Source organism: Oscillibacter sp. 1-3 (assembly GCF_000403435.2).
Classification (GTDB): Bacteria; Bacillota; Clostridia; order Oscillospirales; family Oscillospiraceae; genus Oscillibacter.
This window is the reverse complement of sequence record NZ_KE159707.1, coordinates 768,291-813,494: the sequence shown is the minus strand read 5'-3', so window position 1 is coordinate 813,494 and position 45,204 is coordinate 768,291. Positions and strand designations below refer to the sequence as shown.

Sequence of the window (45,204 nt, the reverse complement as noted above, 5' to 3'; positions counted from 1 at the left end):
GCTCTTTTTCGTCATGGCCTACAAAGACCACGAACTCTGGTGCTTTCTTTTCGTTACGTTGTTTAATTTACAAGGTGCATGCCTTCTTCGGCGGAACATTGCTATTATAACAGCGCTTCTCGCGTTTGTCAACCGCTTTTTTCGAATTTCTTTCAATTCTTTTCCTGCGGCTCAACTGCGCTCCCGCACCGCCTCACAGCTTTGCTAGAATACCAAATCGCGCTCCATTTGTCAACCCATTTTCTTCACTTTTTTCTTGTTTTTTCAACCTGCCCAGCTCTTTCCCCGATTTTTGGTACTACTTCTGTGCAAAACAGAAAATGGGCTGTGCAAGCAAACCATGATATGGTATAATGGTCATGAGTAGACCACTATGCCCAGTTTTTCACAAACAGTTCTCCGGGATTTTTGCCCGTTCTATTTTGTCTCACATTATAAAATATATTCTCCGAGGAGTGATTTTTTTGCTGATCCGCAAGATGTCCGCCACCTTTGGCAGGCTCCAAAACCAGTCCCTGGAGCTTCGAGACGGCCTGAATATCATCGAGGCCCCCAATGAGGCGGGGAAGTCCACCTGGTGCGCGTTTCTCTCGGCCATGCTCTTTGGCATCAACAGCCGGGAGCGGGACAGGGCCGGCTTCATCGCCGACAAGAACCGCTTCGCCCCCTGGGCCGGCGTTGCCATGTCCGGGCGGCTGGACTGCCGCGCCGGAGACCGGGAGCTGACCCTGACCCGCGCCACCCGCCGCCAGACCGCCCCCATGGGGGAGTTCCAGGCGGTCTATGCCGGCACCAACGAGCCGGTCTCCGGTCTGACGGGCCCGACCTGCGGCGAGACCCTTCTGGGCGTCAGCCGGGAGGTGTTTGAGCGCAGCGCCTTCATCCGCCAGTCGGGGCTGGCCATCACCCAGGACCCGGGCCTGGAGCGGCGGATTGCCGCCCTCATCACCTCCGGCGAGGAGGGCACCTCCTACTCCGAGGCCGCAGATACATTAAAAAAACAATTGAACCGCCGCCGCCACAACAAGACGGGCCAGCTCCCCGCCCTGGAGACGGAGCTCCTGGAGACAGAGCGCCAACTGGAGGAGCTGGAGGAGCTGGAAGTGCAGCTGGCCGCCGCCCGGAGGCGGGCGGAGACATTGGAGGGCGAAAAGACCTCCCTGGAGGAGGAGCTGACCGCCTGCGGCCGCTGGGAAGCCAGCCGGCAGCGCCATGCCCTTTCCCAGGCAGAGACCGCCCTCCAGGAGGCTGGCCGCCGGGCCGCGGACCTCCGCCGACAGATCGAGACGGAGCGGGTGCCGGAGAACGACGCCATCGGCCGCCTGCGGGGCGCCATCGTCAACCTGGAGACCGTGCGCCGGTCCCTGAAAAAGGCCCGGGAGGAGCAGGACGAAGCCCGGAAAGCGGTACTGTGGGCGGAGGCCGCCGTCAACGACAGCCCCTTTCCGGGCCAGACGCCGGAGCAGGCGGCCCAGCTTCCCCTGAATCTGGAGCCCAGGCCCCGGTTTCCCCTCTGGGGAGTGCTGCTGACCCTTGCCCTGGGCCCTGGGCTATGGGCCGCCATGGTCTTTTTCGCCCAGCAAAACCTGCGGCTGTCCATCGGCTGCGGCTGCGGGGCGGGGGGGCTGTGCCTTTTGGCCTTGAGTCTGCTCACGATTCAAAAGCAAAAGAAGTGGGAGGTCCGGGCCGGGTCGCTCCGGGAGCAGCGGCAGAAGTCGCTGGAGGACTTCACCGCCCTCTATCGGGCCGCGGAGGCCGCCCAGGCGGATCTGACCGCTAAAACCGCCGCCGCGGACAGCCTGTACAGCTCCCTCACCACCAACGAGCAGGGTATTTTGCTGGAGGTCCGCCGCTTCGCTCCCGCCGCCTTTGACGTGCCTGCCGCCGACGCCGCCCTCCGCGCCTGCGCCGTCCGCCGCCGGGAGCTGACGGAGGCGGAGGCCGCCGCCCGGGAGGCCCGGCTCCGCTATGACCTGCTGGCCCAGCAGACTCCCGCCGCCGGGGAGGAGGCAGATCTCCCCGTCCCCGCCCGGAGCCGGGAAACGGTCTCCGCCCGGCTGGAGGAGACCCGGGACGCCCTGGCCGCCGCCCGCTCCGAGGCGGACCGTCTCGCCGGACAGCTCCACGCCCTGGGGGACCCGGTGGTGCTCCGCTCCTCCGCCGGCCACCTGCGGGAGCAGATGCAGACCCTGGAGGGGGAGTACGACGCCATCCAGCTGGCAATGGACGCCCTCAGCGCCGCCAACACCGCCCTCCAGACCCGTTTCTCCCCGGAGCTGGGCCGCCGGGCGGCGGAGATCTTCCGGGAGCTGACGGACGGCCGCTACACCGGCGTGACGCTGGACCGGAGCTTCCGTCTCTCCGCCGAGCCTTCCGGAGACAGCGTCTGTCGGGATGCGGCCCTGCTGTCCGCCGGAGCCGTGGACCAGCTCTACCTGGCGGTGCGCCTCGCCATCTGCGACCTGGTGCTGCCGGAGGAGGCCTGCGTGCCTATCGTCCTGGATGACGCCCTAACCAATTTCGACAACGTCCGCTGCGCCGCCGCCCTGCGGTATCTGCGCGCCGCGGCTCAAAAGCGGCAGATCCTCCTCTTCACCTGCCACAGCCGGGAGGCGGAATTCTTCGCCGGGGACAGCGGCGTTTTTATCCAGCGGTTGACGGGCGGTGCCCCTCTGGTATAAAATATCACTCTGCATAAGTTCCATATATACCATTATAAAATACACGCAATTGAAAAGGAGATTAAATCATGAGCGAATGTACCCATGACTGCGCCTCCTGCGGCGAGAGCTGCGGAGAGCGGCAGGAGCCCCAGTCCCTGCTGAAAGAACACCATCCTGCCGCCCATGTGGGCAAGGTATACGGCGTCGTGTCCGGCAAGGGCGGCGTGGGCAAGTCCATGACCTGCTGCCAGCTGGCGGTGACCATGCGCCGCCGGGGCCATACTGTCGGTGTTCTGGACGCCGACGTCACCGGCCCCTCCATCCCCAAGGCCTTCGGCCTCCACGGCCAGGCCGTGGGCAGCGAGGAGAGCCTCTGCCCCATGGAGACCCGCACCGGCATCCAGGTGATGTCCACCAACCTGCTGCTCCAGAACGAGACAGACCCGGTCGTCTGGCGGGGCCCGGTAATCTCCGGCGTGGTGCAGCAGTTCTGGACGGACGTGCTGTGGAACTGCGACTACCTCTTTGTGGATATGCCCCCTGGTACCGGGGACGTGTCCCTCTCCGTGTTCCAGTCCATCCCTCTGGACGGCATTCTGGTGGTGGCCTCCCCCCAGGATCTGGTGAGCATGGTGGTGGAGAAGGCCGTGAAGATGGCGGAGATGATGGAGGTGCCCATCGTAGGACTGGTGGAAAACATGAGCTACGTCTCCTGCCCGGACTGCGGCAAAAAGCTCCGCCTCTTCGGCGAGGGCAGGACTGCCGCCGCGGCCGCCCGCCACGGCCTCCAGCTGCTGGCGGAGATGCCCATTGACCCCGCCCTGGCGGCCCTGGTGGACGCCGGAGACATCGAGTCCTTTCAGGGCGCGTGGCTGGACAAGGTCGCCCAGGCTCTGGAATAAGCAGACAGCCGCGCCGTGGAAAACACGGCACGGCCGGACGTTCCAAAACCTGAAAACCGATCCTGCGGGAAGGAAGGGTGTGTGCGGGAAACCTCAAAAGGGTTTCCCGCGCTCTTTCAGAGTCTGTTTTCAAACCGTCAAAACGCCCAAACGGTGGATCTTTATCCGCCACTCTGCGTTAAATGTTCTTGCCGGGCGTCAGCCCGCCTGCGAAAATTTGCCTTGATTGGCGAAAATATCTCTCGCCGTTGGGCATTCCGCCATTTTTCAAACATGGCCTAAGCCGGAACGCCCTGGAAATTCCATCCAGTTTTCTGAACGCATTTTCCGCAGGCTGGCCGCGCTGTGTCTCCCCACGGCGCGGCTTTTGCCCATTTTTGTGCTTTCTGTCGAAAAGAGACAGGGCTTTTCTGCTTGGGGAGAGGGTTTTTGTCTGGAAAATCACTTGCAAAATCCACAGGAATCCGGGATAATGGTAGTACATTTTTTTCACAGAAATTTTTACAAAAAAGTAAGGGGGAGACAGCTATGCAGGAACTGAAGGACCGCATCGTCAAGGAGGGCAAGGTTCTGCCCGGCAACATCATCAAGGTGGACGGCTTTTTGAACCACCGCATCGACACGGAACTCATGGAACACATCGCCGAGGAGTTCGGCCGCCACTTCAACATGGACGAGGTGACCATGATCCTCACCGCCGAGGCCAGCGGCATCGCCCTGTCCGCCATTGTGGCCCGCCACTTCAACAAGCCCATGATCTTCGCCAAGAAGGCCAAGAGCGATAACATCGAGGGCGGCCTGTACCAGAGCGACATCTTCTCCTACACCTATAAGAAAAAGGTCACGCTGCTGGTGAGCAAGGAGTGGTTCTCCTCCGAGGACAAGGTGCTGATTATCGACGACTTCATGGCCAACGGCGAGGCCATGCGGGGATTGTGCGACATCGTGGACAAGGCCGGGGCCACATTGGTCGGCATCGGCTGCGCCGTGGAGAAGGGCTTCCAGGGCGGCGGCGACCGCCTCCGCGCCGCCGGAGTGAACCTCAAGTCCCTGGCCATCATCGAGAGCGCCGAGCCCGGCAACATCGTCTTCCGGGAGAACTGATTTTTCCGAAGTCCGAAACCAAATCGCCCCTTTTTCGTCTTAGTCTGTATAAGCGCTATAAAAAGGAGGCATTTTTATGTTGCATAAAATCACTGTCCTGCTGTGTCTGACGGCGCTTCTGTGCGCGTCGCTTACCGGCTGCCGGGAGGACCGCCGGGAGGATTTCTCTGACAACGACGCAAAGCCCGTCATCTATCTCTACCCGGAGAAGGAAGCCGAGGTCAATGTCCGCCTGGACTATGACGGAGAGCTGACCTGTACCTATCCCGCCTACGGCGAGGACGGCTGGACTGTCACCGCCGCCCCGGACGGCACACTGACGGACAAAAGCGGTCAGACTTATAATTATCTCTATTGGGAAGGCGTCTCCAATGGAGACTGCGATTTCTCCCGGGGCTTCTGCGTCCCCGGGGAGAACACTGCCGCCTTTTTGGAGGAGTCCCTTGAAAAGCTGGGCCTCACCCGCCGGGAGGCCAACGAGTTCATCGTCTACTGGCTGCCCCGGATGGAGGCGAACGCCTTTAATCTCATCGCCTTCCAGTTCGATGATTACGCAAGCCGCGCCAGGCTGACCATCACCCCCCAGCCGGACAGCCTCCTGCGGGTGTTCATGGCCTGGCGGCCCCTAGCGGAGCCGGTGGAGATCCCGGAGCAGGACCTGCCCGCTTTCCAGCGCACCGGCTTTGCCGCGGTGGAGTGGGGCGGAACGGAGCTTCCGTTCCTCACCGCTCAGGAGGCGAAGCAGCTCATCGCCCCCCCCCCCGCGCGGGACAATGACCGTGGCGGAGGCGGAGACCCTGCTGGAGCCGTCCTTCGCCTTGCAGCGAACCGTAACACTGTCCTGTTACGATGGAAAAAACATCTCCTCGGCCTCCGTTTATGTGGGAGTGTGGCCGGAAAAAACGGCTCTGGAAACTGCCTTCAACCCCATCAGGGGCCGCGCGGTGACCAACTGGACCATCCCGGAAACCCCCTGGCCCGTCTATGCGCTCTCCATCAGCGGCAACGGCCTGTCGGAGAACTATGAGGCAGTGTACTGCCGCGGCGTCTGGCTGGACAACCAGGGAAATGCCCTGCTGGCGGACGTGGACTTCCCGGCGATCTGGAAACAGTTTGCAAAAGAGGCGAAAACCACTCAGGACGCGTCCCGGGCTCTGCCTCTGCTGGCCCTCCGGGACGGCCAGTGGAACCATCGGTTCATGACTCCCTCCCGGGCGGAAAATCTGGACCGGGAGGTGCGCATGACATTGGACCTCAGCGGTGAAAACCTTTCATGGACCATCCGGAACGGCGCCAGCACCCCGCTGATCCACTCCAATGGCGGCGGTGTCGGACTGGAGGTGTCCCTGGCGGGCTGGTGGTACACCGTGCCCCTGGCCCGAGCGATAACCACGGAGCTTCATACGCTGCCTCCGAAAGAAAGCTGCACCTACACTTTTGCCAAGGAGTATTACTCCAGCCTTCCCGACGGAACCTACCGGCTGGTGTTTCCGCTGTATACGTCCTCCCAGGATTTGCAGGAGATGGATTTCCACAGCTATACCGCCTCCTCCTTCCAGCTGAAAAACGGCGCTCCTGTTATTCAGAAGGGCTGACCCGCACCTGCGGGAAAATGGCCTGGTCAGGGGACCAGGCCCCACAGGTATTCTACCGGAAAACAGAAGGTTGTTGGGGGGCGGGCCGGGTCAGAGCCCGGCCCCTACAGGGTGTTCCGTCGGAAGTACAGGGGGTATTGGAGGGGATGGCCTGCACAGGGTGCAGGCCCCGCAGTTCTGCCGAAAGAAAGCCGGCAGAATAGGCCCCCACCCCACACGGAACATGCCAGGCGCGAAGCGCGGGAAGAGACGCTAGGGACCTTGCGTCAAACCTGCAAAACACCCTCGTTGGCAGTCACAAATGCGGCAGAGCGCCCCCGCAAGGTACGCTGTCAAGCGCACCCGGCAGAAGATTGGCAAGTTTTATGGGCACCGGTTCAGACCAGCCCCCGTAACTTGGGCGAATTTGGCCCCTGCGGCCAAATTCCGCCCCAGCGTCTTTTTCTCTTTTGGACCGTGCACGGCCCGTTTTCTCTTTTTCTGCGCGCAGAAAAAGAGAAAATGGGGGGTGCATCTGCCCAGCCATCATCATGGCTGAAATCCCCCCGCCCGAAGGGCGGGCAAAGACCAAAACCACACCCCCTCTTGTGAAAGAAGGTAATCTACTATGTCCCATCAGACCGTCATCATCCTGGACTTCGGCGGCCAGTACAACCAGCTCATCGCCCGCCGGGTCCGGGAGCACGGCGTGTACTGCGAGGTCAAGCCCTATACCACCCCCCTGGCGGACCTCCGCGCCATAGACCCCATCGGCATCATCTTCACCGGCGGCCCCAACTCCGTGTATCTGGAGACCTCCCCCCACGTGGACCCGGAGATCTTCACCTGGGGCGTGCCCATCCTGGGCATCTGCTACGGCTGTCAGCTGATCGCCCACACCTTGGGCGGCAAAGTTACGGCCGCCACGGAGGACTCCGCTCGGGAGTACGGCAAGACGGAGACGTATTTCGACACGAAATGCCGCCTCTTCAAGGGCCTTCCCGCCCAAGGGATCACCTGGATGAGCCACGGCGACTATATGGAAAAGGTCCCCGACGGCTTCGCCCTCACCGCCCGCTCCGACGCCTGCCCCAACGTGGCCATTGCCGACGAGGCCCGGGGCTTCTACGGCGTCCAGTACCACCCGGAGGTCAATCACACGGAGCACGGCACGGACATGATCCGCAACTTCCTCTACGAGGTCTGCGGCGCCGCAGGCGACTGGTCCATGCGCGGCTACAAGGAGACCGCCGTCCAGGCTCTGCGGGAGAAGATCGGAGACGGGAAGGTCCTGCTGGCCCTCAGCGGCGGCGTGGACTCCTCCGTGGCGGCGGCCCTTTTGGCGGAGGCCGTGGGGAAGCAGCTGACCTGCGTGTTCGTGGACCACGGCCTCATGCGGCTGAACGAGGGAGACGAGGTGGAGACCGCCTTCTCCCAGTGGGACATCAACTTCGTCCGCGCCGACGCGGAGGAGCTGTTCCTCAGCAGGCTGGCCGGCGTCACGGAGCCGGAGGCCAAGCGGAAGATCATCGGCGAGGAGTTCATCCGGGTCTTCGAGGCGGAGGCCAAAAAGATCGGCCGGGTGGACTACCTGGCCCAGGGCACAATTTACCCGGACGTGATCGAGTCCGGCGCCGGGGACGCGGCGGTCATCAAGAGCCACCACAACGTGGGCGGCCTGCCGGACTACGTGGACTTCAAGGAGATCGTGGAGCCTTTGCGGCTCCTCTTCAAGGACGAGGTGCGAGGCTTAGGCCGGGAGTTGGGTCTGCCGGAGTACCTGGTGAGCCGTCAGCCCTTCCCGGGCCCGGGCCTGGCGGTCCGCTGCATAGGTGACATCACCAAGGAAAAGCTGGGCACCCTGCGCCTGGCGGACTTCATCTTCCGGGACGAGATCGCCAAGGCAGGCCTGGAGGGAACCATGGACCAGTATTTCGCGGTGCTGACCAATATGCGCTCCGTCGGCGTCCAGGGGGACGGGCGGACGTACGACTACACCCTGGCCCTGCGCAGCGTGACCACTACGGACTTTATGACCGCGGACTGGACCCGGATTCCCTATGAGGTGCTGGACCGCGTCAGCGTGCGGATCGTCAACGAGGTGCCCCATATCAATCGGATTGTGTATGACATCACCTCCAAGCCCCCGGCGACGATTGAGTGGGAGTAGATTTTAGAACAAAAAACGCATATTTTCGTTGATTTTCTATAAATTTTAGAACTTTTCACCCGCTATGAGGGCAACCTGTTTTGGGCACCTCGTAGCGGGTGATTTGCGTTTTTAGCGTGTAACATTCCTGGAGGCTATGAGGTAACTTGAGAACACTTCATAAGGAGGGCAATTTCATGACGGATAGGACAGCGAGAGGCGCATGGGTTGTGAGAGTGAGAGAGGGGGTGAGAGACGGTGAGAAAGGGCAGCAAGCAGGGGAAGCGGATCGACGGGCAGGCCGTCAGGATGACCGACCGCCGGTTCCTGGATGTGGCGGACGAATTCCTAAAGGTGAAGGAGAGCATGGGGCTGAGTGAACAGACCATCAAGACCTACCAGTGGAATATCAAGTACTTCATCCGGTTCGCTGGTGCAGATGTGAAATGTTCGCAGCTTACCCTGGAGTTCCTGCTGGAATATCTGGACGATATGCGGGCAAGGGGGATCACCAACAATGTCACCCTCAATACCGCCATCCAGAACCTCAGCCCCATCATTCACTATGCCCGTGATAGAGGCTACTGTCCCCACCGCTACCTGATGCCCTTCATCCGGGGGCAGGTGACCGACAAGAAGCCCTACACAAAGGAGGAACTGGAAACCATTCTGGAGCCTCCCGACAAGCGGGACTTCACACATATGCGGACGTGGGCCATACTCTGGACGCTGGCCTCCACGGGAATGCGGGCCAGGGAACTGCGGGAGCTGCGGATTGAGAATGTTGACTTCTCCAACATGCTCAGTGTCTTGTGCTATGTCGAAAAATATGCTATACTGTCCGCATTATAGTATTAAAGGCATATTTTGTATTGCCTGATCAATTTAAAAGGAGGCAGATTGGAATGGCGCAAACAGAAACTATCTTGACCCCTAAAGTTGATAGTGCTCAAGAATTTATAGAAATTGCGTTGGATTTTTCTAATCCATTAGATTTAGTTCGCGAGGCGATTAGTAATGCATTTGATGCACATGCAGAAAATATCACCTTAGAGTTTAGTGTAATTCAAGAATATGGAGAAAAAGTCCTGAAAATTGTAATTAAAGATGACGGGGATGGAATGGATACGGAAGGGTTGCAATCGTTTTTCGATTTGGGAAATTCTCTTCGTAGAGGTAATGACGACAGCATAGGAGAAAAAGGGCATGGCACTAAAGTTTATTTTAACAGTAAAAAAATTGAAGTTCTAACCCAAAAAAACAATTACAAATTTTACGCTATAATGGATGAGCCGAGCCGTAAGTTATTAGATAGGGAGATTCCAGAAGTTAACCTTAAGATTGAGGATGATCCCAGTGGTGAATCCGGGACAACTATTACCATTTTAGGTTACAACAATAATCGTCGTGATAGGTTTACACATGACCAGATAAAAGACTATATTTTGTGGTTTACTAAATTCGGGTCTATTGAAAGCGCATTTAGAATTGAAAAATACAAGAATGTTAAATTGCACTTAAAAGGTGTTGATAAAAGGGAATTTGAAAGTATCCAATTTGGACATGTGTTTCCTGAAGAAAGCCAACGCGCAACAGACTTGTTTGATAAGTACTTTACAGAAGCACCAAAGTGGTATTGCAAAAAATTTGTAAGAACAGGGACGTTAGAAAGCATGCCGGAAATTGAATATCAGGCTATATTTGTGGTAGAGGGAACAAGGGTTAAATACCAGTATAATAACATGATTAAGAGAAGTGGCTATAAAGCGCCGCAAGGGGCATATACTGTGCAGGAAAGATATGGTCTATGGCTATGTAAAGATTTTATCCCTGTGCAAAGAAAAAATGAATGGATTACTGTTAAGGGTTCAGAATATACAAAATTTCATGCATTTGTTAACTGCCAGGACTTAAGATTAACAGCAAATCGGGGGTCCATAGAAAATACACACTCTGAGATTTTACTTGAGCTTAAAAAGGCGGTTGATGAAGTCTATAATGAGATACAGAATTCAGATTGGGAAGAAATCCAATGGCTGGAAAGCGCAGCCACTGCATATAAAACCATTGATAGCGAGAACAAGGACTTTGAGCGGAGAATCGAGAAAACAAAACGTGCTCGAGTAGCTGATTATAATGGCATCCATTTGATTGAACCGCAAATGGAAAGTGGTGTTTTTGCGATTTTTATGCAATTAAGTAGTCATGATCCAGGAATGTTCCCATTTACAATTATAAACTATGACACACATTCTGGAATTGACGTGATTGCCAAGGCAAAAGATGATATACCAATCAAAACTTCAAAATTGTATTATGTTGAGTTCAAGAACTATTTGACCAAAGATTTTAATCACTCATTCAAAAACTTACATAGCATTGTTTGCTGGGACATCAATTTGGAAGTCTTAGGAAATGGAGAAGAAGTTACAGATATTGCGAACCAACGCCGAACACTAAAAATCATTCCTCCGGCTGATGATAGAGATTATACTAGATACTATCTTGATTCCATGAGAAGCGAAAGAAAAATTGAGATTTTTGTGTTGAAATATTACTTGGAACAAAAATTCAATATTGAGTTCTTGCCAAGGACAGAAACAGCATCTATCTAATCCTAAAATATGTTCACAAAACGGTATAAACATTGTAATTCTATATTTTTCGTGGTAGAACATATTTGGAAGAACAATGTTATCACAGTTGATAACAATTTGATAACAGCCCATCGTATAGGCTGGATAATATGGATATATCAAATAATCAAAAGAATAGGGCATCATATTTCTAAAGCAAAATCCGTTAGAATATGATACCCAGCAACGAGTGGGAGTGACCCCTCTTCTGACTCCGGCGTATCACATTTTGCCGAATCAAGCAGCTGTCCAATGCGGGCGGCTGCTTGATTTGACACATATGGCAAAAAGCAGCGCCGCCATGCGCCCCCGGCCAAATTCAGTTGCTTTTCCCAGCAAAACCGTGTAAACTGGAGGAAAATCAAACTCACGTCAAAGGAGCGTTCCGTTATGATCTATACACTCTGCGCCCTGCTGGGAGCGGCCCTGCTGGGACTGGACCAGTGGGTGAAGTGGTGGACCTCGTCCCACTTCTCCGCTCCCGTCCCCCCCCACATCTATTGGACCGCGGACCCGGCCCGGGACTTTCTGCCGGGTCTGGTGGAGCTGACCCGGGTCCACAATTACGGCGCGGCCTGGTCAAGCTTCTCCGGGCAGCGGTGGCTGCTGGTGGGGCTCACCTCCCTGATTCTGCTGGCGGTGCTGTATGCGCTGGTGCGGCGGATTGTCCGGCATCCCCTGGGGGTGCTGGCCGGCTGCCTGATTCTCTCTGGGGGCCTTGGCAACATCATCGACCGGGCGCGGCTGGGCTATGTGGTGGATATGTTCCACTTCCAGTTCTGGCCCGCCTATCCTGTGTTCAACGTGGCGGATGTCTGCGTGGTCTGCGGCGCGGCGCTGGCCGCCGTGTACTACCTGCGCTTCTATGAGAAGTACGACAAAAAAGGAGGCCCCCATGGAGACGCTGACACTGCGGCCCGGTGAGGCACAGGCGGGCCGCCGGGCGGACGTATGGCTCTCGGAGACCGTGGATGGCATGACCCGCTCTGCCGCCGCCCGGCTGCTGGAGGAGGGGCTGGTGACCTGCGGCGGAAAGCCCCTGTCCAAAAGCTGCAGGCTCACAGGCGGCGAGACGGTGGAGGTCCTTCTACCGGAGCCGGAGCCGCTGGACCTGATCCCACAGGACATCCCTCTGGACATCGTCTACGAGGACGGCGACGTGATTGTGGTCAACAAGCCCAAGGGGCTGGTGGTTCACCCGGCCCCAGGCCACCCGGACGGCACGCTGGTCAACGCCCTGCTCTTCCACTGCGGGAGTTCCCTCTCCGGCGTGGGCGGGGCTCTGCGCCCCGGCATTGTCCACCGCATCGACCGGGACACCTCCGGCCTTATCATCGCCGCCAAAAACGACCTGGCCCACCAGGGGCTGGCCGCCCAGCTCCAGGACCATACGCTGGCCCGCACCTACGAGTGCCTCGCCCTGGGGGGGCTTCGGGAGGATCAGGGAACCGTGAACGCCCCCATCGGGCGGCACCCGTCGGACCGGAAGAAAATGGCGGTCATCCCCGGCGGACGCCCCGCCGTCACCCACTGGGAGGCGCTGGACCGCTTTCCCGGCTGTACCCATCTCCGCTGCCGCCTGGAGACCGGGCGCACCCATCAGATCCGGGTCCACATGGCCCACATCGGACACCCCATCTTGGGGGACACGGTCTACGGGGCAAAGAAACCCGTCCCCGGCCTTCATGGCCAGTGCCTGCATGCCGTTGGCCTGCGGTTCCGCCATCCCCGTACCGGGGAGCTGGTGGAGCTCTCCTGCGGCCTGCCCCCGGAGTTTCAGGAGCAGCTGCAAAAACTCTCTGCCCGACGCTGACTTTCCTGTCGGGCAAGAGCAGATTTGTAAATATGCACAATAGGTAATCGATTACTTTAGTTGATTTGTACAAAACACTCGTTGACACCTTTCTCCCCCCCTGCTAGAATATGGTCAATCTCCAAGAGGAGACCGGGCCGGGCCCGGGGAACAGGTGACGGCCGAACCCCGCCGTCCTCCCGGCAAGGCCCAACCGAGCGGATTCAAAAAGGAGGAACATCCGATGGTTAAGAAGCTTGATATAAAAGACCGTGACCAGGTGGAAAAGATCAACGAGCTGGCCACCCAAACGCCCTATGAGGTATGGCTGAGCACGGATACGCTGATGCTGGACGCCCGCTCCCTTCTGGGCCTGTACGCCCTGATCGGCAAGCGGGTCAACGTGGTGACGGAGGACAGCGTCGACCCCAGGAGTCTGGACCGGCTGGTGGACAAAATGTCCTGAACCTCCGGCAAAAAAGAGAGGCCCCCGGCGTTCCGCGCTGCCACGCGGAGCGCCGGCGCTTTTTTCCCTCTTACCTTTCGTGTTGATAATGGCCTATAAACTTTTCTTTTTTAAGCAGAAGCTATCCCAGATGGAATGACGCTAATGACTGAGTCGGACAAACCTCACACAAAGCACCAGGAACCTTTTAATTGTTGTTCAGAATGGGCGGTCAGGGGGGAGGATGGCAGCAGCATCGAGCCTCGGCTCATGCCCGATGAGGCGATACCTCTTTTGCGTTTCGGTTATCCAAAGAGCGAGGAGAAACCTCTGCATCCGGATAAAGACGGAAATGTACTGTCCATGAGCCTTACTGCTACTCGGCGTATGTCAGAAGAAACCGCTAAAATTTTTGAAGATCTTTTCTAGGCCTTGTTTGAAAAATGGTGGAATGCCCAACGGCGAGAGATGTTTTCGCCAATCAAGGCAAGTTTTTGCAGGCGGGCTGACGCCCGGCAAGAAAATTTAACGCAGAGTGCCGGATCAAGATCCACCGTTTGGGCATTCCGCCATTTTTCAAACAAGGCCTAATATTGATTTATTGGGGGGATTTCATCTTTATGGTGAAATCCCCCTTGACAAATATTCTCTTGGCTTAAACATGTGGGAAAAGTCAGACATCAATCCCCGTATGCCAACTATGTTTCCATTCGCCTCTTTCTTGACCAAAGTGTGAACTTCTTCAAAATGGGAATCCGCATCAGCCCATAATCTTTGGATAAACCCTTCTCCATCCAAAGTAAAACCTTCTTTTCCCATTACAGCAAAAGATTCTTTCATACACTTTTCTATTTTCATATTTTTCCTCCCTAATTCCGATTTATGATTCTTATTATAGTGCAGCCAATCTTTTGCTTCAAGCTGCGGCTGGTGAGATTGCCAGTGCCCGGCTCCATCAACACGAAAGGTAAAAGGGACCTTTTCGCTTCACACCGGCCTTCGCAAAATTTTGCAAAATTTCGCAAATTTTTGCACGGCGGCCTTTTCATCTGAATTTTGCCGTGATATACTAACTATGTATACGGGCCTCCTCCAAACCGGCCCGCTGGTCAGGAGAGATTTTCATGAGCCCAACCGGCCAATCCCCCCGCCGCTTTCCCAAAATCGGAATGCGCAATATCAAGACGGCTCTGGCCGCCGCGCTCTGTGCTCTGATCTACTATTTTCTGGACCGCAGTCCCGCCTTCGCCTGCATCGGCGCCATCTTCGGCATGGGCAGCGATCTGGAAAATTCCAAGCTCCACGGCGGAAACCGCCTCTTCGGCACCGCCATCGGCGGGCTTCTGGGCATGGCCCTCTTCCGGGTTTACCTGCTCTTCTATCCGCAGGGCGGCCACACGCTGCTGCTGGTGCCCCTGGTGTTCGTCGGCACCGTGGCGCTGATTCTGCTGTGCCAAATCTTCTGGGTGGGAGGCGTCCAGCCCGGCGGCGTGGTGCTTTGCATCATCCTCTTCAACACTCCGGTGGAGAGCTATGTCACCTATGCCCTGAACCGCATCTTCGATACCGGCATCGGCGTTATCATGGCTCTGGTGGTCAACAGCGTGTTCCCCGGAGGCTTCACCTTCCAATTTATGGAGCGCTTTTACCGGCTCTTCCGCAAAACGGCGGAGGACCCTGCAAATATCACTGAGAAAACGGAGGAAGACAGCAATGGAATATCGCATTGAGGGAAAGCCCCTGCCCGTAGTCATCTGCCAGCTGAGCGCCGGAGAGACCATGATTACCGAGCGGGGCAGCATGAGCTGGATGAGCCCCAACATGAAGATGGAGACCACCTCCAACGGCGGACTGGGCAAGGCCCTGGGCCGGATGTTTGCCGGAGAGGCTCTGTTTCAGAACCGCTATACCGCCCAGGGCGGCCCGGGGATGATCGCCTTTGCCTCCAGCTTCCCCGGGGACATCCGGGCTTTTGAGATCGGGCCGGGCCGGGAGCTGGTGGTGCAGAAGAGCGGCTTTCTGGCCAGTGAGGAGACGGTGGAGCTGTCCGTGTTCTTCCAGAAAAAAGTGGGCGCCGGCTTCTTTGGCGGCGAGGGCTTTATTATGCAGAAGCTCTCCGGCCGGGGCATGGCCTTCACGGAGTTTGACGGCTTTGTGATGGAGTACGACCTGGCGGCGGGGCAGTCCCTGGTGGTGGACACCGGATACCTGGCGGCCATGGACGCCACCTGCTCCATGGACATCCAGACAGTGCCCGGGGTGAAGAACATGGTGTTTGGCGGCGAGGGGCTCTTCAACACCGTCGTCACAGGGCCGGGCCGGGTCTATCTCCAGACCATGCCCATCAGCAGCGTGGCCGGCGCTATCCGCCCCTTCATTCCCACAGGGAAATAAGAGACTCGATTTATGTCCGACACTCAGTAAAATGACAAAACGCCAGTCCCGGCACAAAGGCCAGGGCTGGCGTCTTTTTGTCTTTTTCATCGGTTCGGATCAGCACGCGGCGCTCGTCCGGGACTGTTCAAAGCGGGCCTCCGCCTTGTTCCAGTCGATGAAGGAGAACCAGTAATCTAGGTATTTCTCCTTGTCAAACTGGTCATCCAGGAAATAGGCATGTTCCCAGAGGTCCGCCACAAAGATGGGCTGGACGGCCTGGAGGTCCACAGCATCGTTGTTGTCCGTGATGACGATGTGGGGACCGCCGCTCCGCTCCGCCACCAGCCACACCCAGCCGGCCCCGGGGAGGCTGTCGGCGGCCTCCAGCAGCAGCCGCTTGAAGGCATTTATGGAACCGTAGACCCCGATCAAAACGCCCGTCAGCTTGTTCAGGGGCGGCGTATCCATGACGGACTGGATGCCGTCAAAATACAGCTCGTGGTTGTACACCGCTCCGGCGGCCCCCTTCAGCCGGGCCAGCTGGGCGACGGGCATGTTGATGTCCTGGGTGAGAAGCTCCTCCAGGCTGAGGTTGGTCAGGCGGTGCTTAGAGACCAGATGGTTCAGCTCCCGGACCTTCTGGGCATAGTACTGACCGTGGTGCAGGTACAGGGTGTCCGGATCGCAGTAAGGGCTCAGGGAGCTGAGTCCGAAGCCAAGTGTCATGGTTTGAAACGGGTATCGCTGACTCATGTCAATTCCTCCTGGGCGGGATATATCATATGGCCTAACCCATTATATGTTTCCGCTCCCAGTGGTGCGGCGGGCCGGCGTAAGAGAATCCCGCCCCGGTCTGCGGCCGGGGCGGGATTCTCTAGGCCTTTCAAATGCGTCAACAAACAAAATAAAATTAACTTCATCCAGATACTCAGGTATATCCCCAGGTTCAATAATTTCTACGCATTCTATCTTTTCTTCAAGAAACTCTCTCCAATATGAAAACAGCTGCATCCGCTTTTCAAACGGCGAACATGGCTTTACCAATGCAATCCGCCCCATCGTTATAATGCCATAAAGTCTTCCATGGAATTCAATATATATGACATTGGAAGGTCGTTTCATGAGCAAGGGGATCAGCTCATCATACGATAACGTATCCCGCTCTTCTGTCAATTCCAGTACCGTCAAATTTTCCGTTCCGTATAATCCATATACAATATTCTCCTTTTGCAAAGTAAGAACCTGTATTCACAGGAGGGAAATGATGGATAGGTGAGGGATTTTGACGATCCGCAGGGAGCTTAAAGCACCCTGGCAGGTTTTTAATGTGTATTGTCATCTGTGTTAACACAGATGACGCCAGAAGCAGGCCGCTTCAAGCAGCCTGCTTCTGGTGAATGATTCCTTTTATATAATTTTCTTAACCAGGGCCCGCTTATTGCTCACACCCTCTCAGGCATCCTTGATAGCGGCCTGGGCGGCGGCCAGACGGGCGATGGGCACCCGGAAGGGGGAGCAGGACACATAGTCCAGGCCGATCTTGTGGCAGAACTCCACGCTGGAGGGGTCGCCGCCGTGCTCGCCGCAGATGCCCAGATGCAGGTCCGGGTTAGTGCTCCGGCCCCAGCGGGCGGCGTTGGAGATCAGACGGCCCACGCCGTGCTGGTCCAGCTTGGCAAAAGGATCGTTCTCGTAGATCTTCTTGTCATAGTAGGCGTCCAGGAACTTGCCTGCGTCATCCCGGCTGAAGCCGAAGACCAACTGGGTCAGGTCGTTGGACCCGAAGGAGAAGAAGTCGGAGATGGGGGCGATGTCATCAGCGCACATGGCGGCGCGGGGGATCTCGATCATGTTGCCCACCTTATACTTCAGGCTGGAGCCGGCCTCCTTGATCAGGGCGTCGGCCACTTCCGTGACGATGCCCTTCACATAGGCGAACTCCTTCAGCTCGCCCACCAGGGGAATCATGATCTCGGGAACCAGATCCCACTCGGGATGGCGGGCCTGAACGTTCAGGGCGGCCTTGATGACGGCCCGGGTCTGCATCTTGGCGATCTCCGGGAAGGTGACGCTCAGGCGGCAGCCGCGGTGGCCCATCATGGGGTTGAACTCGTGGAGACCGGCGATGACGGCCTTGATCTCCTCCACGGTCTTGCCCATATCCCTGGCCATGGCCTCAATATCGGCTTCCTCGGTGGGCACGAACTCGTGCAGCGGGGGGTCCAGGAAGCGGATGGTGACAGGGCAGCCCTCCATGGCCTCGTAGATGCCCTCGAAGTCGCCCTGCTGCATGGGCTCCAGCTTGGCCAGGGCCTTCTCCCGCTGCTCCACGGTGTCCGAGCAGATCATCTCCCGGATGGCCTGGATGCGGTCGTCGTTGAAGAACATGTGCTCGGTGCGGCACAGGCCGATGCCCTGGGCGCCCAGCTCCCGGGCCTTTTTGGCGTCGGCGGGGGTGTCGGCGTTGGTGCGGACCTCCAGGCGGCGGTACTTGTCCGCCCAACCCATGATGCGGCCGAACTCGCCGCCGATGGTGGCGTCCACGGTGGGAACGGCGCCGTCATAGATATTGCCGGTGGAGCCGTCCAGGCTCAGCCAGTCGCCCTCGCAGTAGGTCTTGCCAGCCAGCTCAAACTTCTTGTTCTCCTCGTCCATCTTGATGTCGCCGCAGCCGGAGACGCAGCACTTGCCCATGCCCCGGGCCACCACGGCGGCGTGGGAGGTCATGCCGCCCCGGACGGTGAGGATGCCCTGGGCGGCCTTCATGCCCTCGATGTCCTCGGGGGAGGTCTCCAGGCGGACCAGGATCACCTTCTCGCCCCGCTGGGCCCAGGCCTTGGCGTCCTCGGCGGAGAACACGGCCTTGCCGCTGGCGGCGCCGGGGGAGGCGCCCAGAGCCTTGCCCATGACCTTACTCTCCTTCAGGGCCACGGCGTCAAACTGGGGATGGAGCAGGGTGTCCAGGGTGCGGGGCTCCACCATGGCCACGGCCTTCTTCTCGTCGATCATGCCCTCGTCCACCAGGTCGCAGGCGATTTTCAAAGCGGCCTGGGCGGTGCGCTTGCCGTTGCGGGTCTGGAGCATGTAGAGCTTGCCGTGCTCCACGGTGAACTCCATGTCCTGCATATCGCGGTAGTGGTCCTCCAGGGTCTTGCAGACGTTTTCAAACTGGGCGAAGGCCTCGGGGAACTTCTCGGCCATCTCGGCGATGGGCATGGGGGTCCGGACGCCGGCCACCACGTCCTCGCCCTGGGCGTTGGTCAAAAACTCGCCGAAGAGCTTCTTCTCGCCGGTAGCGGGGTTGCGGGTAAAGGCCACGCCGGTGCCGCAGTCGTCGCCCATATTGCCGAAGGCCATGGACTGGACGTTGACGGCGGTGCCCCAGGAGTAGGGGATGTCGTTGTCCCGGCGGTAGACGTTGGCGCGGGGGTTGTCCCAGGAGCGGAACACGGCCTTGACGGCGCCCATCAGCTGCTCCTTGGGGTCGGTGGGAAAGTCCTGACCGATCTTGGACTTGTACTCGGCCTTGAACTGGCCGGCCAGCTCCTTGAGGTCCTCGGCGGTGAGCTCCACGTCCTGGGTGACGCCCCGGGCCTCCTTCATCTTGTCGATGAGCTGCTCAAAGTACTTCTTGCCGACTTCCATAACCACGTCGGAGTACATCTGGATAAAGCGGCGGTAGCAGTCCCAGGCCCAGCGGGGGTTTCCGGACTTCTTGGCCAGCACGTCCACCACGGTCTCATTGAGGCCCAGGTTCAGGATGGTGTCCATCATGCCGGGCATGGAGGCCCGGGCGCCGGAGCGGACGGAGACCAGCAGGGGGTTCTCCATATCGCCGAACTTCTTGCCGGTGATGCCCTCCATCTTCTCGATGTACTCCATGATCTCGGCGAAGATCTCGTCGTTGATCTTCTGGCCGTCCTCATAGTACTGGGTGCAGGCCTCGGTGGTGATGGTGAAGCCCTGGGGCACGGGCAGGCCGATGTTGGTCATCTCGGCCAGGTTGGCGCCCTTGCCGCCCAGGAGCTCCCGCATGTTGGCGTTTCCCTCAGTGAACAGGTAGCAGTACTTTTTGCTCATCTTCATTCCTCCGTTTTTTATCTCCGCCCCGCCGGGCAGATCGTATCGTGTGTCCGTACACTAATCTTTGCAGCCTTGGTCAAATCAGTTAGCTATAATATTATAATAGGTCACTTTCTGGAAAACAATTCATAAATATCATAAAGAAATTCGCCGGAAACCGGAGGAATGCCCCCAAATTCTGGGGGTTTTGCACAAAAGGCCTGTCAGTTGTCCCAAAAATGAGAAGTTTTTTTGTCTGTTCTCCCGGCCGAATCCATTTGGCACACGTTTGCGCTTTACTGTTTTTCCCGTTTCCGCCTCCGGCGCTCCGGCCTCTCTCCGGCTGCGGGGAGTGTCCGTTTCGCGAATTTTATGCAGGGGCCGGGCTCTGCCCCGGCCCGTCCGCCGGAGACCTGGCGTTTTCGGAAAGACGGGCGGGGACAGCGCCATGGCCGCAAGGCAAAAATTACAGGTGATCAAATGCGTGGCCGGACGACTCCCGGCTGCGGCGGGACTTGCATTTGGCGGGCTTCGGAGGTATAATCAGGTATCATTTTGTTCGGGAGGACTTGCCATGTCCCCGTTTTCACCCGCCGATCCCGCCGCCGTCCGCATCCGGGAGGCCGCCGGCCGGGGCACGCTGTCCCACGCGCTGCTGTTCACCGGCGGCGGAGACCTGGCCGCCGCCGCCCAGTACGCCGCCGCCGCTCTGGAGTGTCAGGGGGAGGGGGCGAAGCCCTGCGGCGTCTGTCCCGCCTGCCGGAAGGTATTTGCGGACATCCACCCGGATGTCGCCGCCGTCCGGGACGAGGCCCATAAGAATATTGCCGTGGACGTGGTGCGGTCCGTCCGGGCGGACGCCTACATCCGCCCCAACGAGGGCCGGCGGAAGGTCTACATCTTCCCGGACTGCGGCCTTCTGACGGAGCAGGACCAGAACGTGCTGCTGAAAATCGTGGAGGAGGGCCCGCCCTACGCCGCGTTCCTCTTCTGTGCGGAGAACCCCGCCGCGGTGCTCCAGACCCTCCGCTCCCGCTGTGTGGAGCTCCGCCCGGGAGCCGCCGCAGGCGGGGCGGACGGCGCGCTTTCGGAGTCGGTGGAGCGGCTCTGCCGCTGCCTGGGCTCCAAAAAGCGGGGGAGCGCCGCGGAGCTGGCGGCGCGGCTGGAGAAGAAGCGGACCACCCGGGAGGACCTGTCCGCCTTTCTGGAGGAGTGCCGGGAGGCCTTTTCGGCGGCGCTGCTGCTGCTCTACGGGCAGCCGCCGGAGGAAAATCTCCGGGAGAGCGCGTCTTTTCTCGCGAAAAACTTGACAAAATCCCAAATTGTGCGCACAATAGAGGTGTTGCAGAAGTACCGCGGGGAGTGCGCCTATAACGTTGGCCCGGGCCACGTGCTGGGCGCCCTGGCGGTGGAATTGGAGGAAATCTTTTGACAGAAGTAATCAACGTCCGCTTTCGGGGCGGCTGCAAAAATTATTATTTCGACCCCAAGGGGGCCGTGGTGAAGATGGGAGACCAGGTGATCGTGGAGACCGCCCAGGGCCCGGAGTTCGCCACCTGCACGGAGGGCAACCACGAGGTGGAGGATTCCGCCATCGTCCGCCCCCTGTGCGCCATGCTGCGCATGGCCACGGAGAGCGATTGCCGCACCGTGGAGTACAACAAGAAAAAAGAGCGGGAGGCCTTTGACATCTGCGAGCGGAAGATCGCCGCCCACGGCCTGGAGATGAAGCTGGTAAACGTCTCCGCCAGCTTTGACGGAAACAAGATCATCTTCTACTTCACCGCCGACGGCCGGGTGGATTTCCGGGAGCTGGTGCGGGACCTGGCCTCCGTGTTCCGGGCCCGCATTGAGCTGCGGCAGATCGGCGTGCGGGACGAGGCCAAGATGATCGGCGGCATGGGCATCTGCGGACGGCCCTTCTGCTGCTCCCAGTTTCTGGACGGCTTTCTCCCTGTGTCCATCAAGATGGCCAAGACCCAGAACCTCAGCCTGAACCCCACCAAGATCTCCGGCACCTGCGGGCGGCTGATGTGCTGCCTGAAGTACGAGCAGAACGCCTACGAGGACGCCGCCAAGCGCATGCCCAAGGCGGAGAGCTTCGTCCAGACCCCCGACGGCCCCGGCAATGTGAAGAGCGTGGACCTGCTGCGGGAGACCATGAAGGTGGCCCTGGACTCCTCCGGCCCCAGCGAGCCGCTGAAAACCTACCGCAGCTGCGAGATCAAGGTGCTGCGCAACGGCAAGGGCAGCCGGGAGGGCATTGAGATTCCGGAGCGGCCCGCCCGGTACATGGAGGAGCGGACGGAGGAGAGCTTCGAGTCCCCCATCTTCGCCACCCCCTTCTACATGGACCACCCCCTGGAGGACGCCCCCGTCCGGGAGAAATTCGGCCAGGAGAGCGGCGAGAACCGCTCCCGCCGCCGTCACCGGGGCGGACGGCGGGGACACAGCGGCAAGCAGCCCTCCGGCGGAGGACAGTCCCGGCCGGCGGAGGACTGGCAGCCCGACAAGAAGCCCGCGGGGAAGGCCCGTCCCCCTCAGTCCCAGCAGGCCAAATCCGCCGCCGGCGACGGGGAGGCCAAGCGCCGCAAGCCCTACTACCGGGGCGGACGCCGCCGGGGCAAGGGCGGCGGAGGCGGCACGCCGCCCAAGGCCGAATAAAAACATCTATATTGACGGGCGCATCCCGCCGTCCGCTGTGCGGGCGGCGGGATTTCAAAACTTTTTGAGACATACCGAAATCCTCTCATTGAAACCGTGCAGGCAGGCCTCCCTTTCCCTTGAACCGGCCGCCTGCCCTTTTTGGCTGTCCGCCTTTTCACAGGAGATTAGAAAGGAGAACCTCATGGGAAAATTCACCGGCGTGCTGCTGGCCAGCGACTTTGACAACACCCTGATCTACACGGAGGAGGCCCTGCGCACCGGGGCGCCGGTGCCGCCCCTGCCGGAGCGGAACCGGAAGGCCCTGGCGTACTTCATGGCCCAGGGGGGGCGCTTCGCCGTGTCCACCGGACGGGCCCTGGCGGCCTTTTTGAACTACGCGGACCTGGTGCCCATGAGCGCCCCCGGGGTGGTGTGCAACGGCGCGGCGCTGTATGACTTTCAAACCGGGGAGTATCTGGAGACCGCTTTGCTGGACCAGCTGGCCCTGGAGCGGGGGCAGGCGGTGCTGGACCGCTTCCCGGAGGCGGCGGTGGAGGCCTATCACATTGGAAATGTGATCCACGCCGTCCACCCCAACGAATTCACCCGCCGCCACGAGCATCTGACCAAGGTGGGCGTCACAGAGGCCCCTAGCCTGACAGAGGTGCCCCTGCCCCTGGGAAAGCTCCTCTTTGAGGCGGAGCACAGCACGCTGGCGGACATTGTGGCTTTTCTGAGAGAACAGGGCTGGGCCGGAGATTACGAGCTGATTTTCTCCGGCCAGACGCTGCTGGAGATGACCGTCAAGGGCGCCAATAAGGGCGGCATGGTCTGCCGCCTCGCTGAGCGGCTGGGGATCTCCATGGAACACGTCTACTGCGCGGGGGACGAGGCCAACGACATCTCCATGCTCACCGCCGCCCGGGAGGGCTTTGCCCCCGCCAACAGCGTTCCCGCCGTGCGGGAGTGCGGGGCGACGATTGTCTGCGACGCCCGGGAGGGGGCTCTGGCGGATGTAGTGGAGATTCTGGACCGGCGGTATTGAAGCCGCACCGGGGAACTGCCCGGCCCAAGGCCGCGAAATCTCCTCCGCAACCTCAGATTGCGGAACTTCCACGCCGGGTTGCTGGCCAAACCGGATAAAACCCGCTATACTGTTCCCATCAAGCCATGGGAGGACACAACATGACTTTCGGTGAAAAACTCCAGAAGCTCCGCTCCCGGGAGGGCCTGAGCCAGGACGCCCTGGCGGAGCTGCTGAACGTCAGCCGCCAGGCGGTGAGCCGCTGGGAGCGGGACGAGACCATGCCCGAGACGGAAAAAGTCATCCGCATCAGCGACCACTTCCACGTCACCACCGACTATTTATTAAAGGATGGTTTATTAAAGGACGGTCCGGAGCAGTTCCCTCCGGCCTCCCGGCCCCTGCCGGAGCCGGGGAGCCTCTGGGACAAATATGGCTTCGTGGTGGGCTATCTGCTGGCAGCCCTGGGCTTTCCGTGGATCCTACTGGCCTTGATCAACCTGTTTGACAGGAACATCTGGCCCACAGGCATGGGCCTTTTGCTCAGTCTCGTGGGCAGAGGGGGCTTTTTCGCCGTCACCGGTCTCCTGCTGGCCCGCCGCTGGCGGCGGGCGGGCCGCTTCCGGCGGCAGGACCTGGGCTGGGCCCTGATCTGCGGAGGCGGGCTGCTGGTATTCGCCCGCCTTCTCACGATCCTGATTGACTGGACCCTCAAGGCCTCCTGGTTCCCCGATGATCTTCAAAACGCGCCGTTGGCGTTGATCCCCCTGCTTCTGGGCCTTCTCCTGGCCCTTCTGCCGCCCCGGAGACCCCGGGAGCCAAAAACCGAATAGTCCCGCACCCACTGTGCTTGTTGCAGAATGTGCGAATGGCGCAAAGGTCCTGTCATTCCGAGAAAAAAGGCCGCCAGTGGCGGCCTTTTTTCGTGGGAATCCGTTTGCCGGCACAGGAGTACGGATTGCCGCGCCCGGCTCCGCCGGACTCGCAATGACAGGATCCTCGCAAAATCCCAATTCCGTGACAGGCGCAAGATTTTTTTGGAAATTTTCACATTTCCCCTTGACAAATCTGAAACTTGTGCTATTGTATTAGTTACATAATACAGACATACAGATGCACAGGAGGTAAGCGATGTTATGGCAGTTTAGCGGCGACGCCCCCATCTACTCACAGCTGATCGAGCAGATCAAGGTGGGCATCGTCTCCGGCGTGTTTCCGCCGGGGGAGCGCCTTCCATCGGTGCGGGACCTGGCCACGGAGGCCGGGGTCAACCCCAACACCATGCAGCGGGCGCTGACGGAGCTGGAGCGGGACGGTCTGGTGTACAGCCAGCGGACCGCGGGGAGATTTGTGACGGAGGACAAGGCAATGATCGAAACGGCAAAGCGCGCCCTGGCGGAACGGCATATCACCGCCTTTCTGGACGCCATGACCCGCCTGGGCTACCAGCGGGAGGAAGTCATCAACATGCTGCGGCAGGAGATCACGGAAGGAGGGAACGGCGATGTCAGTCTTGCAGTGTAACGGCCTGAGCAAGCGCTACGGCAAGGCCCCGGCTCTGGAGCAGGTGAGCCTCGCCATCGAGCCGGGCCGCATCGTGGGACTGCTGGGCCCCAACGGCAGCGGCAAGACCACCCTCATCAAGCTGGCCAACGGCCTGCTGACCCCCAGCGAGGGGGAGATCCTCATCTGCGGCGCCGCCCCCGGCCGGGCCACCCACAGCCTGGTGAGCTACCTGCCGGAGCGCACCTGCATCCCCACCTGGATGTCCGCCCGGCAGCTGCTGGACTTCTACGGCGATTTCTACCCCGATTTCCGCCGGGACGCGGCGGAGGAGATGCTCCAGCACCTGGACATCTCTCCCGCCCAGCGGGTGAAGCAGATGTCCAAGGGCACCCGGGAGAAGGTCCAGCTCATCATGGTCATGAGCCGCCAGGCAAAGCTGTATCTTCTGGATGAGCCCATCGGCGGCGTGGACCCGGCCACCCGGGACTACATCCTCTCCACCATCATCAGCAACTACAACCCCGAGGCGGCGGTGGTCATCTCCACCCATCTGATCTCCGACGTGGAGAAGGTGCTGGACGAGGTGATTTTCATCAACCGGGGTCAGGTGATGCTCCAGTCCTCCGTGGACGAGATCCGGGAGGAGAAGGGCATGAGCGTGGACGCGCTGTTCCGGGAGGTGTTCAAATGCTGAGGAAACTCTTAAAGCACGAGTTCCGGGCCACCGGGCGCATCATGCTGCCGGTGACCGGCATCCTGCTGGCCACGTCCGTGGCCGCCAACCTCTCCCTGCGGTATCTGCTGGACAGCCGCGCCTGGTTTTTCAGCATGCTGGGCATCCTGCTGCTGACCGCCTTCGGCTTTGCCATCTTCGGCGTGTTCATCGTATCCTTTGTGCTGATGATCCAGCGGTTTTACAAGAACCTCCTCCAGGACGAGGGCTATGTGATGCTGACACTGCCGGTATCCATCCACCAGCACATCTGGTCCAAACTCATTGTGTCCTCCGTGTGGTTCATCATCACCGGCCTGGCGGTCATTCTGGCCTGCTGTATCACGGCCTTTGACATCACCATTATCAAAGAAATCCTCCAGGGCCTGGGGGAGCTGTTCCAGGAGCTGCGGAAGGTCCAGGCCTACTATGCCATCAACGGCACGGCCATCCTCATGGAGCTGATCGCGCTGGCATTTTTGAGTCTGGTGGCCATGTGCCTCCAGTTCTACGCCGCCCTGGCGGCCGGCCACAGCCTTCCCAGCCACAAGATGGCCTGGTCGGTGGCCTGGTACTTCGGTCTCCAGTTCGCCTTCCAGATCATCGCGTTCAGCGGCATCAACATTCTGGACCAGATCGGCTTTTTCAACTGGGGCATCTTCTACCCCGAAATCCACCTGGACGCTATGGCGGGGATTCACATCGGGCTGTTTCTGCTGATCTTCGTCACCGTGGTCTACGGCGCGGTTTTTTACGGCATCACCACGTTTTTCTTGAAAAAGCGCCTGAACCTGGAGTAAACTGTCCATAACGCGTCCGCGGGCCGGAGGCGCTCTCCGGCCCGCCCTGTTTTGGAGGATTCCATGGCCTTTTTTGAGACTGTTTCAAAAGAGCTTCTTCTGACCTTTACCACGGCAATGGTGCCGGTGGTGGAGCTGCGGGGAGCCATTCCCCTGGGCATCGCCGCGGGACTGCCCCCGGCCCTGGCCTGCGCCGCGGCCATTCTGGGCAATCTGGTGCCGGCGCCCCTCATCATCCTGCTGGCCCGCCGCATGGCGGACTTTCTCCGGGGCACCCGGTTTTTCGGCCCCAGGATCGACTGGCTGGAGCGCCGGGCCCACCTCAAGGGGCGGCTGGTGCGGAAGTACCGCCTGCTGGGGCTGGTGATTCTGGTGGGCATCCCCCTGCCGGGCACCGGGGCCTGGACCGGGTCCCTGGTGGCGGCGGTGCTGAACATCCGGATGCGCCACGCCCTGCCGGCCATCCTGCTGGGGCTGATTATGGCGGGCCTGATTACCACCGCCCTGACACTGGGGATCGTTCACCTCTTGTAGTCACGTTTTTTAAGGAGGATATATCATGAAAAAATATACCGCTGTGCTTTTCTGCGCCGTCTGCGCCCTGGCAATGACCCTGCTGCTGTCCGGCTGTCTTCCCGCGTTTTTGATGATGCAGTCCGTGCCGGACGAGGCGCTGGAAAAGGAGATGGAGGAGAAGTGGGAGGACGCCTGGAGCGAGCTGGACAAGACCTGGAGCGAGCTGGATGACGACTGGAGCGCCAAATCCCACTACTGGCAGGTCCTGGACGCCGAGGGCCGGGAGGTCTGCCTCATCAAGGGCGAGGAGGCCGTCCAACGGGTGGACGATTTGGTTGAGGACGACATGGAGTGGGCGGAAGTCTCCGGCGTGGAGGACGCGGCGCCGCTGTACACCTACGTGTTCATGCAGCAGAAGACGCTCCTGGCGGGACAGGACCCGGAGACGGAGCGGGAGTACGAGGAGGTACTGCGCTTCACGGTCTATGAGGGCACGGACGTGATGTCCATGACGGTTCTAAAGAGCCTGGGGGACTCTCTGCCCTCCTCCGTGGTGGATTGGGAGGACATTCTGACAATCCACGCCAAGCCCCCGGCGGAGACGGCGGAGGCCCTGCGGGACCCGGCCCAATTTACGCAAAGCGAATAAGCGACGCGCCCGCCGTTCAGGCGGGCGCGTTTTTCAGAAGTCGTGCCGTTCCCCGCAGCCGATTCCAAGGTCCTCCAGCAGGCGGACAATGGCCTCGATTCGGTGGAAGCAGTTTTCGTCGGAGAGCGTGTCGTCCGCCAGAATGTCCCGGATTCGCAGCAGCGCCCGGCTGCTGGCGTCCGAGACCAGACAGCGGTAGAATTCCCGTTCCGCCCGATCATCCATAAAAATCACCTCATCCCAATTCTACCATATTTTCCGCAATTACGCAAGCGCGTATACGCAACTGCGCATAAACGGATACCATACCAGCGAGGTGATTGGTATGGGTGTAAAAGACGCCGTTACAGCGCGGTTCGCAGACATCTGCCGTCAGCGCAAAATGAAATACAATGAACTGGCGGTGCGGGCCGGCGTCACACCCTCTACGGTCTACAGCATGATGGACCCCGCACGCAGGGATGTCTCGATCACTACCATCAAAATCCTATGCGACGGACTGGATATGTCTCTGGCGGAGTTCTTCTCCGGCCCGGAGTTCGGGCATCTGGAGCAGGAGATTCAGTGACATCTCCTGCTCCAGATGCCGCAAACGCCCTTGCCTGCTGCAGGGAGGCGCCCTCCCCGCAGTAGGGGCCGGGCTCTGTCCCGGCCCGTCCGCCAAACCCCCGGCGCTTTCATGAAAACGGGCGGGGACAGACCTCCGCCCCTGCAAGGCCGCAGCCGCAAACCAAAATTTCGGATGGTAAAATGCGCGGTTGAACACTTCCATGCAGAGGCGGGCACTTGATGAACCCGGGAAAACATGCTATACTGAAAAATACTGTCAATACTACCTGTGAATTCCGGCGCCCTTTCATTCGGGGCCGCCGCTGAAAAGGAGAGACCCCCCATGGAAAACAAGAAGTTCTATATCACCACCCCCATCTACTACCCCTCGGACAAGCTCCACATCGGCCACACCTACTGCACCGTGGCCACCGACACCCTGGCCCGCTATCACCGCCTCCGGGGCGAGGAGGTCATGTTCCTCACCGGCACCGACGAGCACGGCCAGAAGATCGAGGACAAGGCCCGGGAGGCCGGCGTCACCCCCAAGGAGTTTGTGGACCGCATCGTGGAGGGAAGCGGCGGCGTACTGGACCTGTGGAAGCTGATGAACATCTCCAACGACCGCTTCATCCGCACCACCGACGACTATCACGTGAAGTCCATCCAGTATATCTTCCGCAAAATGCATGACAACGGCGACATCTACAAGGGGACCTACAAGGGCAAGTACTGCAAGCCCTGCGAGTCCTTCTGGACCGAAAGCCAGCTGAAAGACGGCTGCTGCCCCGACTGCGGACGGGCGGTAACGGACGCCGAGGAGGAGGCCTACTTCTTCCGCCTGTCCAAATACGCCGGCCGCATCCGGGACCTGCTGGAGAACACCGACTTCCTGGAGCCCCGCTCCCGGGTCAACGAGATGGTGAAGAACTTCATTGACCCCGGGCTGGAGGACCTGTGCGTCTCCCGCACCAGCTTCTCCTGGGGCATCCCCGTGGACTTTGACCCCGGCCATGTGGTCTACGTCTGGGTGGACGCCCTCAGCAACTATATCACCGCCCTGGGCTACGGCAACGACCGCTACGACGACTACGAAAAGGGCTGGTGGCCCGGCGTGAACATCGTGGGCAAGGAGATTGTGCGGTTCCACTCCATCATCTGGCCCGCCATGCTCATGAGCCTGGGCGAGCCCCTGCCGAAAAAGGTCTTCGGCCACGGCTGGCTGCTGCTGGACGGCGGCAAGATGTCAAAGTCCAAGGGCAACGTGGTGGACCCCTATATCCTGGCCGAAAAGTTTGGCGTGGACGCCCTGCGCTTCTTCCTCATGCGTACCTTCCCCTTCGGCTCCGACGGCAGCTTCTCCAACGAGCTGCTGATTCAGACCATCAACAACGACCTGGCCAACGACCTGGGAAACCTCGTCAGCCGCACCACCGCCATGACGGGCAAGTATTTCGGCGGACAGCTGCCCGCCGGGTGCCGTGACTGGGCCAGCCCGGAGCCCTGGGACGCGGAGCTGCAAAACGCCGTCACGGCCCTGCGGGACGCCTACGAGAGGGACATGGAGGCCTTCGCCCCCCACAAGGCCCTGGAGGACATATTCAGGGTCATCCAGCGGGCCAACAAGTATATCGACGAGAACGCCCCCTGGAAGCTGTCCAAGAACATGGAGGCCAACGCCCCCCGTTTGGCTCACGTCCTGTACACCCTGCTGGAGGTCACGCGCATCTGCGGCGTGCTGCTGACGCCCTTCATGCCGGACTCCATGGAGAAGCTCTTTGCCCAGACCGGCGCTCCTGCGGAGGGTCGCACCTGGGACAGCGCCGCGAAGTGGGGCGCTCTGCCGGAGGACGCCGCCGTCAACAAGGGGGAGAATCTGTTCCCCCGGGTGGACATGGACAAGGCTCTGGAGGAGCTGGAGGCTGCCGCCCAAGCCGCCAGGGAGGACGCCGCCCGGCCGGACATTGCGCTCGAGCCCCAGCTGACGGAGAAGGTGGACTTCGAAACCTTCTGCAAAAGCGACTTCCGGGTGGTGAAGGTGAAGGCCTGCGACGCCGTGAAAAAGAGCGCGAAGCTCCTGCGCTTCACCCTGGACGACGGCACCGGTGTGGACCGGCAGATCCTCTCCGGCATTCATCAGTGGTACGAGCCGGAGGAGCTGGTGGGAAAGACCCTGGTTGCTATTGTCAATCTGCCGCCCCGGAAGATGATGGGTCTGGAGAGCAACGGTATGCTGATCTCCGCCGTTCACACGGAGAAGGGGGAGGAGGCCCTGCACCTTTTGATGGTGGACGACGCCATCCCCGCCGGGGCCAAGCTCTGCTGAGAGGTTTCCTATGCGTCTGCAAAGCGCGATTTTTGATATGGACGGCACTTTACTGGACTCCATGCACATCTGGCGGGAGATCGGCCCCCGGATGCTCCGGGCCCGGGGCATCGAGCCCGCCCCGGACCTGGGGGAGCGGCTGAAAACCATGGCCGCCCGCCAGGGCGCGGCCTACTGCAAGGAGGCGTATGGCCTGCCGGAGACGGTGGATGAGGTCTACGCCCAGATCGAGGTCCAGGTAAAGCGCTTTTATGAAAACGAGGTAACGGCCAAGCCCGGTGTGAAAACCCTCCTCTCCCTTTTGAAAATGGAGGGCGTCTGGATGTACGTGGCCACCGCCACGGACCGCCATCTGGCGGAGGAGGCCCTCCGGCATGCCGGTATTCGGGACTACTTCCGCGGGCTGGTCACCTCCGCCGAGACCGGTGTGGGAAAGGACGTAAGTCCGGAGATCTACGAGCGGGCCATGCGGCGGCTGCGGTCCAACAAGAAGGACACCGTCATCTTCGAGGACGCCCTCCACGCCATCCGCACCGCCAAGACGGCGGGTTTCCGGGTGGCGGCCATCTACGACCCCTCCGCCGAGGAGGATCAGGAGGAAATCCGGACGCTGGCGGACTACTACTTCCGCTCCTTTGAGGAGCTGTCTGAGGCCAGCACGCTGGAATAAAAATTTGACGGGCGATGCCCGTCAAATTTTTTTCCAGCCGCTGTAACGTTTGCCTCTCCAGGGGGGATATATAAGGTGAAAGGAGGGGAGAACCATGGATGACATGAGTGATATTTACCAGCGCCACGCCCAGACCGTCTACAAGTTTCTCCTCGCCAAAACCCATGACTCGGATCTGGCGGAGGAGCTGACCCAGGAGACCTTTTACCAGGCGGTGCGCTCCGCGAATCGGTTTGACGGCGGGTGCAAGGTCTCCGTTTGGCTCTGCCAGATTGCAAAGCACCTGTGGTACCAGCACCTGCGCAGACACAAACGGGAGACCCCCATGCCGGAGGAGGCGCCGGAGGTCCCTGCCCCCTCGGCGGAGGAGGGCCTGCTGGAGCGGGAGGGCCAGTTGGATCTGCTGCGGCTGATCCACGACCTGCCGGCGGCGCCCCGGGAGGTGGTGTACCTCCGGGCCTTCGGCGGTCTCAGCTTTCGGGAGATCGGGGATGTCATGGGCCGGACGGAGACCTGGGCCCGGGTGACCTTTTACCGGACAAAGGAAAGACTGCGGAACGGAGGAGTGAACGATGAGAAATGATCTGACCTGCGCGGTGGTGCGGGACCTGCTGCCAAACTACGTGGAGGGACTGACCTCAGAGGAGACGGGGCAGGCGGTGGAGCGGCACCTGCGCTCCTGCCCGGACTGCGCCGCGAAACAGGCGGCCATGGTGGGTCCTGAGCTGGCCTCCAGGCTGGAGGAGGAGCGCAAGGAGCTGGACTACCTCAAGCGGGTGAAGCGGCGGAGCCGGTTTCGCCTTGCGGCGGCGGTGGTGTGTACGGTGCTGGTAATCGCGGGGGGCTTTGCCGCCAAGATTTTTCTCATCGGCACCCCCATCCAGCCCCAGACCTATGCCCTGCGTCACTATGTGGACGAGGAGAATCTGCTGCACCTGCTCATCGACTGCGTGAATTCCGCCTGGGCCTATTACGGCTGGGAGATTGACGAGGAGGACGGCGTTGTGGAGATCTTTGGCCGGTCTGTCACGGTCTCCCCGGTCCACAGCGAGGGCTGTGGCCGCCTGACTGTGGACCTGGAGGGCGTCCAGGAGGTCCGGCTCTGCGGCGAAACGGTCTACCAGGACGGCGTGCTCATCCAGCGGGGAACCATGGAGCGCTATGAGGCCCGGACCCCTTACGCGGGAGACGCCCCGGCCCTAGGCCGGGCGGCGGCGGCCGTGGGCCTGGATGAGCAGAACTGGAACTACACCTCGGAGCTCCACACCAGTGCGCGTCCCTACCGCTGGACCGTCAACTTCCAAGATCACTGGGGCGACACCTCCGCCAGCTGGCTGATGCGCTGCTATTACGGCCCTCAGATGCTGGCGCTGGTGGACAATCTGGACGAGGTGGGCTGGACCTATACCACCGCCACCTCCTCGGGCAAGACCTTCTGCCAGGGGGTGCTGACCCTGGAGGAGGCCGACCTCTATCTGGCCGAGCTCCTGGCCCGCAGCGACTGCGATGAACAGTGGAAGAAATTGACGAGCGTGAAGGACTTCGCCGCCACCCCCGCCGGGATGCAGGTGCTGTATGACCTGCTGTGGGACAGATTGTCCTACCAGTCCTGATCCAATGAAAGCAGCGGGACGGCTCTGCCGTCCCGCTCAGACTGTCGAAAAACTACCAGCCAGAATAAAAAGGCTTCCGATAATGCGGGGGAGCGCGAGGGGGCAGCGCCCGCCTCGTATTGGATCAAATGTCTGTAAACGGCTGCACCGCAGCCGTTTATGGAGCGAAGCGACAGATTTTCCAATCGTCAAGCGATTGGAAAATCGAGACATTGTCAGGTTGTCGAAACAGTCCCGTTGGACTTTTTCGATAACCTGAGCGGGACGGCTCTGCCGTCCCGCTGCTGATTTCCAATATAGGGAGCGGTCCTCCCGCCGGAATCTGTTTCTCAGCTGTTCCAGTCCACGTCGTAGGTGCGCTCTACCGTAAATCCGCTGAGATTTCCACTGGAGATGTCGAAGTTCAGGTCGTACTTGTACTCCAGGCCGTAGTGCAGCCACATCACCTCGTTTCCGGTCCAGTCGGGGTACATCTCCCCGGCCTTCTCCCGGGTCAGTTCAGTGACCGGCACGCCGTCGAAGGAAATCGTCTCCAGAACGCTCTCATCGTCCTCGGCGGCCATGTTCAGCTCCAGCCGGGCAATCACCGCCTGTCCCAGAGGGACCGCCTCCTCCGTCGCCAGGGAGATCGTGAAGGACATGTTGTCCGTCACCTTCATGCTGCCGCCGGTGTAGTAGGCGTTGGCCTCCAGCTGCGTGGCGGAATCTACGGTAACCCGATTATAATTCTCGTCCACCCAGGATACGTCCAGCCCCTCGTCCAGCAGGGTCTGGAGGGTGGTCTCTCCCACCCGGATCTCTTTGCCGTTTACGCTGACGGGCAGCAGCGCTTCCTCCGCCTCGCTCCCGCCGTCCGCCTGCCCGCAGGCGGACAGGAGCAGCATGAGCGCCGTCAGCAGCAAACCAAGCAGAGCGCGTGTCTTTTTTGTATTCATGGTTCGGTATGCTCCTTTTATTTTTCCCTCCACAGGGTTTCCGCCTTCGGGCAGTACCGGGCAATCAGGTCCTTCGCCGTCTGCAGCTGCTCCCAGCTGGCCAGATACACCCGGTCCGGCCCCTGCCTGGCCGCGGCAGTGTCCTTCCGATAATCTACCGTCAGGGAGACCCCGGCGCCGACCTTCCGGCGCATCCGGACGCCGCCGCTCTTGCAGTGCACCCGGACCGTCTCCTCCCGCGCACCCAGCTTTTCCATATCCGCCGTCCGATAGATCTGGCAGACGTCCCTGAAGTAGAGCCAGAAATCCGGCCCCGCCAGCAGCCGGGCGGGAAACCTGTCCTCAAAGGTGTTGAGAAAATCCGTTCTGCCGAAATCCTGCCGGGCAAACGCCTCCTGGTCGGAGGGCGAAAGCGCCGAAAGGGCTTTTTCGAAGCTCTTCCGCACGCTCTTCATGGTGGCGGCCCGGCTGGTCAGGAGCACGCACAGCCAGATGAATCCCGCGATGCCCGCCCCGATGGGCAGATGCACCCGCAGCACGTAGGTCCACTCGTAGCCCGCGCCGAAGCCCAGAGCCGTCATGCCCGCCACGGCCGCCGCCATCCAGATGTAGTACATTCTCCGCTGTCTGCCCCGGAAGGATTTCCACACCGGCTCAAAATCCCGGAGCTCCCTGTCCAGCCATTCCCGCAGCGTCCCGCTCATCGCAATCCGTCCTTTCCGCAACAAGCCTGCACGAAAAACGGGCCGGCGCCCCAGTTCGGGCAATGGAAAATCATCATCTCTTGGTCTGCCTTCTTTCTTTGAGTTTTGATTCCAACAGAGCCCCGCGGGGCGGGAGACGCGCCCCCGCCCGGGGCCTGTTGGAAACACAAAAAGCAGGACCGAGTTTTCACCTCAGCCCCGCATAAAATGCACACACGGCAAAATCCCCATTCAGCCTTGAAATTATGGGCTGAACCGGGTATAATGCTCTTGTGGTGCGAATATATTCGCTGTGCTGAGTGCTGATCTCACTCGTACAGGGCCGCAGGGTGTTCCTACCACCTTGCGGCCTGCCGCTTTTGTGTTTCCGGGCTTATTTTACTCTATCGCGGAAAAAATTGCAATAGCCTTTTCCCCGAAATTTGGAGGAGGCAGGGATTCGCAGCAGCAGGCAACCCGCCCGCTATGTTGGATCGGGCAAAAGCTCACATTGGCCCTTTTCGGCAGACATCCCTTCATACTCCTCCAGCAAATGGACAAACTCCTGCCGCCGCTCGTCCCGGCTGCGGAGCTGGAGCCGGTCCAGCAAAGGCACCAGCACAGAGAGCTCCGCCTCCGTCAGCTCCGCCGTCAGCCAGCGGAAGTAAAACGCCTCCGCCTCCGCCTCCACCTTGGCCTCCCGCAGGGCGTCGCCCTTTTCGGTGACAAAGAGCTCCTTGCGCCGCTTGTCCGCCGCGCTGGTGCGGCGGACAATATAGCCTGCCTCCTCCAGCTTCGCCGCCCGGCGGGCAATGGTGCTCTTGTCCAGGCAGTACAGCCGCCGCAGCTCCTCCTGGGTGACGCCGGGGCGGTGGCGCACGGTGTGGATCATGTCGTAGTCACTGAGGCTCAGGTCCGTGTTGCCCAGCGCCTGGGCCACGAACCGCTGGGCGTCCCGGTCAATCTTCCGGATGCGGCGCCGGGTGGGGTCCATGCCATCGCCTCCCTTCTGTTTTTTGTATCATACAGGAGCGAACGCTGTCCGTCAATTCCGCGGGGACAATTTCGACGCTTTGCGCAAATCGTTGCAATGCGCAACGATTTCGCTTGACTTCCCGCAGGCAGGCAGCTATGATAGAGTTGTCGGGAGGGTTGGGAAGTCTCCCGCGCCGCGGACATGTTCAAAATACGCAAAGAGCGCGCCAGGGCCGATCACCCTGGCGCGCCTGATTTTTGACTTTGTATTCACAGGCGTAAAACGCCGCCCGGACAGGTCCTTTCGCCCATTCAGCATTTCCCGCCTTTGAATACAGTCTTACTCCGCAGAGATGGGGAATACGATGCCGCCCACGGAGATGCTCGCCAGCTCCTCCAGGGGGATGATCTCCTCCAGCACCTGGCCCTTGCTGCAGACGGTGACGCCGTTTCCGGGGCGGAGGCTGCCGCCGGAGGTGCTGAGGTCAATGACTGTGCCGTCGGCCTTGGTCAGCAGGATCTCCACGTTTTCCAGATACCGCTGGGACTGGCGGGCGTCCTCGGGGGCCTGCCGTCCGCTCCCGCTGTTGGACCAGACCACCTCCGTGTCCGCGGTGTAGTTCACCTTCACCGCCACGGGGGAGACGCTGATGCCGTCAATGGTGAAGACCAGCCCGTCCTGAGAGAAGGTCTCGCCGCCGCCCATGCGGACGGAGCAGTCCTCATAGTTCACCTCAAAGCGGAACTTCCACCGGCCCTCATACAGCAGCTCATCCCGCTCCGTCTCGTGATCCCAATAGCGCAGGTCCTGGAAGTCCACCGCCGCGGTGCCGTGGCTCATGGGCGCGTCGGAGGAGACGGTCTCCACCATCTGGATCATGTTGTCCTCCGGGTCCTGGTCCACAAACCAGCTGGTGCCGTGGGTGCCGCCCTTGACCCAGCTGCTGCCGAAGCCGCCCATCATCAGATAGGTCTCGTCCAGCCCCTTGCCCTCCGGCAGGAAGCGTTCTCCGTCCTCCCGGGCGAGGGTGTAGACGATGACGGCGTTGTACTCGTCGCCCATGATGGCGTCGGCGGAGAGGGTGATGCCGTTATCGGTGGCGGAGGCCCCGATGGGATGGCCGATCTTGTCAATGACCTCCGTCTGGGCAACGCTGCCGCCGAAGAGAGGGGTAAATACGTCGATGGGACTGGGGAGAACGCCTGCGGCGCCGGCTCCCACCGCCAGCATCACTGCCGCCGCCGCGGCGATGACCGCCATTTTACCAAAGGGCCTGCGGGTGCGGCGGGCCGCCTGCCGGGAGGCCGCCTTCGCGGCTTCCGCCGCCAGCCGCGCTCTCTGCTCCGGGGTGAAGCGAAGAGTTTCCATGCTCTGCTTATACTCAGACAGATTGCTCATAGTCCATTCCTCCTAAAATCTCTTTCAGCCTGGTCCGGCCCCGGGCCAGACGGGTGTGGACGGTGGCGGTGGGCACGCCCAGAATCTCCCCGATCTCCGCGGCTGTATAGCCCTCGTAGTAGCAGAGGTAGATCACCGCCCGGTAGTGGGGCGGCAGGGTGTTTACCGCCGAGAGGACAGAGCCGTCCTCCGCCTCCGGGGCGGGGACCTGGAGGCCGTCCTCTAAGGGGCGGGTACGCTGGCGCCAGGGGCTTTTCAGGATGTCCTTGCAGGCGTTGGAGGCCATGCGCAGGATATAGGCCCGCTCATGGGCGGGGCTCTCGAAGCTCCGGGGCTCCGTCAGGAGCTTGACAAAGACGGTCTGGCACACGTCCTGGGCGTCCTGTGTATTTTTCAGATAAGTGTAACTCAGGCGGAGAATCGCGTCGGCGTAAGTCTCCGCCAGACGTTCCGCTTGCTGGCTGTAATTCATTTGACTTCAACTCCTTTGAAGCGCGCTCATATAGGGTACGATTGAGCGGGGGAAATACTTTCACCCTATGGAAAAAATTTTTTCAAGCGCCGGAATTTGGGCTGGTATAGCCCGGTCAGGGGATGGGAGCGTCTCCTTTGCGGATTTTATGCAGGGGCCGGACTCTGTCCCGGCCCCTGCATAGCCGCAGAAAAAAATCACGGATGATAAAATCTCCGGTTGAATGTTTCCCAGAAGATCTCCCCTTGCGCCTCCGCCGCCGGAGTGCTAGAATACAGCTATCATACCACACCCCCAGCGAAAAAAGGAGCGCCTATGAAGAAACTGTTACCCCTGCTGCTGGCTCTGGCCCTGCTGCTGTCCGGCTGCGCACGGCGCGAGGACGCCCCGCCGGACCCGGTACAAGACCCGTCCCCCGGGACGGAGGAGCCCTCCGGCCCCGGCGGATACCCCTTAGAGCTGGACATCCTGCGCATTGAGATCTGCCGCGGCGGCCTCGGCTCTGAGAGGCTGATGGAGGCCGCCCGGACGCTTCCGGAGCTGCTGCGGTCCACCCTGGCGGAAAACCAATCCATTATTGCGGACACTGTACAGCTCACCATCGGCTCCTCCCCCGCCGCCACGGTGCAGGCGCTGAATGCGGGCGCAGTGGACATCGCCATCCTGCCCGCCGAGGGCTTTGCCGGACAGGAGACGGAGGCGGCGGTGCTGCTGGCCTCCGGCCCCGGCGCCAATGAGAGCCCTCTGTGGGCGGACAGCAGCGGGGCCTTCCAGGCCTCCATCTGCGCCGCCCCCACGGACTACGGTCTGAATCTGGCCGCCCGGGCCGGCAAGGAGGGCGACCTGCCCACCTGGGAGGAGATGAACCGCGCCCGCTGGGGCCTGCTGGAGCAAGATTCCCTGCCGGGCCGCCGGGCGGTTGACCTGTGGCTGGCGGACAGCTTCGAGGGAAATACCACGGCGAATCTCTCTCATGTCACAGTGTACGGGGACTTTGATCATCTGATCCAGGCGGCGGAGGCCGGGGAGATCGACGTGTTTCCCCGGGACGACAGCGATCCGGCGGCGCGGAGCGGGGACACGGCGGAATTCCTGAACGAAAAGGTCTTCTCTCTGGGCCAAACGGAGCGGTTTTACGACATGGTGCTGGCGGTTTCCCCTGAGCGGGAGGACCTGTCCGCCCCGGCGCTGAATCTGAAAGACCCGCTGATGTATACCCTGACCCAGCTCTGCTTCTACGACGGCACCCAGACCAATGCGGACGGCACTCCCCTTTTTTCGGGAGTAAGCTTTGACCGGGAGACCCGGCTGCTGTGCCAGGACGTCTTCGGCCCGTACCGCTACGGCTGGGCGGAGGACAAGGACCTGGACGCCGCCCGCCGCCTGCTGACCCTGGAGGGCCATACGGCGGATTGACAAGAGCGCTAAAAGGAGCCGCGAAAGCGGCTCCTTTTTTGGGGCAGGCACGCAATAGAGGACGAGGGACGCTTTGCAGTCCTCCGGGCGGCAAAGGCGCTCTCAACCTCTGAATTCTACGATCCTGAAAAGGAATTTCGCGCCTTGCGAGGCGCGGCCCGTGGCTTTGCCCCGGGTCCCCACCGCCTTTGTAGAGGCTGGCGAAACTTTTATCTGCGCTTCGCGCTCTTTTCCCATTTCGCCGTTGCGCCGCCGCCTGATCTGGGGTATACTATTACAATCTATGGAAACACTGGAGGTTCTCCCCATGAAACTGATGGCCATTGACGGAAACAGCATCATCAACCGGGCCTACTACGGCATCCGGCCCCTGACTACCCGGGACGGGCTCTACACCCACGCCGTCTTCGGCTTTCTCACCACCCTTCTGCGGCTCATGGGGGAGGAGCGCCCCGACGCGGTGTGCGTCACCTTTGACGTTCACGCCCCCACCTTCCGCCACACGGCGGACGCGGCCTACAAGGCCACCCGCAAGCCCATGCCGGAGGAGCTGCGGATGCAGATGCCGGTTTTGAAGGAGGTGCTGGACGCGCTGAACATCCCCCGCTGGGAGCTCACAGGCTGGGAGGCCGACGATCTGCTGGGCACCATCTCCCGCAAATGCGAGGCCGATGGCTGGGAGTGCGTGGTGGTCACCGGGGACAAGGACAGCCTCCAGCTGATTACGGACCGCACCAAAGTAAAGCTGGTCTCCACCCGCATGGGCCAGACCACCACCAAGGACATGACCCCGGAGACTTTCCGGGAGCAGTACGGCTTTGACCCCGTCCACATGATCGACCTCAAGGCCCTGATGGGGGACGCCTCCGACAACATCCCCGGCGTCAAGGGCGTGGGGGAGAAGACCGCCATGGGCCTGATCCGGATGTACGGCTCCATCGACCGCCTGTACGCCCAGCTGCCGGACATTCTCTCCGCGCCGGAGACCCCCGCCAGGCCGGGCCTCGTCAAAAAACTGACGGAGGGGGAGGCGTCCGCCCGCCACTCCCAGTGGCTGGCCACGATTGTCACCGACGCGCCGCTGGAGTTCGCCCCGGAGGACAATTTGGTGAAGGCTCCCGGTCCCGCGGCCTATCCCCTGTTTTTGAAGCTGGAATTTGCCAAGCTGATTGAGAAGTTCGGTCTGACGCCGGAGACCGCCCCGGCGGCGGAACGGGCGGATTTGACCGCCGCTGTGGAGCAGGTGGCGGACCCCGCCCGGGCCGCGGAGCTGATGGAGCTGTGGCGGGGGGCGGAGTGCGTGTCCGTCACCGCCCTGCCGGATCTCCAGGCGCTGGCGGTGGAGTGCCGGACCGGGCCGGACAGCGCGCTTTTGGCTGACCTGCGGTTCTCCCGGTACCAGGGAGAGTGGAACGCCCTGCTGGCGGATCTCTTTTCGGCGGACGTCCCCAAGGCCGCCCACAACGTCAAGGATTTGATGCGGGTCCTGCTGGAAAACGGCCTTCCGGCGGAGGGCTTCGTCTTTGACACGGCCCTGGCGGCCTACCTGCTGGACGCCACAGCGGGGAGCTACGACCTCCCCCGCCTCTTCGTCTCTTATTATAATGAGGAGCTTCCAAAGCCCCTCTTCCTGGAGCCGGACGCCTTCTCCCCCCTGGGTGAGACGGCGGAGGTGGCCGCGTCGCTGTACAGCCACACCTCCGCCGTGACGGCCCTGCAAAAGACCCTGGGCGAAAAGCTCCGGGAGAGGGACATGGAGCGGCTGTTCGCGGAGATCGAGCTGCCCCTGTGCCGGGTGCTGGCGGAGATGGAGCTGGCGGGCTGCAGGGTCGACCGAAAGGCCCTGGCGGATTTCGGCGAAATGCTGGCCGCCCGGACGGCAGAGCTGGAAAAGACCGTCTATGACCTGGCCGGGGAGAAATTCAACATCAACTCCCCCAAGCAGCTGGGGGAGATCCTCTTCGGTAAGCTGGGCCTGCCCCACGGCAAGAAGACCAAGACCGGCTGGTCCACCAACGCCGACGTGCTGGAAAATCTCCGGTACGAGGCCCCCATCGTGGGGGCGGTGCTGGAGTACCGTCAGTACGCCAAGCTGAAATCCACCTATGCCGAAGGCCTTTTGAAGGCCCTGGACGCGGACGGCCGGGTGCGCACCAGCTTCCAGATGACCGTTACCGCCACGGGGCGTCTGAGCTCCACGGAGCCCAACCTCCAGAACATCCCCACCCGCACGGACCTGGGCAGTGAGATCCGGAAGATGTTCATCCCGGCGGAGGGCTGCGTCCTGGTGGACGCGGACTACTCCCAGATCGAGCTGCGGCTGCTGGCCCACGTCTCCGGGGACGAGGCCATGCGCGCGGCCTTCCTGGCGGGGGGCGACTTCCACGCCGAGACCGCCGCCAAGGTCTTCCACGTGGACCGGGCCGACGTGACCCAGGAGATGCGCCGCGGCGCCAAAGCGGTGAACTTCGGCATCGTCTACGGCATCTCCCCCTTCTCCCTCAGTCAGGACCTGGGCGTCACCACAGCGGAGGCCAAGGCCTATATGGACGGCTACTTCGCCGCCTTCCCCGGCGTGCGGAGGTATATGGACGACGTGGTGTCCCAGGCCAGGGAGGCGGGGTACGTGGAAACCCTCTTCCACCGGCGGCGGGAATTGCCGGAGCTGAAATCCTCCAAGTTCGCTCTGCGCTCCTTCGGGGAGCGGGTGGCGCTGAATATGCCCATTCAGGGCGCGGCGGCGGACGTGATGAAGCTGGCCATGATTGCCGTATGGAAACGGCTGAAAGCCGAGGGCCTGGAGGCCCGGCTGGTGCTCCAGGTCCACGACGAGCTGATTGTGGAGTGTCCCGCGGGCGAGGCGGAACGTGCGGCAACGCTGCTGGAGGAGGAGATGGAGAACGTGGTCCGCCTCTCCGTCCCGCTGACGGCGGAGGCCCACTGGGGAAAAAACTGGCTGGAGGCGAAGGGATGACAAGAGAGGGGCAGAAGAAGATTCGGGAGCGGGAAAAACTCCTGAAAAAGGCCATGGGAAAGGCCTGCCGGGAGACCGGGAAGCGGCGGGGCTGGAAAACCGTCCGGGGACATCAGTACCGGGTGCGGGACAACCTGCTGGATGTGCTGATCGTGATGCCCTCTTCCTTTGACAGCCAGATCCTGAAGGCCAATTTTTACTGCAAGCCCCCGGCGCTGGACGAGATGTACTGGAAGGTGTTCCGCATGGCGGAGGAGGCGGCGGAGCAGCCCTTCAGCTTCCACGTCTGGGGCGCGTTTACGGCCCGGGGCCTGTGGCTCCCCGCCTGGCAGGAGCGCCTGTCCGGGCCGGAGGACCTGGAATCCGCCGTGGAGGCCATCTTTGACCGGGCGGAGGCCCTGGCGGCGGAGAACGTCTTTCCGGATCTGGCCGCCTACCGGGCCCGGCTGGAGGCGGAGGAGCGGCCGAAAGTCCTGGAGATCATTCTCCGCCTCCTCTGCGAGGAGAACTATCTCCGGGCCATGGCGCTCATTGAGGAGAATCTGGCCAGGGGTGAGAGCGGCGGCTTCTCCCGGGAGGGCGGACGCCGGAGTATTCTGGAGGACGCCCGGGACTACTGCGCCGCCCGTCTGGCAGAGCGGATCTCCGGGGGGACCGCTCCATGACGGGGACCTTCGGCTTTTCCTATGTGGGCGCCGTCTTTCTGCTGTGCCTGCTGGTCCCCAACGTGCTGTGGACCCGGTACAGGCCCCGGGACTACGCCCCCTCGGGGGAGAGCCGCCCTCTGCTGGCGATGGAGCGGACGGGACAGGTGTGGGTCACCTGTGCCGCCCTGGTCTTTCAGGACTTCAACCTCCGCCCCTGGACCCCCTGGTCCTGGTGGCTCATCGGGGCGGCGGCGCTGATGGTCCTCTACGAGCTCTGGTGGCTGCGGTATTTCCGCAGCGAGCACACTATGGCGGATTTCACCTCCGGCCTGCCGGGCGTCCCCGTGGCGGGGGCCGCGCTGCCGGTGGCGGCCTTTTTTCTGCTGGGCATTTACGGCCGGGCCGTCTGGATGCTCCCGGGCGTGACGGTCCTGGGCATCGGGCATATCGGCATCCACCTCCGCCACAGGCGGGAGATCAGAAAGGAAACGAACATATGAGCGAGAATATGCGCGTGCGCATCGTCCCCATGACGGCGGACCATCTGGACGCGGTGGCGGCTCTGGAGCGGATCTGCTTCTCGGACCCCTGGTCCCGCGGTCTCCTGGCGGCGGAGCTGGACAACGACCTCTCCGCCTTTCTGGTGGCCCTGGACAGCGAGGACCAGGTGGCGGGCTACGCCGGCCTCCAGGTCGTCCTGGACGAGGGCACCGTCACCAACATCGCCGTGCGGCCGGACTGCCGCCGCCGGGGCGTGGCCAGCCAGCTCCTCCAGGTGTTTTTGAACTTCGCCCAGGGGAACCATCTGGCCTTTTTGACATTGGAGGTCCGGGCCTCCAACTACGACGCCATCGCCCTCTATGGAAGCCGGGGCTTTCGCAGCGCGGGGCGGCGGAAGAACTACTACGAGCACCCAAGAGAGGATGCCATCATCATGACCCGGAACTTCTCCGCCCCCCCGGCGGAGGCGGGAGAGGAGGCGTGCCCATGAAGATCCTGGCCTTCGAGTCCACCTGCGACGAGACTGCGGCGGCGGTGGTGGAGGACGGGCGGCGGGTCCTGTCCGACATCGTCGCCTCCCAGGCGGACATGCACGCCCTCTACGGCGGCGTGGTACCGGAGATCGCCTCCCGGAAGCACGTGGAGGTCATCGCCGCCCTGGCGGAGCAGGCGCTGGCGCAGGCGGACTGTACCCGGGCCGGCATTGACGCCGTAGCCGCCAGCTACGCCCCCGGGCTCATCGGCGCAGTGCTGGTGGGGCTGAGCTTTGCCAAATCCGTGGCCTTCGGCCTGGGGGTGCCCCTGATTCCCGTCCACCACGTCCGAGGGCACATCGCCGCCAACTACATCGCCTTCCCGGACTTGGAGCCCCCCTTCCTGACCCTGGCCATCTCCGGCGGCAACACGCTGATTGTGGACGTGCGGGACTACACGGACATGGAAATCCTGGGCTCCACCCGGGACGACGCCGCGGGGGAGTGCTTTGACAAGGCGGCCCGGGTGCTGGGCCTCAGCTACCCCGGCGGAAAGCCCATAGACCAGCTGGCGCAGCAGTCCCAGGGCGGCGTCTACGCCCTGCCCCACGCCCAGGTGGACGGCGCGCCGCTGGACATGAGCTTTTCCGGCCTGAAAACGGCGGTGGTGAATCTGGCCCACCACGCCCGGCAGGTGGACGGGGAACTGGACCGGGCCGCGCTGGCCCGGGATTTTACCCAGGCCGTCAGCGACACCCTGGTGCCCAGGACCATGGAGGCCGCCCGGCGGACGGGACGCCGGACCATTGTGGCCGCCGGCGGCGTGGCCGCCAACTCCGTCATCCGTTCCGATCTGGAGCGGGCCTGCGAGGAGGCGGGCTGCCGGCTGTATCTGCCGCCCCTGTCCCTGTGCGGGGACAACGGCGCCATGATCGGCGCCCAGGGCTATTATGAGTATCTGGCGGGGAATACGGCTGGAATGGAGCTGAACGCCTACGCCACCCGGGACATCTCCCAGGCCGCTCCCTAAGGTCCTGTTTCAAGCCGCTTTGAAAGAGGACTCCAAGGTTTTGTGAAAAAGCAGTGAATTTTCTGCGGGGATTGCATACAAAGAGTCCCCCGCGCCCGTCAGGCAGGGCGCGGGGGACTCTCTTTCTTTACATCCGATATTATTTTTTTGTATAATGAGGACGCCGTCCATCGGAAAATGCAAAAACAGCGGGAGAATCTGCGGAGGAAATTCACTTTATGTAAAATAAATTTGGATTTTGAAAAAACCGGGAGTTACGTTGCAGGATGTGGAAAAACTCATCAAAAATCCTTGTATCAACTGCAGGCCAAAGAACACAGGTGTGTGGAAAACTCTGTGGAGAATGTGAATAACTCCTCGTAGTAAAAGATTATCTACATTGTTATGTAAACTAAATATTTTTGTGGATTTTGATTTTCTCTGCCGGGAAAGCCAAAAATATCTGGTTTTTTAGCGAAATTTTCAGGAGAATCTCCCCTATCTTTTTCGACTGTTTTCGAGCAGACCTCTCAGAATTCCCGTAAAGGTGACAAACCACCAAAAGTCAAAATGCAGGAAATCCTTCAAATATACAATCTGTATTATACGCTCCAGTGTGAATATCCAGCCCTTGACAGCGGTTTTTGGTAGGCTTATAATATCTCCATTCACTGTGGGCGTCCGGAGGGGGCGCTCCACAAAAACAAAGGAGGAAGAACATGAACCACACAAGAAGATGGCTGGCCATCCTGCTGGCCCTGGTCCTAACCCTTGGTGTCATGCCCATGGCCCTGGCTGACGAGCCCGCCGGCACCACCGCCCCCGCCGATACCACCGCCCCTGCCGACCCCGAGAAGAAGGACGGAGAGACCACCCCTGCCGACCCCGAGAAGAAGGACGGAGAGACCACCCCCGCCGACCCTGAGAAGAAGGACGGGGAGACCACCCCCGCCGACCCTGAGAAGAAGGACGGGGAGACCACTCCCGCCGACCCTGAGAAGAAGGA

44 protein-coding genes and 2 pseudogenes are annotated in these 45,204 nt (G+C 60.9%); 35 read left to right on the top strand and 11 right to left on the bottom strand.

The features are described 5' to 3' along the window. The 3 genes from C816_RS24530 to C816_RS10405 all read left to right on the top strand — a co-directional run. Positions 1 to 208: hypothetical protein (locus C816_RS24530; protein ID WP_207636918.1), on the top strand; the 208-nt coding region annotated here is incomplete at its 5' end. Between the two features lie 247 nt (positions 209 to 455). After that, positions 456 to 2,681 carry an ATP-binding protein gene (locus tag C816_RS25455; protein WP_155978972.1) on the top strand — a complete coding sequence of 742 codons (2,226 nt, stop codon included), beginning with the start codon at positions 456 to 458 and terminating at the stop codon, positions 2,679 to 2,681. A 68-nt stretch (positions 2,682 to 2,749) separates the two neighbouring features. After that, positions 2,750 to 3,565 carry a P-loop NTPase gene (locus C816_RS10405; protein WP_016322358.1) on the top strand — a complete coding sequence of 272 codons (816 nt, stop codon included), beginning with the start codon at positions 2,750 to 2,752 and terminating at the stop codon, positions 3,563 to 3,565. Between the two features lie 178 nt (positions 3,566 to 3,743). Here the strand turns inward: C816_RS10405 and C816_RS23660 are convergent, their stop codons facing one another. Beyond that, positions 3,744 to 4,058 (bottom strand): hypothetical protein, encoded by a 315-nt coding sequence (locus C816_RS23660; RefSeq protein WP_155978971.1) that lies wholly within the window; start codon positions 4,056 to 4,058, stop codon positions 3,744 to 3,746. Between the two features lie 35 nt (positions 4,059 to 4,093). Here C816_RS23660 and C816_RS10400 point away from each other — a divergent pair, with 35 nt between their 5' ends. From C816_RS10400 to C816_RS10360, 9 genes are all read left to right on the top strand, one after another. Beyond that, on the top strand, positions 4,094 to 4,669 hold the full coding sequence (locus tag C816_RS10400) for a xanthine phosphoribosyltransferase (RefSeq protein WP_016322357.1): 576 nt from the start codon (positions 4,094 to 4,096) through the stop codon (positions 4,667 to 4,669). 76 nt (positions 4,670 to 4,745) lie between these two features. After that, on the top strand, positions 4,746 to 5,696 hold the full coding sequence (locus C816_RS10395) for a hypothetical protein (RefSeq protein WP_016322356.1): 951 nt from the start codon (positions 4,746 to 4,748) through the stop codon (positions 5,694 to 5,696). Beyond that, positions 5,614 to 6,264, top strand: a complete 651-nt coding sequence (locus C816_RS10390; protein WP_040655185.1) for an immunoglobulin-like domain-containing protein — start codon at positions 5,614 to 5,616, stop codon at positions 6,262 to 6,264. Before C816_RS10395 ends, C816_RS10390 begins: the two co-directional genes overlap by 83 nt. Positions 6,265 to 6,871: 607 nt before the next feature. Beyond that, positions 6,872 to 8,413: a glutamine-hydrolyzing GMP synthase gene (guaA, locus tag C816_RS10385; RefSeq protein WP_016322354.1), complete on the top strand. Its 1,542-nt coding sequence runs from the start codon at positions 6,872 to 6,874 to the stop codon at positions 8,411 to 8,413. A gap of 237 nt (positions 8,414 to 8,650) precedes the next feature. Then, on the top strand, positions 8,651 to 9,244 hold the full coding sequence (locus C816_RS10380) for a tyrosine-type recombinase/integrase (RefSeq protein ID WP_016322353.1): 594 nt from the start codon (positions 8,651 to 8,653) through the stop codon (positions 9,242 to 9,244). Between the two features lie 53 nt (positions 9,245 to 9,297). Next, on the top strand, positions 9,298 to 11,007 hold the full coding sequence (locus C816_RS10375; protein WP_016322352.1) for an ATP-binding protein: 1,710 nt from the start codon (positions 9,298 to 9,300) through the stop codon (positions 11,005 to 11,007). 411 nt (positions 11,008 to 11,418) lie between these two features. Continuing rightward, positions 11,419 to 11,952, top strand: coding sequence for a signal peptidase II (gene lspA / locus C816_RS10370; protein ID WP_016322351.1), 534 nt, complete (start codon positions 11,419 to 11,421; stop codon positions 11,950 to 11,952). After that, on the top strand, positions 11,924 to 12,841 hold the full coding sequence (locus tag C816_RS10365) for an RluA family pseudouridine synthase (RefSeq protein ID WP_016322350.1): 918 nt from the start codon (positions 11,924 to 11,926) through the stop codon (positions 12,839 to 12,841). Before lspA ends, C816_RS10365 begins: the two co-directional genes overlap by 29 nt. A 223-nt stretch (positions 12,842 to 13,064) precedes the next feature. Continuing rightward, a complete protein-coding gene (locus tag C816_RS10360) occupies positions 13,065 to 13,286 on the top strand; it encodes a hypothetical protein (protein WP_016322349.1) in 222 nt (73 codons plus the stop codon). A 597-nt stretch (positions 13,287 to 13,883) separates the two neighbouring features. Here the strand turns inward: C816_RS10360 and C816_RS10350 are convergent. Further along, positions 13,884 to 14,123 carry a hypothetical protein gene (locus tag C816_RS10350; protein WP_016322348.1) on the bottom strand — a complete coding sequence of 80 codons (240 nt, stop codon included), beginning with the start codon at positions 14,121 to 14,123 and terminating at the stop codon, positions 13,884 to 13,886. A gap of 311 nt (positions 14,124 to 14,434) precedes the next feature. On the opposite strand from C816_RS10350, the gene C816_RS10345 reads away from it, so the two are divergent. Beyond that, the gene (locus C816_RS10345; protein ID WP_155978989.1) at positions 14,435 to 14,995 is read left to right on the top strand and encodes an FUSC family protein; all 561 of its coding nucleotides are present in this window, start codon (positions 14,435 to 14,437) and stop codon (positions 14,993 to 14,995) included. Continuing rightward, on the top strand, positions 14,979 to 15,659 hold the full coding sequence (locus tag C816_RS10340; RefSeq protein ID WP_016322346.1) for a TIGR00266 family protein: 681 nt from the start codon (positions 14,979 to 14,981) through the stop codon (positions 15,657 to 15,659). Before C816_RS10345 ends, C816_RS10340 begins: the two co-directional genes overlap by 17 nt. A gap of 99 nt (positions 15,660 to 15,758) precedes the next feature. On the opposite strand, the gene C816_RS10335 is transcribed toward C816_RS10340, so the two are convergent. From C816_RS10335 to ppdK, 3 genes are all read right to left on the bottom strand, one after another. Next, a complete protein-coding gene (locus C816_RS10335) occupies positions 15,759 to 16,394 on the bottom strand; it encodes a superoxide dismutase (protein WP_016322345.1) in 636 nt (211 codons plus the stop codon). A gap of 42 nt (positions 16,395 to 16,436) precedes the next feature. Next, positions 16,437 to 16,829: a hypothetical protein gene (locus C816_RS10330; protein WP_040655180.1), complete on the bottom strand. Its 393-nt coding sequence runs from the start codon at positions 16,827 to 16,829 to the stop codon at positions 16,437 to 16,439. 264 nt (positions 16,830 to 17,093) lie between these two features. Beyond that, complete coding sequence (gene ppdK, locus C816_RS10325; protein ID WP_016322344.1) at positions 17,094 to 19,721, bottom strand: pyruvate, phosphate dikinase; 2,628 nt, start codon at positions 19,719 to 19,721, stop codon at positions 17,094 to 17,096. A gap of 556 nt (positions 19,722 to 20,277) precedes the next feature. Here ppdK and C816_RS21815 point away from each other — a divergent pair. From C816_RS21815 to C816_RS10280, 9 genes and pseudogenes are all read left to right on the top strand, one after another. Next, complete coding sequence (locus C816_RS21815) at positions 20,278 to 21,135, top strand: DNA polymerase III subunit delta' (RefSeq protein ID WP_016322343.1); 858 nt, start codon at positions 20,278 to 20,280, stop codon at positions 21,133 to 21,135. After that, a pseudogene (locus tag C816_RS25450) lies at positions 21,132 to 21,962 on the top strand (stage 0 sporulation family protein); the annotation flags it as partial. The gene C816_RS21815 and the pseudogene C816_RS25450, both read left to right, overlap by 4 nt. Positions 21,963 to 22,551: 589 nt before the next feature. Continuing rightward, positions 22,552 to 23,394 (top strand): HAD-IIB family hydrolase, encoded by an 843-nt coding sequence (locus tag C816_RS10310; protein ID WP_016322341.1) that lies wholly within the window; start codon positions 22,552 to 22,554, stop codon positions 23,392 to 23,394. Between the two features lie 140 nt (positions 23,395 to 23,534). Continuing rightward, a complete protein-coding gene (locus C816_RS23655; RefSeq protein ID WP_016322340.1) occupies positions 23,535 to 24,206 on the top strand; it encodes a helix-turn-helix domain-containing protein in 672 nt (223 codons plus the stop codon). Positions 24,207 to 24,504: 298 nt separating this feature from the next. Then, positions 24,505 to 24,897: a GntR family transcriptional regulator gene (locus C816_RS10300; protein WP_016322339.1), complete on the top strand. Its 393-nt coding sequence runs from the start codon at positions 24,505 to 24,507 to the stop codon at positions 24,895 to 24,897. Next, positions 24,878 to 25,573 carry an ABC transporter ATP-binding protein gene (locus C816_RS10295; RefSeq protein ID WP_016322338.1) on the top strand — a complete coding sequence of 232 codons (696 nt, stop codon included), beginning with the start codon at positions 24,878 to 24,880 and terminating at the stop codon, positions 25,571 to 25,573. Before C816_RS10300 ends, C816_RS10295 begins: the two co-directional genes overlap by 20 nt. Next, the gene (locus C816_RS21805) at positions 25,567 to 26,391 is read left to right on the top strand and encodes a hypothetical protein (RefSeq protein WP_016322337.1); all 825 of its coding nucleotides are present in this window, start codon (positions 25,567 to 25,569) and stop codon (positions 26,389 to 26,391) included. The genes C816_RS10295 and C816_RS21805 overlap by 7 nt, the downstream gene beginning before the upstream one ends. A 63-nt stretch (positions 26,392 to 26,454) precedes the next feature. After that, entirely contained in the window at positions 26,455 to 26,925 is a 471-nt protein-coding gene (locus tag C816_RS10285; RefSeq protein ID WP_016322336.1) for a COG2426 family protein, read from the top strand. Between the two features lie 25 nt (positions 26,926 to 26,950). Then, positions 26,951 to 27,556 carry a hypothetical protein gene (locus tag C816_RS10280; RefSeq protein ID WP_016322335.1) on the top strand — a complete coding sequence of 202 codons (606 nt, stop codon included), beginning with the start codon at positions 26,951 to 26,953 and terminating at the stop codon, positions 27,554 to 27,556. Between the two features lie 33 nt (positions 27,557 to 27,589). Here the strand turns inward: C816_RS10280 and C816_RS10275 are convergent, their stop codons facing one another. Then, complete coding sequence (locus C816_RS10275) at positions 27,590 to 27,781, bottom strand: hypothetical protein (RefSeq protein ID WP_016322334.1); 192 nt, start codon at positions 27,779 to 27,781, stop codon at positions 27,590 to 27,592. 100 nt (positions 27,782 to 27,881) lie between these two features. Between C816_RS10275 and C816_RS10270 the strand changes: the two genes are divergently transcribed. The 5 genes from C816_RS10270 (at position 27,882) to C816_RS21800 (ending at position 32,714) form a co-directional block, all read left to right on the top strand. Beyond that, positions 27,882 to 28,124 carry a helix-turn-helix domain-containing protein gene (locus C816_RS10270; RefSeq protein ID WP_016322333.1) on the top strand — a complete coding sequence of 81 codons (243 nt, stop codon included), beginning with the start codon at positions 27,882 to 27,884 and terminating at the stop codon, positions 28,122 to 28,124. A gap of 324 nt (positions 28,125 to 28,448) precedes the next feature. After that, a complete protein-coding gene (metG, locus tag C816_RS10265; protein ID WP_016322332.1) occupies positions 28,449 to 30,431 on the top strand; it encodes a methionine--tRNA ligase in 1,983 nt (660 codons plus the stop codon). A 10-nt stretch (positions 30,432 to 30,441) separates the two neighbouring features. Beyond that, entirely contained in the window at positions 30,442 to 31,101 is a 660-nt protein-coding gene (locus C816_RS10260; RefSeq protein WP_016322331.1) for an HAD family hydrolase, read from the top strand. Positions 31,102 to 31,195: 94 nt separating this feature from the next. Next, positions 31,196 to 31,684 (top strand): RNA polymerase sigma factor, encoded by a 489-nt coding sequence (locus C816_RS10255; protein WP_016322330.1) that lies wholly within the window; start codon positions 31,196 to 31,198, stop codon positions 31,682 to 31,684. Next, positions 31,674 to 32,714 carry a zf-HC2 domain-containing protein gene (locus tag C816_RS21800; protein ID WP_016322329.1) on the top strand — a complete coding sequence of 347 codons (1,041 nt, stop codon included), beginning with the start codon at positions 31,674 to 31,676 and terminating at the stop codon, positions 32,712 to 32,714. Before C816_RS10255 ends, C816_RS21800 begins: the two co-directional genes overlap by 11 nt. Before the next feature lie 329 nt (positions 32,715 to 33,043). Here the strand turns inward: C816_RS21800 and C816_RS10245 are convergent, their stop codons facing one another. The 5 genes from C816_RS10245 to C816_RS10225 form a co-directional block, all read right to left on the bottom strand. Then, complete coding sequence (locus C816_RS10245; protein WP_016322328.1) at positions 33,044 to 33,649, bottom strand: hypothetical protein; 606 nt, start codon at positions 33,647 to 33,649, stop codon at positions 33,044 to 33,046. A 17-nt stretch (positions 33,650 to 33,666) separates the two neighbouring features. Beyond that, a complete protein-coding gene (locus tag C816_RS10240) occupies positions 33,667 to 34,353 on the bottom strand; it encodes a hypothetical protein (protein ID WP_016322327.1) in 687 nt (228 codons plus the stop codon). Positions 34,354 to 34,816: 463 nt separating this feature from the next. Next, positions 34,817 to 35,326 (bottom strand): MarR family winged helix-turn-helix transcriptional regulator, encoded by a 510-nt coding sequence (locus C816_RS10235; RefSeq protein WP_016322326.1) that lies wholly within the window; start codon positions 35,324 to 35,326, stop codon positions 34,817 to 34,819. Between the two features lie 321 nt (positions 35,327 to 35,647). Then, positions 35,648 to 36,706, bottom strand: coding sequence for a DUF4179 domain-containing protein (locus C816_RS21795; RefSeq protein WP_016322325.1), 1,059 nt, complete (start codon positions 36,704 to 36,706; stop codon positions 35,648 to 35,650). Next, a complete protein-coding gene (locus tag C816_RS10225) occupies positions 36,690 to 37,178 on the bottom strand; it encodes an RNA polymerase sigma factor (protein ID WP_016322324.1) in 489 nt (162 codons plus the stop codon). Before C816_RS10225 ends, C816_RS21795 begins: the two co-directional genes overlap by 17 nt. 315 nt (positions 37,179 to 37,493) lie before the next feature. Between C816_RS10225 and C816_RS10220 the strand changes: the two genes are divergently transcribed. The 7 genes and pseudogenes from C816_RS10220 to C816_RS24270 form a co-directional block, all read left to right on the top strand. After that, positions 37,494 to 38,594: a PhnD/SsuA/transferrin family substrate-binding protein gene (locus tag C816_RS10220; RefSeq protein ID WP_016322323.1), complete on the top strand. Its 1,101-nt coding sequence runs from the start codon at positions 37,494 to 37,496 to the stop codon at positions 38,592 to 38,594. A gap of 307 nt (positions 38,595 to 38,901) precedes the next feature. Then, the gene (gene polA / locus C816_RS10215; protein WP_016322322.1) at positions 38,902 to 41,568 is read left to right on the top strand and encodes a DNA polymerase I; all 2,667 of its coding nucleotides are present in this window, start codon (positions 38,902 to 38,904) and stop codon (positions 41,566 to 41,568) included. Further along, positions 41,565 to 42,233 carry a hypothetical protein gene (locus tag C816_RS10210; RefSeq protein WP_016322321.1) on the top strand — a complete coding sequence of 223 codons (669 nt, stop codon included), beginning with the start codon at positions 41,565 to 41,567 and terminating at the stop codon, positions 42,231 to 42,233. Before polA ends, C816_RS10210 begins: the two co-directional genes overlap by 4 nt. Then, positions 42,230 to 42,715, top strand: coding sequence for a hypothetical protein (locus tag C816_RS10205; protein WP_016322320.1), 486 nt, complete (start codon positions 42,230 to 42,232; stop codon positions 42,713 to 42,715). The genes C816_RS10210 and C816_RS10205 overlap by 4 nt, the downstream gene beginning before the upstream one ends. Then, positions 42,712 to 43,206 (top strand): ribosomal protein S18-alanine N-acetyltransferase, encoded by a 495-nt coding sequence (gene rimI, locus C816_RS10200; RefSeq protein WP_016322319.1) that lies wholly within the window; start codon positions 42,712 to 42,714, stop codon positions 43,204 to 43,206. The genes C816_RS10205 and rimI overlap by 4 nt, the downstream gene beginning before the upstream one ends. Further along, on the top strand, positions 43,203 to 44,219 hold the full coding sequence (gene tsaD, locus C816_RS10195) for a tRNA (adenosine(37)-N6)-threonylcarbamoyltransferase complex transferase subunit TsaD (protein WP_016322318.1): 1,017 nt from the start codon (positions 43,203 to 43,205) through the stop codon (positions 44,217 to 44,219). Before rimI ends, tsaD begins: the two co-directional genes overlap by 4 nt. Positions 44,220 to 44,917: 698 nt before the next feature. Next, positions 44,918 to 45,204: pseudogene (locus tag C816_RS24270) on the top strand (hypothetical protein); the annotation flags it as partial.

What these genes read in the sequence shown, in the direction of transcription:
- C816_RS10405 (WP_016322358.1), top strand. Translation starts at nt 2,750, where the DNA reads ATGAGCGAATGTACCCATGACTGCGCCTCCTGCGGCGAGAGCTGCGGA.
- C816_RS10400 (WP_016322357.1), top strand. Translation starts at nt 4,094, where the DNA reads ATGCAGGAACTGAAGGACCGCATCGTCAAGGAGGGCAAGGTTCTGCCC.
- C816_RS10395 (WP_016322356.1), top strand. Translation starts at nt 4,746, where the DNA reads ATGTTGCATAAAATCACTGTCCTGCTGTGTCTGACGGCGCTTCTGTGC.
- guaA (WP_016322354.1), top strand. Translation starts at nt 6,872, where the DNA reads ATGTCCCATCAGACCGTCATCATCCTGGACTTCGGCGGCCAGTACAAC.
- C816_RS10375 (WP_016322352.1), top strand. Translation starts at nt 9,298, where the DNA reads ATGGCGCAAACAGAAACTATCTTGACCCCTAAAGTTGATAGTGCTCAA.
- lspA (WP_016322351.1), top strand. Translation starts at nt 11,419, where the DNA reads ATGATCTATACACTCTGCGCCCTGCTGGGAGCGGCCCTGCTGGGACTG.
- C816_RS10365 (WP_016322350.1), top strand. Translation starts at nt 11,924, where the DNA reads ATGGAGACGCTGACACTGCGGCCCGGTGAGGCACAGGCGGGCCGCCGG.
- C816_RS10360 (WP_016322349.1), top strand. Translation starts at nt 13,065, where the DNA reads ATGGTTAAGAAGCTTGATATAAAAGACCGTGACCAGGTGGAAAAGATC.
- C816_RS10350 (WP_016322348.1), bottom strand. Translation starts at nt 14,123, where the DNA reads ATGAAAATAGAAAAGTGTATGAAAGAATCTTTTGCTGTAATGGGAAAA.
- C816_RS10345 (WP_155978989.1), top strand. Translation starts at nt 14,435, where the DNA reads ATGCGCAATATCAAGACGGCTCTGGCCGCCGCGCTCTGTGCTCTGATC.
- C816_RS10340 (WP_016322346.1), top strand. Translation starts at nt 14,979, where the DNA reads ATGGAATATCGCATTGAGGGAAAGCCCCTGCCCGTAGTCATCTGCCAG.
- C816_RS10335 (WP_016322345.1), bottom strand. Translation starts at nt 16,394, where the DNA reads ATGAGTCAGCGATACCCGTTTCAAACCATGACACTTGGCTTCGGACTC.
- ppdK (WP_016322344.1), bottom strand. Translation starts at nt 19,721, where the DNA reads ATGAGCAAAAAGTACTGCTACCTGTTCACTGAGGGAAACGCCAACATG.
- C816_RS21815 (WP_016322343.1), top strand. Translation starts at nt 20,278, where the DNA reads ATGTCCCCGTTTTCACCCGCCGATCCCGCCGCCGTCCGCATCCGGGAG.
- C816_RS10310 (WP_016322341.1), top strand. Translation starts at nt 22,552, where the DNA reads ATGGGAAAATTCACCGGCGTGCTGCTGGCCAGCGACTTTGACAACACC.
- C816_RS23655 (WP_016322340.1), top strand. Translation starts at nt 23,535, where the DNA reads ATGACTTTCGGTGAAAAACTCCAGAAGCTCCGCTCCCGGGAGGGCCTG.
- C816_RS10300 (WP_016322339.1), top strand. Translation starts at nt 24,505, where the DNA reads ATGTTATGGCAGTTTAGCGGCGACGCCCCCATCTACTCACAGCTGATC.
- C816_RS10295 (WP_016322338.1), top strand. Translation starts at nt 24,878, where the DNA reads ATGTCAGTCTTGCAGTGTAACGGCCTGAGCAAGCGCTACGGCAAGGCC.
- C816_RS21805 (WP_016322337.1), top strand. Translation starts at nt 25,567, where the DNA reads ATGCTGAGGAAACTCTTAAAGCACGAGTTCCGGGCCACCGGGCGCATC.
- C816_RS10285 (WP_016322336.1), top strand. Translation starts at nt 26,455, where the DNA reads ATGGCCTTTTTTGAGACTGTTTCAAAAGAGCTTCTTCTGACCTTTACC.
- C816_RS10280 (WP_016322335.1), top strand. Translation starts at nt 26,951, where the DNA reads ATGAAAAAATATACCGCTGTGCTTTTCTGCGCCGTCTGCGCCCTGGCA.
- C816_RS10275 (WP_016322334.1), bottom strand. Translation starts at nt 27,781, where the DNA reads ATGGATGATCGGGCGGAACGGGAATTCTACCGCTGTCTGGTCTCGGAC.
- C816_RS10270 (WP_016322333.1), top strand. Translation starts at nt 27,882, where the DNA reads ATGGGTGTAAAAGACGCCGTTACAGCGCGGTTCGCAGACATCTGCCGT.
- metG (WP_016322332.1), top strand. Translation starts at nt 28,449, where the DNA reads ATGGAAAACAAGAAGTTCTATATCACCACCCCCATCTACTACCCCTCG.
- C816_RS10260 (WP_016322331.1), top strand. Translation starts at nt 30,442, where the DNA reads ATGCGTCTGCAAAGCGCGATTTTTGATATGGACGGCACTTTACTGGAC.
- C816_RS10255 (WP_016322330.1), top strand. Translation starts at nt 31,196, where the DNA reads ATGGATGACATGAGTGATATTTACCAGCGCCACGCCCAGACCGTCTAC.
- C816_RS21800 (WP_016322329.1), top strand. Translation starts at nt 31,674, where the DNA reads ATGAGAAATGATCTGACCTGCGCGGTGGTGCGGGACCTGCTGCCAAAC.
- C816_RS10245 (WP_016322328.1), bottom strand. Translation starts at nt 33,649, where the DNA reads ATGAATACAAAAAAGACACGCGCTCTGCTTGGTTTGCTGCTGACGGCG.
- C816_RS10240 (WP_016322327.1), bottom strand. Translation starts at nt 34,353, where the DNA reads ATGAGCGGGACGCTGCGGGAATGGCTGGACAGGGAGCTCCGGGATTTT.
- C816_RS10235 (WP_016322326.1), bottom strand. Translation starts at nt 35,326, where the DNA reads ATGGACCCCACCCGGCGCCGCATCCGGAAGATTGACCGGGACGCCCAG.
- C816_RS21795 (WP_016322325.1), bottom strand. Translation starts at nt 36,706, where the DNA reads ATGAGCAATCTGTCTGAGTATAAGCAGAGCATGGAAACTCTTCGCTTC.
- C816_RS10225 (WP_016322324.1), bottom strand. Translation starts at nt 37,178, where the DNA reads ATGAATTACAGCCAGCAAGCGGAACGTCTGGCGGAGACTTACGCCGAC.
- C816_RS10220 (WP_016322323.1), top strand. Translation starts at nt 37,494, where the DNA reads ATGAAGAAACTGTTACCCCTGCTGCTGGCTCTGGCCCTGCTGCTGTCC.
- polA (WP_016322322.1), top strand. Translation starts at nt 38,902, where the DNA reads ATGAAACTGATGGCCATTGACGGAAACAGCATCATCAACCGGGCCTAC.
- C816_RS10210 (WP_016322321.1), top strand. Translation starts at nt 41,565, where the DNA reads ATGACAAGAGAGGGGCAGAAGAAGATTCGGGAGCGGGAAAAACTCCTG.
- C816_RS10205 (WP_016322320.1), top strand. Translation starts at nt 42,230, where the DNA reads ATGACGGGGACCTTCGGCTTTTCCTATGTGGGCGCCGTCTTTCTGCTG.
- rimI (WP_016322319.1), top strand. Translation starts at nt 42,712, where the DNA reads ATGAGCGAGAATATGCGCGTGCGCATCGTCCCCATGACGGCGGACCAT.
- tsaD (WP_016322318.1), top strand. Translation starts at nt 43,203, where the DNA reads ATGAAGATCCTGGCCTTCGAGTCCACCTGCGACGAGACTGCGGCGGCG.